Raw genomic sequence first — 56,411 nt, 5'->3', positions numbered from 1 at the left:
GCGATCTTCAATACCTTGCGGATCTTGTCCTCAGGCATTTCCATGCGTTCGCCCAGCTCTTCCGGGGTCGGTTCGCGACCCATTTCCTGCAACATCTGGCGGGAAATGCGGTTGAGCTTGTTGATCGTCTCGATCATGTGCACCGGAATACGGATGGTGCGGGCCTGGTCGGCGATCGAGCGAGTGATCGCCTGACGGATCCACCAGGTGGCATAAGTCGAGAATTTGTAGCCGCGACGGTATTCGAACTTGTCTACCGCTTTCATCAAGCCGATGTTGCCTTCCTGGATCAGATCGAGGAATTGCAGGCCACGGTTGGTGTACTTCTTGGCGATGGAGATCACCAGACGCAAGTTGGCTTCAACCATCTCTTTCTTCGCGCGGCGGGCCTTGGCCTCACCGATCGACATGCGACGGTTGATGTCCTTGATCTCGGCGATGGTCAAACCGGTTTCGGTTTCCAGCGCGGTCAGCTTCTGCTGGCAACGGATGATGTCCGGCTGCAGACGACCAATGGCTTCAGCGTATTTGCCTTTGCCTTTGGCCAGGGCATCACTCCAGCTTTCGTCGACTTCGTTGCCCGGGAACTGGCGCAGGAAGTCGGCACGCGGCATGCGCGCATCACGAACGCAGAGCTGCATGATTGCGCGCTCTTGCTGACGCAGGCGATCCAGGGCACTGCGAACGCGCTCGACCAGGCCTTCGAATTGCTTCGGCACCAGTTTGATCGGCATGAACAGCTCGGCCAGGGCCAACAGCTCGGCAATCGCTGCCTTGTTGTTGCGACCGTGCTTTTTCAGCGCCTTGCGGGTGATTTCCATCTGATCGGCCACAGCGCCAAAACGCTGTGCAGCGATGATCGGATCCGGACCGCTTTCGGCTTCTTCCTCGTCATCGGAGGCTTCACCCTCTTCGTCGTCGGAATCGTCATCCGCCTTGACGGCTTTCGCGTCAATCGGCGGCGGCACTTCTGCCGCAGGCGGCGCGATGCCGTCGTCCGGGTCGATATAACCGCTCAGAACGTCGGACAGGCGACCACCTTCGGTGGTGACGCGGGTGTACTCGGAGAGAATATGATCAACCGTGCCAGGGAAGTGCGCGATTGCGCTCATCACCTCACGGATGCCCTCTTCAATACGCTTGGCGATTTCGATTTCGCCTTCACGCGTGAGGAGCTCCACCGTACCCATTTCGCGCATGTACATGCGCACCGGGTCGGTAGTGCGACCAATGTCGGTCTCGACCGCAGCCAACGCTGCAGCGGCCTCTTCGGCTGCGGCTTCGTCGGTATCGGCGTCGGCCAGCATAAGGGAATCCTTATCTGGCGCAACCTCGAATACGTTGATCCCCATGTCATTGATCATGCGGATGATGTCTTCCACCTGTTCCGGATCTGAAATATCCTCCGGCAGGTGGTCGTTGACCTCCGCGTAAGTCAGGTAGCCCTGCTCACGACCAAGTGTGATCAACTCTTTGATACGAGACTGCTGTTGCGCTTTTCCGGACATAACACCCTATCCACTGAAGGTCTTGGCGGGCAAAAAACAAGCCGAGGATTATACCTGAGCTATGACCTCACGCGCCAGTTGAGGTCGGGTTTGATGCGGAAACATTGCGACTCAAGAGGTCGCGCAGTTGATTTTTCTCTTCGCTGGTCAATTCGCTTTGACGCGCTTTTCGCAGAAGTTGTTCCAGGTTTCGCTCGCGTTGGCGGGCTGACAAGCTAGTAATGGTGTCGAAAAACTGTTGTTCAAGGTTATCTCCATCAATCAGCCATTCCTTTTCCGCCAAGGCCTTGAGCAAGCGGCCTTGTTCTGTGCCGTGCCAACGCGCAATCAGTTGAATTGAGTTTAGCTTGGGATTCTTCTGTACAGCTTCGAGCAGCGCCACCAGCAATTGCGTGTTGGTGTGATCCTCGGCGGCGAAGTGCCCGGCATCCTCGACTTTTTCGGCCAGTTGCGGGTGATGCAGCAACGTGCGCAAGGCGGCGAGGGTTGGCGGTTCTACGGCGGCGGGCACCCGTGGCGCGCGGGGTTGATCACGATCACCGCCCCGTTTGCCATTCTTGTCCCACGGTTTCTTGTCCCATTTCTTGCCTCCTGCACCGGGTTTCTTCGGCGTCCATTCCTGCTGCGGCACATACATTTCCTGTGCCTGCGGCTGATGATAGTCGCTGTAATCGGGCATCGCGTCGTAATCGATGCCCGGGTCGTAGGCCGGCGGTGCTTCTTGCGGGGCGCTTTGTGCCAGCTGACTGACCGCTTCACCGCTCAGGCCGGTGATTTCGCTCAGGCGCTGACGCATCAGGGTGCGCAGGTTGGCGCCCGGGACTTTGTCGATCAACGGCGCGGCGAGGGTGGCCATATGGGCCTTGCCCTCAAGCGAGCGCGGGTCGGCTTCTTCCGTCAGTTGCTGGAAGAAGTAATCGGCCAGTGGCTGCGCGTGCTGGTTGATCCGTGCGCGAAAGGCGTCGGTGCCTTCGGAGCGGACCAGAGTGTCCGGGTCCTCGCCTTCGGGCAGGAACAAAAAGCGTGCGCGACGACCGTCCTGCAGGCTCGAAAGTGTCGCCTCCAGCGCCCGCCATGCCGCATTGCGGCCGGCCTGGTCGCCGTCGAAGCAGAACAGCACGCTGGGCACGACGCGAAACAGCCGCTTGAGGTGTTCCTCGCTGGTGGCGGTGCCCAGGGTCGCGACGGCATTGCGCAGGCCTTGCTGGGCCAGGGCAATAACGTCCATGTAGCCCTCGACGACGATGATCTCGTCGAGGTTGCGGTTGGTCTTGCGCGCTTCATACAGGCCGTAGAGTTCCTGGCCTTTATGGAAAACCGGGGTTTCCGGGGAGTTCAGGTATTTCGGCTTGTCGTCGCCCAATACCCGGCCGCCGAAGGCGATGACGCGCCCGCGACTGTCGCGGATCGGAAACATCACGCGGTCGCGGAAGCGGTCGTAGCGTTTACCGCTTTCGGCGTTTTCGATCAGCAGGCCGGCATCGATCATGGCTTTCTGTTGCAGGGTATCGCTGCTCAAGTGCTTGAACAGGTTGTCCCAGCCAGGCGGAGCAAAGCCCAGGCCGAAGTCCCGGGCGATTTCGCCGGTCAGCCCGCGACCTTTCAGGTATTCCACGGCAGCCTTGCGCGATGGGTGGCTTTTGAGGGCCTGGCGATAAAAGTCGGCAGCGGCGCTCAGTAGTGGATACAGCGGCGAATCGGTCGGCTGTCGCGGTTTGTGCGGCCGGCCGCTTTCTTCGCGGGGGATTTCCATGCCGGCGGCTTTGGCCAGTTCTTCGACAGCCTGGACGAAATCCAGGTTGTCGTGGTCCATGATGAAGCCGAGGGCGTTGCCGCCGGCGCCGCAGCCGAAGCAGTAATAGAACTGCTTGTCGGGGCTGACGCTGAACGACGGAGTCTTTTCCTTGTGGAATGGGCAGCAGGCAGTGTGATTTTTGCCGGCCTTTTTCAATTGCAGGCGCGAGCTGACCACATCGACGATGTCGGTGCGGTTCAGAAGGTCGTCAATGAAGCTCTGGGGAATTAGCCCGGCCATGGCGTTCTCGTCATCTGCGCTGAAAAGGAACCCGAAACGTACGGCGACCGAACGCGGTCATTGTTTGAGGCGCGCAAAGTGTGCGGCTCGACCAGTGTCGTCTGCGTAATCGCTGTCGGGAAGTGTATCTGCCGAAAATCCACTGACGTTAATGCCAATCAGTATTCGACTGTTTGAATGTGTTGCGCTGAATCCGCTGTGGCCAATCAAAGGCCCCGGATAGCTCATCATCTGGCACGCAAGCAGGTGCCTTGGGCTGATCGTCGTGAGAGGAATCAGTGGGTGTGCTCGTCAGTAGCCTTGAAAGGCTCGTCAGAAAAGACGTGCACCGCTGGCAAAAGAGCCAGGTCTGACGCGGTGAAGCAGATTTGTCTCGGTCGCGTCTGCGGCTTTGACAGTGAAGCATCAAGCGTTTTACGCAAATGCCATAAGCCCGGCTGAGGGCCGGGCTTGGCAGAAGCTTGCTACGATCGTCTGTGTATTAGTACAGACGAACGGCGCGGCGCTGTTCGCGCTGAACTTTCTTGGCGTGACGCTTAACAGCGGCTGCTGCTTTGCGCTTACGCTCAGAAGTTGGCTTCTCGTAAAATTCGCGGCTACGAACTTCAGCCAGTACACCGGCTTTTTCGCAGGAGCGCTTGAAACGACGCAGAGCTACGTCGAAGGGTTCGTTCTCTTTTACTTTGACGGCTGGCATCCAGAGCTACCTTCATTCATTACCGGGGTCAACATCCTCGCGGCAAAAGAGCACTTGAAGACGTCGGTTTTTAAGGGTTGCGGATGTTAACCCCTCATCGCTCGGAATGCAAAGCCTCTGATCGAAAACCGCTGGTCGGGGCATCACGCGACGACTATTATGCGCGCCTTCGAATTCAGCCTAAACAAGGCGCAAACCCATGCTAGTACTGGGATTAGAAACCTCCTGCGACGAAACTGGTGTCGCATTGTATGACAGTGAACGCGGCCTGCTGGCCGACGCGTTGTTCAGTCAGATCGACCTGCACCGTGCCTATGGTGGCGTGGTGCCGGAGCTGGCTTCACGCGATCACGTCAAACGCATGCTGCCCTTGATTCGTCAGGTGTTGGCCGAGGCCGACTGCGTGCCGACCGAGATCGATGCGATCGCCTACACCGCGGGTCCTGGCCTGGTTGGTGCCTTGCTGGTAGGGGCTTCCTGTGCTCAGGCGCTGGCCTTTGCCTGGGGCATTCCGGCCCTGGGCGTGCATCACATGGAAGGCCATTTGCTGGCGCCGATGCTGGAGTCGCAACCGCCGGAATTTCCGTTCGTCGCTTTGTTGGTGTCGGGTGGTCACACGCAACTGGTTCAGGTCGACGGAATCGGTCAGTACACGCTTCTGGGCGAGACCCTGGATGACGCCGCCGGCGAGGCCTTCGACAAGACGGCCAAGATGATGGGGCTCAATTATCCGGGCGGACCGGAGATCGCTCGCCTTGCAGAACAAGGCGTTGCAGGGCGTTTCGTCTTCCCGCGGCCGATGTGCGACCGTCCGGGCCTGGATTTCAGCTTCAGTGGCCTGAAAACCTTTGCGCTGAACACCTGGCAACAGTGCGTCAACGCCGGGGACGACGGAGAGCAAGCCCGTTGCGACATCGCGCTGGCATTCCAGCAGGCCGTGGTGGAGACTTTGACCATCAAGTGCAAGCGTGCCCTGAAGGCCGCTGGCATGAAGCGCCTGGTGATTGCAGGGGGCGTCAGTGCCAACAAGGCGTTGCGCACTTCCCTGGAGAAAATGCTCGGCGACATGAAGGGCGATGTGTTTTATGCCCGTGCGCAGTTCTGCACCGATAACGGCGCGATGATTGCCTTTGCCGGCTGCCAGCGCTTGCAGGCCGGTCAGCAGGAAAGCCTGGCGATCAGCGTGCAGGCGCGTTGGCCGATGGAGCAGTTGACCGCATTGTGATGAGCGGTGCTCATGTCCGGCGGCTAGAAATGCCGTTCGCGCCCGGCAAACAGGTCGCGTAGATTGCCGCGATGACGCCAGACGATCAGCCCGGTGAGCGTGCTCATGGGCAGCAGGGCGGCCGGTTCTTGCCAGGCCAGCAACGGCAAGGTCAGCGGTGTGGCGATGAGGGCGGCCAGGGAGCTGGTGCGGGTCAGGTAGAACGTCAAGAGCCAGGTGCAGACCGCCAGAAGGGCAGCGGGCGGGTACAGTCCCAGCAACATGCCGGCAGCGGTGGCGACGCCCTTGCCGCCGCGAAAGCGAAAGTACAACGGAAACAGATGGCCGATGACGGCATAGACGCCGATCCAGGCCTGTTCCTGCTGCGAAAGACCCGCAAGACGCGCAATCAGTACCGGCAGCAGGCCTTTGCAAAGGTCCCCGAGCAGGGTCAGGATGGCGAGCTTCTTGCCGGCCAGGCGCAACATGTTGGTGGCACCGGCATTGCCCGAGCCACTCATTCGCGGATCGGGGTTACCGGTCATGCGGCTGAGCAAAATGGCAAAGGACAGAGAGCCGAGCAGGTAGGCGAGGATCGCCAATAACCAAAACATGCTAACTATTCCGGGCGAGGAAGCCCTGATTCTAACGGCGCATTGCGCCCTTGTCGTGTAGCGGAGAGAAGTGCTTGGACAGAGTGTTTATCGAGGGCCTGGAAGTCGACACGGTGATTGGTGCCTACGACTGGGAGCGAGGCATCCGACAGTGCTTGCGTCTTGACCTGAGTTTCGCCTGGGATAATCGCCCGGCCGCAGCCGGTGATGACCTGACCCTGGCGCTCGACTACGCCAGTGTTTCCTCGCGCATCCAGGCGTTTGCCGAGCAGGCGCAATTCCAGTTGGTGGAAACCTTTGCCGAGCGCCTGGTTGAAGTGCTGATGAGCGAATTCAAGATCACCTGGATGCGCCTTAAGCTGACCAAGCCCGGGGCCGTCCCGGCGGCCACCGGCGGTGTGGGCGTGGAGATCGAGCGCGGATGTCGCTGACTCAGGTGTACCTCGGGCTCGGTAGCAATATCGAGCGTGAAACCCATTTGCGGGCGGGACTCGATGCTCTGGCGGCATTCCTTGTCGATATCCGCTGTTCGGCGGTGTTCGAAAGCCAGCCGGTGGGCATCAAGAGCGGGCCGTTCTTCAATTTCGTGGTGTCGGCGTATACCGATCTGCCGCTGATGGAACTTGATCGTCGATTGAAGTTCATTGAGGCGGATAACGGTCGTTACGCACCGGATCGCCGAGGTTTGCCGCTGGATATCGACGTATTGTTGTTCGGTGACCAGGTGGGCAATTTCGATGGCTTGATCTTGCCGCGGGCAGAAATTCTGAAAAATGCGTTCGTTCTGTGGCCGTTGTCGTTGATAGCGCCGGATCGCGTGCACCCGGGCGCAGGCAAGAGTTTTGCGACTTTGTGGGCTGAAGCGCAGATCGATCAGGTGTTGGCGCCAGTAGCGTTCGAATGGCGCGGTGAACAGCTGACACCTTCAGATTTGTTGTGACCTAACTGACGTCTTCGCGAGCAGGCTCGCTCCCACAGATACGATGCAATTCCTGTGGGAGCGGGCTTGCTCGCGAAGCTTTTCAGACAGACGTCGCCTCTTTGTAAGCCTTCAGCGCCTTGAGCCGCTCGCGCTTGATCTCCTCCCCCAACTCCGGCCCCTTGAAGCCTTTCTCCAGCAACGGCTGAACCGCCACGCTACGCGCCGCAGTTGCCGCGCCGCGCAAGTAATCTGCCTGTGGGTAACTTCTTTCTTCCAGCCCTTTGCGCCCACGCGCATCCATCTCGCAGGCGGCGATGAACTCCTCGAACCGCTGTGGCCGACGGTAAATGTCGAAGCTTTGCAACAATTCCAGCAATGTCGATGGCTTCAGCTCAAGGGCGCGATGCCCATGGGTGTGGTACTCGCCCACCAGCAGCGCCAGTTCCTGGCAGTCCTTCGGCACCTTGAAGCGTTCATTGACCGCCTTGATCAGCTTCAGGCCCTTGAACTCGTGGGCAATGTGTCGCGGCCATTCATCCTCTGGCGTCAGTCCCTTGCCCAGGTCGTGCAGCAGGCACGCCCAGCGCACGGTGAGTGGCTGTTTGTGTAGTGCGGCTTGCTGCAACACGCTCAGGGTATGTGCACCTGTATCGATTTCCGGGTGATGGGCGGGTGGTTGCGGTACGCCAAACAGCGCGTCGACCTCGGGCATCAGAACCTTGAGTGCGCCGCATGCGCGCAGAACCTCAACAAATACCTGTGGCTGATCTTCCATCAGGGCGCGGGAAATTTCCTTCCAGCTGCGCTCAGGGGTCAGCGCTTCAAGTTCACCTGACTCGCTGAGTTGGTGCATCAGCGCCAGGGTTTCCGGGGCAACGGTAAAACCCAGCGTCGCGTAGCGCGCCGCGAAGCGGGCAACACGCAGGACCCGGAGTGGATCTTCGGCAAATGCCGGGGAAACATGGCGAAGCAGGCGCGCTTCAAGATCACGCTGGCCGTGGTACGGGTCGGTCAGGTTCTGCTGATCGTCCTCGGCCATGGCATTGATGGTCAGGTCGCGGCGGATCAGGTCTTCTTCGAGGGTGACTTCAGGGCTGGCGTGAAAAGTGAACCCGCCGTAACCGCGTCCGCTTTTGCGCTCGGTGCGGGCGAGGGCGTATTCCTCACTGCTTTTGGGATGAAGGAACACCGGGAAGTCCGCGCCCACCGGGCGAAAGCCCTTGGCGAGCATTTCTTCGGTGGTAGCGCCGACCACAACCCAGTCGATATCGGTAACCGGTTTACCCAGCAGGCGATCACGTACCGCACCGCCGACTTTATAAATACGCATAAAAAACCTCCGTTAGCTCGACAGGATAACCGTTACATCGAGCTTTCGGAGGCACAAACCGGATCAAAGATGGATGACGGCCAGGTCCAGGCGGCCGTAATCACCTTCGCTGTGCTCGCTTCTGGGCGGCACATGGTGGGTTTTCATGACCTGATCGCCTTGCAGGGTTTCCAGGTGAATGTCGAAGCCCCAGAGGCGGTGCAGGTGTTTGAGCACTTCTTCGGTCGAGTCCCCCAACGGTTTGCGGTCGTGCTGCTGGTGACGCAGGGTCAGGGAGCGGTCACCGCGACGGTCGATGCTGTAGATCTGCACGTTGGGCTCGCGATTGCCCAGGTTGTACTGTGCCGCGAGGGTTTCCCTGATGATGCGGTAGCCACCTTCGTCGTGAATGGCGGGCACCAGCAGGTCGTCCTTCTGGTCGTCATCGAGAATGCTGAACAGCTTCAGGTCGCGGATCACCTTGGGCGACAGGTACTGCAGGATGAAGCTCTCATCCTTGAAGCTGCTCATGGCGAACTTGATGGCTGCCAGCCAGTCGGTACCGGCAATGTCAGGGAACCAGCGGCGATCTTCTTCCGTAGGCTCTTCGCACATGCGGCGGATGTCGCGGTACATGGCAAACCCCAGGGCGTAGGGGTTGATGCCACTGTAGTAGGGGCTATCGAAGCCAGGCTGGAACACCACGCTGGTGTGGGACGTCAGGAACTCCATCATGAAGCCGTCGGTGACCAGGCCTTCGTCGTACAGGTCGTTCATCAGTGTGTAGTGCCAGAACGTGGCCCAACCCTCGTTCATGACCTGGGTCTGACGCTGTGGATAAAAATACTGGGCGATCTTGCGCACGATACGCACGATTTCCCGCTGCCATGGCTCCAGCAGCGGCGCATGTTTTTCGATGAAGTACAGGATGTTTTCCTGGGGTTCGGCGGGGAAGCGTGCGTTGTCCTTGTCGCTGTACTTGTCCGCGCCCTTGGGAATGGTGCGCCACAGATCGTTGATCTGTTTCTGTAAATGTTCTTCCCGGTCCTTTTGCCGGCGACGTTCTTCCTCCGCGGAGATCGGATAAGGGCGTTTGTAGCGGTCGACACCATAGTTCATCAGCGCATGGCAGGAGTCGAGCAGATCCTCGACCGCGTCGATACCGTGGCGTTCTTCGCATTGCATGATGTACTGCTTGGCAAACACCAGGTAATCGATGATCGAACTGGCGTCAGTCCAGGTGCGGAACAGGTAATTGCCTTTGAAAAAGCTGTTGTGCCCGTAGCAGGCATGGGCCACCACCAGCGCCTGCATGCAGATGGTGTTTTCTTCCATCAGGTAGGCGATGCATGGGTCGGAGTTGATCACGATCTCGTACGCCAGCCCCATCTGGCCGCGGGTGTAGGACTTTTCAGTGCTGAGGAAGTGCTTGCCATAGGACCAGTGGTGATAACCCAGCGGCATACCGACCGAGGCGTAGGCGTCCATCATCTGTTCGGCGGTGATCACTTCGATCTGGTTGGGATACGTATCGAGTGCGTAACCGGCCGCAATACGACTGATTTCGCGGTCGTAGGCCTGGATCAGCTCGAACGTCCATTCGGAGCCGGTGGAAATGGGTTGGCGTTTCTGCTCTTTGGCGGTCATGTCACTAACCTGCGCTGGAAGAGTTCACGGAAGACCGGATAGATATCCCCGGCCGAGACCAGTTGTTGCTGGGCAAATGTATCGGAAAAGGCTTCGGCGATGCGCTCGTACTCGAACCACAGGGCCTGGTGTTCGCGCGGGGTGATCTCAACGTAAGTGTAGTACTGCACGAATGGCATGATCTGGTTGATCAGGATGTCGCGGCAGATCGGAGAGTCGTCGTTCCAGTTGTCACCGTCTGAGGCCTGGGCGGCGTAGATGTTCCACTCGTTGCTCGGATAACGCTCGGCCATGATCTCCTGCATCAGTTTCAAGGCGCTGGAGACGATGGTGCCGCCGGTTTCCCGGGAGTAGAAAAACTCCTCTTCATCCACTTCGCGGGCGCTGGTGTGGTGGCGGATGAACACGACGTCGATCTTGTCGTAGTTACGCTTGAGAAACAGGTACAGCAGGATGAAGAAGCGCTTGGCGATGTCCTTGGTCGCCTGGGTCATCGAGCCGGACACGTCCATCAGGCAGAACATCACGGCCTTGGAACTGGGGTTGGGCTGTTTGATGAGCAGGTTGTACTTGAGGTCGAATGTGTCGAGAAACGGTATACGGTGAATGCGCGCGCTGAGTTTTTCGATTTCTGCTTCGATTTCCTGGATATCGCCGAAGTTGTCCGGTTCTTCTTGCTTGAGTCGCAGAAGTTCTTCCTTGGCTTCACGCAGTTTTGCGCGGCTGCTGCCGGATAGGGCGATGCGCCGGGCGTGGGCTGAGCGCAGGGTGCGGATGATGTTGATCCGCGACGGGTTGCCCTCGTTGCTGATCCCGGCGCGCACGGTCTTGAAGGTGTCGGTGCCGGTCAGGTTGCGTTTGACCAGGTTGGGCAGTTCGAGGTCCTCGAACATGAACTCGAGGAACTCTTCCTGGGTAATCTGGAAGACGAATTCGTCCATCCCCTCGCCGGAATTGCCCGCCTTGCCGGGGCCTCGGCCGCCACCGCCTCCCGGTGGGCGGGCAATATGTTCGCCGCTGGTGAATTCCTTGTTGCCCGGGTGCACGACCGTCTGCTTGCCACCGCGACCGTGATGAAGCACCGGCTCGTCGATGTCGCGGCCGGGAATGCTGATTTGTTCGCCGTGTTCCATATCGGTAATGGAGCGCCGGCTGACCGCCTCTTCGACAGCCTTCTTGATGTGATCACGGTAGCGCCGCAGAAAACGCTGGCGGTTCACCGTGCTCTTGTTCTTGCCATTGAGACGTCGGTCGATCACATAGCTCATGACTGCTCCTTAGAAGCTGTCCTGAAAGGGGCGAGCGGTTATGCAGCATCGGACCGGTGCCAAGGGATGTTCACGCTCCCCCAAGCGCTTTTGGATGCTGCCTGTACCTCGCTACCGACTTTCGAACACCTTCCAGAGGTCTGTGTAACAGAAAACGCGTACACAGGCCTCTGGCTGACGACAACCGGTCTGACCGGCAGCGGGTTACTGTGATTTTCTGACCCGCAGGTACCACTCGGACAGCAGTCGTACCTGTTTGTCGGTGTAGCCCCGCTCGACCATCCGTGTGACGAAGTCGTTGTGTTTCTGTTGGTCCTCTTTGCTGGCCTTGGCATTGAAGCTGATGACCGGCAGCAGGTCCTCGGTGTTGGAGAACATTTTCTTCTCGATGACCACCCGCAGTTTTTCGTAGCTGAGCCAGGTCGGGTTCTTGCCGTTGTTGTTGGCCCGGGCGCGCAGTACGAAGTTGACGATTTCGTTGCGGAAATCCTTCGGATTGCTGATGCCGGCCGGTTTTTCGATTTTCTCCAGTTCTTCGTTCAACGCTACGCGGTTGAGGATCTCGCCGGTTTCCGGGTCGCGGTATTCCTGGTCCTGGATCCAGAAGTCGGCGTACAGCACATAACGATCGAAGATGTTCTGGCCGTACTCGCTGTAGGACTCGAGGTAGGCGGTCTGGATCTCTTTGCCGATGAATTCGATGTAGCGCGGTGCCAGGTACTCCTTGAGGAAGCGCAGATAGCGTTCGCGGGTCTCGGCCTGGAACTGTTCCTGCTCGATCTGTTGTTCCAGCACGTAAAGCAGGTGCACCGGGTTGGCGGCAATTTCGTGCGGGTCGAAGTTGAACACCTTCGACAGGATCTTGAACGCGAAGCGGGTCGACAGACCGTTCATGCCTTCGTCGACGCCCGCATTGTCGCGGTATTCCTGGATCGACTTGGCTTTCGGATCGGTGTCCTTGAGGTTCTCGCCGTCGTACACGCGCATCTTCGAGTAGATGTTGGAGTTTTCCGGCTCCTTGAGGCGCGAGAGCACGGTGAACTGGGCCAGCATCTTCAGGGTATCCGGCGCGCAATGGGCCTTGGCCAGCGAACTGTTGAACAGCAGCTTGTCGTAGATCTTCACTTCGTCACTGACCCGCAGGCAGTACGGCACTTTGACGATGTAGATCCGGTCGATGAAGGCTTCGTTGTTCTTGTTGTTGCGGAAGGTGTGCCACTCCGATTCGTTGGAGTGCGCCAGCAGGATCCCGGTGAACGGAATCGCGCCGAGGCCTTCGGTACTGTTGTAGTTGCCTTCCTGGGTGGCGGTCAGCAGTGGGTGCAGCACCTTGATCGGTGCCTTGAACATTTCGACGAATTCCATCAGGCCCTGGTTGGCCCGGCACAGGGCGCCCGAGTAGCTGTAGGCGTCGGCGTCGTTTTGCGGGAACTCCTCCAGTTTGCGGATATCGACCTTGCCCACCAGCGCCGAGATGTCCTGGTTGTTTTCGTCGCCAGGTTCGGTCTTGGCCACAGCGACCTGGTTGAGGATCGACGGGTAGAGTTTGACCACGCGGAACTGACTGATGTCGCCACCGAATTCGGCCAGGCGTTTGGTCGCCCATGGCGACATGATGGTGTTGAGGTAGCGCCGTGGAATGCCAAAGTCTTCCTCGAGGATCGCGCCATCTTCGGTGGCGTTGAAAAGACCCAGGGGCGACTCGAAAACCGGCGAGCCCTTGATTGCATAGAAGGGCACTTTTTCTATCAGTTGCTTGAGCTTCTCGGCCAGGGACGATTTACCGCCACCGACAGGGCCGAGCAGGTACAGGATCTGTTTCTTCTCTTCCAGGCCCTGAGCGGCATGGCGGAAATACGACACGATCTGGTCGATGCATTCTTCCATCCCGTGGAAGTCTTCAAAGGCCGGATAGCGGCGGATGACCTTGTTGGAGAAGATGCGCGACAGTCTCGAGTTGGTCGAGGTGTCGAGCAGTTCCGGTTCACCGATGGCCAGCAATAGACGCTCGGCGGCGGAGGCGTAGGCGCTGCGGTCCTGTTTGCACAGCTCAAGATACTCTTGCAGAGAGAGTTCTTCCTGGCGTGTGGACTCGAAGCGTTGTTGGAAGTGGCTAAAGATACTCATGACGTCACCTCGCTCGATACGTGGAGCCGACGCCGGATCACTCAGTCGATGCTGGCAGCAACCGAACAGGCGATTGCTGTTTACCCCCCAGAACTCTCCCGGAGCTGACTACTCCGAAAGCTACTCCCGATGACCCGTGCGCCGGTGTACCGGCTCTCCCCTGTTTTGGATGGCCTGGGCTTAAGGATAGTTGGGAATTCGGGAGGTAAAGGCGAGATACGTAATTAGTTGTGGCAGACCGTTCGTCTGCCACCGCGCTAGCCCGCGGGAGCCGGGGCCTGCAACGTTACAAAAAAATTATTCAGTGGTGCCTTGCGCCGTTTCCGCAGGATACGTCGTACGCCACAACTCGAATCCGCCATCCATGCTGTAGACGTCGGAGAAGCCCTGGCTGATCAGGTAAGCGGCCGCGCCCTGGCTGGAATTGCCGTGATAGCAGACCACCACGGTCGGTGCATCGAGGTCGGCACCCTGGATGAAAGCGTGCAGGGAATGGTTGTCCAGATGCTTGGAACCTGCGATGTGCAGGGCGGCAAAAGTGGCCGGGTCGCGGACGTCGACCACCACTGCGCCTTGTTCGCGCAGGGCCTGGGCCTGTTCCGGGGGAATACGTTTGAATTCGCTCATGGCGGGCTCCTGTGGCTCGGCTGAATGGGCAGTCTAGCGCGGGGCGCTGGCTGGCGATGTTTGGGAAATGGATGAGGCGACTGGCGGCACGGCATGGCCGTGTTCGTCGCATTTGCAGGACAGGCGCTCAAGGCTGTCGACGTCCATCAGGGTCAGGGCGCCGCCCCAGACACAGCCTGTATCGAGCGCCGAAATACCCGGCTCTTCGACGTTGCCTTCCAGTGCTGCCCAGTGACCGAAAATGATTTTCAGGTTCTTGGTCTTGCGTTCCTTGTGCTGGAACCAGGGTTTGTAGCCAGGTGGTGCGGTATCGAGGCCTTCCTTGCTCTTGAGGTCGAGTTTGCCTTCGGCGGTGCAAAAGCGCATGCGGGTGAAATAGTTGGTGATCACCCGCAGGCGCGTCACGCCTTTGAGGTCGTTGTCCCATTTCGCCGGATCGTTGCCGTACATGCCATCGAGGTAGGGCGGCAACAGGTTGTCGTCACGCAAGGCAGCCTCGACTTCGGCGGCACATTTCAAGGCCTTGCGCAGCGACCACTGCGGTGGAATGCCGGCATGGACCAGTACAAGGTTGCGCTGTTCGTCGTAGTGCATGAGTTTTTGCTGGCGCAGCCATTCGAGCAGTTCAGCGCTATCGGGCGCTTCAATGATCTCGCGCAGGGTGTCGGCCTTCTTCAGGCGTTCGATATTGCGTCCGGCCGCCAGCAAGTGCAGGTCATGGTTGCCGAGCACGCACACCAGCGATTCGCGAATGCTGTAGAGGAAGCGCAAGGTTTCCAGCGACTGCGGGCCGCGGTTGACCAGGTCGCCCACCAGCCACAGACGATCGCGTTTCGGGTCGAACGCCACTTGTTTGAGCAGGCATTGCAGGGCCTGAAGACAGCCTTGCAGGTCACCGACAGCGTACGTTGCCATCAGTGCAGGGCTCCGGGCACCGCCAGGCGGAAGGGCGCGATGATGGCATCGAAATGTTTACCGTCGTCGGACAGCATCTGATAGGTGCCTTGCATGGTGCCGACCTTGGTGGTCATGACCGTGCCGCTGCTGTAGGTGTGGCTCTTGCCGGGCTCGATCAACGGTTGCTGGCCGACCACGCCTGCACCGCGCACTTCTTCGACATGCCCGTCACCATCGGTGATGACCCAGTGCCGTGAAAGCAGTTTGGCGGGCATTTCACCGTTGTTTTGCACGGTGATGGTGTAGGCGAAGGCAAAGCGGTCGTGCTCGGGTTGCGATTGTTCTGCCAGATAGCGGGTGACGACGCTGACGTCGACCTGATAGCGAGGATCGGACATGCAAAGGGCCTTAAAAACGAAGCGGGACGCGGGGCGTAGCTGTTGGGGTTCAGTCTAGGCCAAGTATCGGGTAGTAGACCAGAGTGGCGTCCTACCCGATAGCGCTCATCGCCTGTCAGTCAGCGGTAGGCTTTTGTTCGCTGAGCTTGTCGGCCAGGCGCACGAACGCGGCCAGGTCGAGTTGCTCGGGACGCAGGCTGCCATCGACGCCGGCTGCTTCGATTTCGGCATTGCTCAGCAGCAGCTTGAGAGTGTTGCGCAGGGTTTTGCGGCGCTGGTTGAAAGCTTCGCGCACGACGCGTTCCAGCAGGCGGTGATCCTTGGCCGGGTGTGGCAGTACCGCGTGGGGTACCAGGCGCACGATGGCCGAATCGACTTTCGGCGGCGGGTTGAACGCGCCCGGGCCGACATTGAACAGGTGCTCGACCCGGCAGTGGTACTGAACCATGATCGACAAGCGACCCCAGTCGCCACCACCAGGGCCGGCAGCCAGGCGCTCGACCACTTCCTTTTGCAGCATGAAGTGCATGTCGCGAATCAGGTGCGAGTTGTGCAGCAGGTGAAAAATCAGCGGCGTGGAGATGTTGTACGGCAGGTTGCCGACCACGCGCAGACTGCCAGGCGCGGCATTCAGGCTATTGAAGTCGAACTTCAGCGCATCGCCCTGATGCAGGTTGAAGTTGCTCTTGCCGGCAAACTGCTGGTTGAGAATCGGGATCAGGTCCTTGTCCAGCTCCACCACGTCGAGTTGCGCGCCGCTGCTGAGCAGGCCTTGGGTCAGTGCGCCCTGGCCCGGGCCGATTTCCAGCAGGCGGTCTTCTGCCTTGGCATGAATGGAGCGCAGGATGCGGTCGATAACGCCGGCATCGTGCAGGAAGTTCTGGCCAAAGCGTTTGCGCGCCTTGTGTTGGTATTGCTCGGTCATAAACGGGTCTCGGCCATCTGGTAGGCGGTTTCCAGGGCGACTTGCAGGCTGCCGGTGTCGATCTTGCCACTGCCGGCCAGGTCCAGGGCGGTGCCGTGGTCGACCGATGTGCGGATGATCGGCAAGCCGAGGGTCACGTTGACTGCCGCGCCGAAGCCTTTGTACTTCAGCACCGGCAGGCCCTGGTCGTGGTACATCGCCAGCACCGCATCGCAGTGCTCCAGATATTTGGGGGTAAACAGAGTGTCGGCGGGCAGGGGGCCTCGAAGGTCCATGCCCTCGCCGCGCAGGCGCTCTAATGTGGGTTCGATGATATCGATTTCTTCATGGCCCAGGTGTCCGCCTTCGCCGGCATGGGGGTTGAGCCCGCAAACCAGGATGCGTGGCCGGGCGATGCCGAACTTGTTTTGCAGGTCGGCGTGCAGGATTCGCGTGACGCGCTCCAGACGCTCCGGCGTGATTGCATCGGCAATCTCGCGAAGGGGCAGGTGAGTGGTCACCAGGGCTACGCGCAAGCCGCGCGTGGCCAGCATCATCACCACTTGCGCGGTGTGGGTCAGGTCGGCGAGGAATTCCGTATGCCCGGAAAAGGCGATGCCGGATTCGTTGATCACGCCTTTGTGCACCGGCGCGGTAATCATGCCGGCGAAATCTCCGCTCAGGCAGCCTTGGCCGGCGCGGGTCAGGGTTTCCAGTACGAAGGCAGCGTTGGCCTTGTCCAGTTGCCCGGCGACGACCTTGGCGTTGAGCGGTGTATCCCAGACATACAGGCTGTTGGCTGGCGCGGGTACATCCGGCCAGCTGTCCGGTGTGACCGGCAGCAAATCGACAGCCACGCCCAGTTGCGCGGCCCGCTCAATGAGCAGGTCGCGGCTGGTAATGGCAATCAGGGGGTGAGGCTGGGCTTGCGAGGCGAGCAGCAGACACAGGTCGGGACCTATGCCGGCCGGTTCGCCGGGTGTCAGCGCGAAACGTTGGGGTTTCACTGCGCTGCCTGGTCGGCGCCAGGGAGTTTGATTTCCACGTACGCTTCGTCACGGATCTGACGCAGCCAGGTTTGCAGCTCTTCGTCGTATTTGCGGTTACGCAAAACGGTCATTGCTTGCTGCTCGCGAGCCTGTGTGGTGCTGTCGGTGGCGCGACGGCCAAGGACTTCCAGGACATGCCAGCCGTATTGAGTCTGGAACGGCTTGGACAGCTGACCTTGCGGGGTACTGGCCATCACTTCGCGGAACTCGGGCACCAGTGCGTTCGGGTCGATCCAGTTCAGATCTCCGCCGTTGAGGGCGGAACCCGGGTCTTCCGAGTAGCTTTTCGCCAGCTCGCCGAAGTCTTCGCCAGCCTCGATACGGCTGTAGAGCGAGTCAGCCAGGGCCTTGGTTTTTGCTTCGTCGCGGATCGGGCTCGGTTTGACCAGGATGTGGCGCACATGCACTTCATCGCGCATCTGGGTCTGGCCGCCACGCTTTTCGAGAATCTTCAGGATGATGAAGCCGCCCGGGGTGCGCATTGGCTGGGTGACATCGCCCACCGGCATGGTGCTCAGCAGGCGATCGAACGGCGGTGGCAATTGAGCGGCTTTACGCCAGCCCATGTCACCACCTTCCAGTGCGGTTTCGCTGGCGGACTTGGCGATCGCCAACTGACTGAAGTCAGCGCCTTGCTTGAGCTGCTGGTAAATCGCATCGGCCTGCTTGGCTGCACTCTGAATCGCGTCGGAGTTGGCGCTTTCCGGCGTAGGAATCAGGATGTTGGCCAGGTGGAACTCTTCAGACAGTTGCATTTTGCCCAGGTCCGACGCCAGGAAGTTCTTCACTTCCTGCTCGGAGACCTGAATGCGTTCGGCAACCCGACGCTGGCGTACACGGCTGATGACCATTTCGCGGCGAATCTGCTCACGTGCGTCGTCGTAGGACAGGCCGTCGCGAGTCAGGGCGGCGCGGAACTGCTCGACCGACATGTTGTTGCGCTGGGCAATGGTGCCGACAGCCTGGTTCAACTCTTCATCGGTAATGCGGATGCCGGAACGCTCGCCGATCTGCAATTGCAGGTTTTCGACGATCAGGCGCTCAAGTACCTGCTGCTCCAGCACGCTGGCCGGCGGCACGGCAGAGCCACGCTTGGCAATGGTTTGCTGAACTTCATGAACGCGTTGGTCCAGTTGGCTCTGCATGACCACGTCGTTGTCGACGATGGCCACCACTTTATCGATGGACTGTACGGCGGCGCTCGCCGCCGTACTCAGGAACAGCGCGCCCAGCATCAGCGGGCGCAGACAATCAGAAAGCTTGGTCTTCACGTTCACGATAACCTTGAATGCCTTTGTCGAGGAAGCTCTCTACCTTGGCGCCAGTCAGGCCGCCGAGTCCCTTCAGAACAATTTGGAGGAAGACGCCATGGTCGCCTTTTTCGTTTTGCGGTGCTTCCTGACTGAACTCGTCATAAGCGACCCAGTAACGGTTGATCAGGCGCAGTTTCCAGCAGCAGTTGTCGTACTCGAAGCCACCGAAGGCTTCCAGGGTACGGTTGCGGTTGTAGTCATACTGCCAACGGCTGATGGCGTTCCATTGCGGCACGATCGGCCAGATCACCGAGAAGTCGTGCTGTTTGATCTTGTAGTAATCCTTCACGTAGCCAGGCTGGCCAGGGGTGCCGTAGTCACCGCCACCAACGCTCCATTGACCGGTGTTCTGGTCGTAACGGACCTGGTCATTGCGATAGCGATAGCCGGCGTTGATGACCTTGTTCGGGTTGTCTTCAGGCTGGTAATGGAACATCGCGCTGCCCGAGCGAGGGCTGCGGCTGTCCGGATCCCAGTTGTAATCGGCCGTGGTGCGCCAGTCGCGGTTCCAGCGATATTCGTATTCCAGGGCGTAAGGCGAAACGTTGGCTTGCGTATCCTGGCGGGTTTTTGCATCGATACCCGGCAACTGAACTTCGCGGTCCTTGAAGTACAAGGCCTGACCGACGCTGAGGCGTTGACGTTCGAAGCCATTGTCTTCGATCCAGCGGCTGGTCACACCCAGGGACAGTTTGTTCTCGTCACCGACACGGTCGGAGCCGGAGAAGCGGTTGTCACGGAACAGCGACGCATAGTTGAAGGTGTATTCGCTGGTATCGAATATCGGGATGTCTTCCTGGTCGACCTCAGGCACGTACAGGTAGAACAGGCGCGGCTCGAGGGTCTGGCGGTAGTTCTTGCCGAAATACTGGGTATTGCGATCGAAGTACAGGCCGCTGTCGATGCTGGCGATCGGTACGCCGCGGTTCTGGTTGCTGTCGAATGTTCCCAGGAGCCTGTCCTGTTCTGCGGTCTGATTCGCAATCTGACCTTTGCCGGTGCTGTCCAGGTCCAGTTGATACTGGGTGTACTGGTACTTGAGCTTCGGTGTCAGGAAGCCGTAGGTCGTGTTCATCGGCAGGCTGATGGCGGGCGCGAGATTCAGGCGGTCGCCATTGGCGCGGGCCAGACCTTGAACGTTGTTATCCAGACGGGGAGAGCCGACACCGTCTTCGTCAAAATATGTTCCGCTCTGCAGATCCCGGTCAAACCGTACGAGTTCGGTGTTGTACGTGAAGTCCAGGCCTTCCGGATGATAAGGCAGCATGCCGTCGAGGGTGAGCTGCGGCAGGCGATCGTACGGCGTAATGTTCGACACGCTCGCCAGTTCGTATGCCTGGGCGTTCACGCGAGCGGAATAGCTGTCGCCACGATAGGTGACGGAACCCTGCTGGTTCACGTAGTCGTTGTTTTTGATGCCAATCTGGTCGGTCTGCAGATCCTGGAAGTAATACGGATCGCTGATCTTGGTGTAGTCGACTTGCGTGAGTACTCGCGAGTCGAGACCACCCTTGTGCTGCCAGTTGTACATGTAGCGGGTTTTTTCGGCGTCGCTCTGCTTGTCGCGTTCGTCGCTTTCGTCGTTGAGGTACGCCGCGCCGAACTGGCCTTCGCTGGACTTGGTCAGGTAGCGGAATTCGCCTTCCATCAACAAGCCGTGCTTTTCCATGTAGCGTGGGTACAACGTGGCATCGTAGTTCGGTGCCAGGTTGAAGTAGTACGGGGTGACCAGCATGAAGCCGGTATCGCTGCCGGTGCCGATGGTCGGCGGCAGGAAGCCCGACTGGCGACGGTCGTCGATCGGGAAGTAGATGTACGGCGTGTACAGGACCGGAATGTCCTTGACTCGCAGCGTCACGTTGGTCGCCGTACCGAAACCGGTGGCCGGGTTCAGGGTGATGTTGTTGCCCTTGAGCTGCCAGGCGTTGCTGTTCGGTTCGCACGTGGTGTACGTACCATCCTTGAGGCGGATGATCGCGTTCTCGGCACGTTTGGCGTACAGCGCATTACCGCGGATGCGGGATTTGTGCATCACGTATTCGGCGTTGTCGACCTTGGCTTCACCGGTGTCGAGCTGCACGTCGGCGTGGTCGCCGACGATCAGGGCGCCGTTGTCGCGAATGCGCACGTTGCCGTTCAGTTCGCCACGGCTTTCGGCCTGATACAGGTTGGCTTCGTCGGCTTCGACCTGCATGCTGCCCTGACGCATGACAACGTCGCCGGCCAGGGTCGCAACTTGCTCATCCTGCTTATAGCGGGAGGCTTTTGCGCCGATAAAGGTTGGAGCGTCACTTTTATCCGTCTTGTCATCCATGCCAGGACGAATCGGTTCGATATAGGAACCGGAGCAATAAGGACCGGTTTCGGCCAATTGTGCGGCGGTAAGCTGCTCGCGGGGAACCCAGTCGAGGTGACTGTAGTCTGCGCTACGCGACTTCAGGCCACGGCCTTTGGATTCGGTGACCAGCACCGGTTTGGCGCCGGCGTCTTCGCTGGAACCGTTTTCGGCCGGGGCTTCGCCGGTGGCGGAAACTGCGCTGCCGTCATGGACGGGACGCGGTGGCAATGCAGCCGCCGGCGTCTTTGGCGCACAGTCCCAGGAGCCCGAAGCAGAGACTGAGCAGTCAAACTGTTCCGCGGCGACCACGTAGGAAGTGGCAAGGGGTTGCAGCGCCAGCAAACTGCCGGTAACCAACAACGGAAATTTTTTACGAAACGCGGGGGATTTCAATGCCATCTTATTAGTCCGGGCTTCCTGCGTGCCATCTGCCCGCGGTGTGGGCCGCACGCCTCTCGATGGTCTGAAAAAGATGCTGGATAATAAAGCATGACCCGCTTGACGGCTAGCGCCGTCGGAGACCCTTGCAATGCCTGATCAAGATGTACGCTTGCAACACCTGAAAGTTTGGCTCGATGAACAATTGGCGACCCTTTTTGCCGAGCAGGGCTGGGGCGTCGTACCCCCGGCCACGTTGACTGCGGCCAGCAGCGACGCGAGTTTTCGGCGGTATTTCCGCTGGGAAGGCGGTGACAAAAGTTTCATCGTGATGGACGCGCCGCCGCCCCAGGAAAACTGCAAACCCTTCGTGGATATCGCCTTTTTGCTGGCGAAATCCGGAATAAATGTGCCGAAAATTTATGCCGAAGACCTCGAACGCGGCTTTCTTTTGCTCAATGACCTGGGCAACAAGACCTATCTGGACGTCATCGAAAGCGAAAACGCCGACGATTTGTTCAAGGATGCCCTGCAAGCGTTGCTGGCTTTCCAGCAGCTGCCGATGGTTGCGCCTCTGCCGAGCTATGACGTGGCCTTGCTTCGTCGCGAGCTGGAGCTGTTCCCCGAGTGGTACGTGAAGCGCGAATTGGGCATCGAACTGGACGCGGCGCAGCAAGTGCTCTGGCAGCAGGTCAGCGAACTGTTGATCGACAGCGCCCTGGCACAGCCAAAAGTCCTGGTGCATCGCGACTACATGCCGCGCAACCTGATGCTCAGCGAGCCCAATCCCGGTGTGCTGGACTTCCAGGATGCGGTGTATGGCCCGGTGACCTACGACGTGACCTGCCTGTTCAAGGACGCATTCCTCAGCTGGCCCGAGGAGCGCGTGCACGGCTGGCTCGAAAGCTACTGGCAACAAGCGGGTGCCCTCGGGATTCCGGTTCAGCCCGACTTCGAGGACTTCCTGCGTGCCAGCGACTTGATGGGCGTGCAACGTCACCTGAAAGTCATCGGCATTTTCGCGCGCATCTGCCATCGCGACGGCAAACCGCGTTACCTGGGTGATGTGCCACGTTTCTTTGCGTACATAGACGCGGTGATCGCGCGCCGCCCTGAACTGGCCGAGCTGGATGTGTTGCTGGCCAGTTTGCGTGCCGGAGTGAAAGCATGAAGGCAATGATTCTGGCCGCGGGCAAAGGTGAGCGCATGCGCCCGCTGACCCTGACCACGCCAAAACCGCTGGTTCGTGCAGGCGGCGTGCCGCTGATCGAGTATCACCTGCGAGCACTGGCCGCCGCCGGCTTCACCGACATTGTGATCAATCACGCCTGGCTCGGTCAGCAGATCGAAGACTATCTGGGCGATGGTTCGCGTTATGGCGTGAGCATTCAGTACTCGGCCGAAGGTGAACCCCTGGAAACCGGCGGCGGAATTTTCCGCGCGTTGCCATTGTTGGGGGATGAAGCGTTTGTCGTGGTCAACGGCGACATCTGGACCGATTACGACTTCAGCGTGCTGCATCAGCCCATCAACGGCCTGGCGCACCTGGTGCTGGTCAGCAACCCGCCCCATCATCCGGCCGGGGACTTTGGCCTGGTAGAAACGCGGGTGCTCGACGGTCAACCAGGGGCTGGCACCTTGACCTACAGCGGTATCGCCGTGTTGCATCCGCAGTTGTTCGACGGTTGCACCGAGGGGGCCTTCAAGCTCGCTCCACTGTTGCGCAAGGCCATGGCTGACGGGCAGGTGACCGGCGAGCAATTGAGGGGGCACTGGGTCGATGTCGGCACTCACGAGCGTCTGGCCGAAGTTGAAACATTAATAGAAGCGAGCCGCTGAGATGCTGTGGCCAGGGACTCTGATCGGAGCCGGAGCAGGCTTTGCCATAGCCAGCATTCCGGGGGCCATTCTCGGCGCGTTGTTGGGGCAGGCGCTGGACCGGCGCTTGCACCTGCAGAGTTGGGGGCATTTGCTGGAAAAACTTGGCGGTCGTCCGGTGCTGCGCAACGATGAGTTGCTCTTCGTGCTACTGGGACGTCTGGCGAAGTGCGACGGGCGGGTGGTGGATGGCCACATCCAGCAGGCCCGGGCGGAAATGCGCTCGCTGGAAATGTCCGAACCGGCCCAGCGTCGGGCGATTGCCGCGTTCAATCGTGGAAAATCGGGTAATGACCGCCTGCGCGGTTATCTGCGTCGCCTGAGTGCCCAGCCCCATGCGGCGGAAGGTGTGTTGCGCGCCTGCTGGCGAATGGTCTGGGCCGATGGTCGTGCCGGCAGCAGTGAACGTCAATTGATCGGCCAATGGGGCAAATGGCTGGGCTGGACGCCCCATCAGGTGCAGGCGTTGGCCCACGACTATGAGCCGCAGAAACGGCCATTGGGCAACAGTGTGCCAAGTTATCAGGACGCGTTGAGGCTTTTGGGGGTGTCGGCCACCACTGAACCGGCGCAGATCAAGCGTGCATACCGGCGCCTGCTCAGTCGTCATCATCCGGACAAGATTGCCGGCAGTGGCGCGACGGCGATGCAGGTGCGTGAGGCCACCGAGCGAACGCGTGAACTGCATAATGCCTATACGCTGATTCGGGAGCGGCGGGATTTTCGCTAGCCTGGAAAACTTGCTTCGCCAGTGATACCGCTATCGCGAGCAAGCTCGCTCCCACAGGTTCATGTCGTCCGCAATTTTGTGATCGGCATAAAAACTGTGGGAGCGTGGCTTGCCCGCGATGACGGCGCCTCGGTCTGTCAGCCCGACGGGTTCTGCGGATTCAACCAACCCCGCACCCGACGGAACAATTGCTCCTGTTCGGCTTTGGTATCCGGCAACGCCTTGAGCGCGACCTGGCTGAATGCCGACGTTTTCACCCGTTTGTTGGCCTGCAGACGGGCTAGCGCCGCATTGCGATCCAGCGGCTTGTCCATGTAGAAGATGTCGGCGGTCGGCAGTTTCAGATTCGGCGCCAGCTCATCCAGCTCGGGTTTCGCTTGAGCAGGTGTCTGCGCTGCGACCATGAGGAAGCGCTCGACTTGCGAAGGCGGCTTCTCGCTTAAATAGCGCGCCGCCCAATAAGCGCCGGTGCCATGCCCCAACACCACGATACTGCGGGCTCTTTGCTGTTCGGCGAATGCAATCGCGGCGTCGATCCGGGCGAAGATGCGCTCGGCATCTGCCTTGGACTGTTCTTCGGTGGTTTCGGTGACGGCCTTGTCGGCCACATCGGCCTCGCCTCCGGCCACCTGTTCGATAGGGGCTGCGGTGGTCGAGTCTTTACTGCCGGTTTCGGCGGGCTTGGGAGCCGGCGCTGCTTCCACGATTCGTGGCGCAATGGCGTCGCTTTGCAGGTCCGGCAAGGTGATACTCAGGCTGCTCCACTCGGCATCCGGCAATTTGCGCCGCAAAGGGCCGATCGCTTGCGGCCAGTCAACGGTTTCACCGGCGCCCGGGATGATAATCACCGCGCCTTTAGGTTCGGCGGTATTGGCCGGTTTCCACAAGGCCAGAAAGGTGTCGGAGCCTGCTTGCAGTTGTTGCTGTTCCTGAGCCGGGATTTTTCGCTCAAGTGCAGTCGCTTCTTCCTGACTACGCTCAGGCAGCGGCTGACGTTCGAGTGGTTTTTCTTCGGCGGTTTTTTCCTCCGCGGCGGGTGCCGGGTCGGCCGCCTTGACGGAAAAAGCGCAAGGCAGGATCAGCGACAGGCACAATGCTGGCAGTGCCAGGCGGTAGACAGAGGGCATCGGGTATTCCAGGCCAGAAGTTGTTCCGGCAGCCTAATGGGTTGGTCAGTATTTGTCAGTGTGTGAGAGTTCAATGATGCTTTTTCGCTGCCTGTGGGTTATCGGCTGTTTGTGGTTTCCCTTGATGGGCTGGGCGGCCACCGCGCCCCCGGCGCCCGCTGCCCAACTGTCCCCGGAACAACGGCACTGGCTGGCGCAGCAGGGCGAGTTGCGGGTCGGCGTGGTGTTGCAGGCGCCCTATGCGCAATACGATCGCCGCTTGCAGCGCCTGTCCGGGGTGAACGTCGAGTTGATGAAGTGGCTCGCAAAAAACCTCAATGTCGAACTGAGCTGGCGCAATTTTCCCGATCTTGAGCAATTGGAAGCCGCGGCCCGCGAGGGCGAAATCGACATCGCTCCGGGGGTGACCCAGACCCCTGGCGGGCTGCGCCTCTGGCAGTTTTCCGACCCCTACATGCGGGTGCCGCAATTGGTGGTCAGCGATCAGAAAAGCGCTGGCGCGGTCGAGCTGGAAAAACTCGACAGCCAGACCCGCGTCGCCGTGCGCATGCCCAGTGCCATCGCCGATTACCTGCGCAGCAACTTCCCGCACCTAAATCTGCAAGGCGTGCCGATGGAACGCCAGGCATTGCAATTATTGGCGGGCCAGCAGGCGGCTTATGCGGTGGTCGATGAGGCGCAGCTGGGACGCTTGTCGGTCGAACCGGAGTTCGCCGGATTGGTGGTGGTGGGGGATGTCGGTCTGCCGCAGTTGCTGCGGGTGGCCACGCTCCGTGACAAACCGGAACTGGCGGGCATTGTCGAAAGTGCATTGCGGGCGATCCCGGCCAAGGATCTGGAGCAACTGCACAATCAATGGCTGCAGCCCAAGTATCCGCGGCTCACCGAGTCGCCGGGGTTTTGGCAGAACCTCTGCCTGCTGCTGGCCGTGTTGGTGATGAGTTGCATGGCCATCGTGGTCTGGCAGCGTCGCCAGCAGCACAGCCTGGAGCAGCGCCTGTTGGCCGCGCAGGAAGACATCGCATTGCGCGCCGCCAGCGAAGAGGCCTTGCGGCTCACCCAGTTTTCCATCGACCAGAGCACCGTCGGCATCCTCTGGGTCAACTGGGACAGCCATGTGCGCTACGCCAACCGCGCGGCGGAAAGCATGCTGGGCTATCCGGCCGGAGGGATCATCGATCGGCCCCTGATCGATTTCGAGCCCGGCCTGCACATGGACCGCTGGCTGAACCTGTGGAAGCGCGCCCGGGCCAGTGAGGAGGGCCCGCAAAGTTTCGAATCCAATTGCGTGCGGGCTGATGGCAGCATCCTGCCGGCCGATGTCTCGTTGAGTTTCTTGCGCTTTCGCGATGGCGAATACTTGGTGGTTTACCTCAACGATGTCACCGAGCGGCGCCGCGCCCTGGCGGCCTTGCAGGAAAGCGAGGCGCGGCTGCAAGGCATCGCCGCCAACGTTCCGGGGCTGGTTTTCCGGCTGGAGCGGGCGCCAGTAACCGGTCAGATCGACTTTGCCTACATCAGCGAAGGCAGCGAAAGCCTGGTGGGGTACTCGCCGGCCACGCTGGCGCATCGCGATAAAGGCCTGCGCAGCCTCGTGCATCCGGATGACAAGGTCAGCTATCACCAGACCCAGGATCATGCGCTGGATACCGACAGCGACTGGTCGTGGCAGGGGCGAATCCTGACGCGTCAGGGCGAGCAGCGTTGGGCGGAAATCAAGGCCATCACCCGCCGGCTGGAAGACGGCGCCTATGTTTGGGACGGGATCGTCTGGGACATCAGCGAGAGCAAGCGCATCGAAATTGAACTGGCCAGCTCCCGGGAACAACTGCGTGAGTTGTCCGCGCACCTGGAAAGCGTGCGCGAAGAAGAAAAAGCGCGCATTGCCCGGGAAGTTCACGACGAATTGGGGCAGATGCTCACCGTGTTGAAGCTGGAAACGTCCATGTGCGAACTGGCGTACGCCCAGCTCGACCCTGGTCTTAACGAGCGCTTGAACAGCATGAAGCGCTTGATCGCTCAATTGTTTCAGCTGGTCCGTGATGTGGCCACGGCATTGCGACCGCCGATTCTCGACGCAGGTATCGCCTCGGCCATTGAATGGCAGGCCCGCCGGTTCGAGGCGCGCACGCAGATCCCGTGTCTGGTGCAGGTGCCGGACAATTTGCCGGTGCTCAGCGATGCGAAGGCAATCGGCCTGTTTCGAATCCTTCAGGAGGCGCTGACCAATGTCATGCGGCACGCCCAGGCGCATACTGTTGAACTGACACTGACCCTTGAAGGCAACGAATTGTGTCTGACGGTCAGCGATGATGGCGTAGGATTTGTCGCCGCGCCTGGCAGGCCAACGTCCTTTGGGATCGTCGGCATGCGTGAGCGGGTGTTGATCCTGGGCGGCGAGTTGTCGCTGGAGAGTGAGCCGGGTGAGGGTACGACGTTAGAAGTGCGAGTGCCTCTGGACGAATCCTGAAGAATTTGTGGTGTCTGTGCTGACGCCTTCGCGAGCAAGCTCGCTCCCACAGGGGAACGTATTCCAAATGTGGGAGCGAGCCTGCTCGCGAATGATCTTGAACCTGGAGAAGAACGTGATCCGTGTACTGGTAGCCGAAGACCACACCATTGTCCGCGAAGGCATCAAGCAGTTGATCGGCCTGGCCAAGGACTTGCTGGTGGTGGGGGAGGCGAGCAATGGCGAGCAGTTGCTCGACACCTTGCGTAATGTGCCTTGCGAAGTGGTGTTGCTGGACATCTCCATGCCGGGCGTCAACGGCCTGGAAGCGATTCCGCGGATTCGCGCCCTGAACAATCCGCCGGCGATCCTGGTGCTGTCGATGCACGATGAAGCGCAAATGGCCGCCCGGGCGCTGAAGGTCGGGGCTGCCGGTTATGCAACCAAGGACAGCGATCCGGCACTGTTGCTGACGGCCATTCGCAAAGTGGCGTCAGGCGGGCGTTACATCGACCCGGAACTGGCCGACCGCATGGTTTTCGAGGTCGGTCTTACTGACTCGCGTCCATTGCACTCGTTGCTCTCCGAGCGCGAATTTTCCGTGTTCGAACGCTTGGCCCAGGGCGCCAACGTAAACGACATCGCCCAGCAACTGGCGCTGAGCAGCAAGACCATCAGCACCCACAAGGCGCGGCTGATGCAGAAGCTCAACATCACCTCGCTGGCGGAACTGGTGAAGTACGCGATGGAACACAAGCTCCTCTAAAGCACATCGCTGTACCTGTGGGAGCGAGCTTGCTCGCGATAGCGGCGGGTCATTCAGCACCGATGTTGAATCTGATGCTGCCATCGCGAGCAAGCTCGCTCCCACAGAGATCTCCATCAAGTATCCGATTACCGGCATATCCAAAAGCGACATGTTTTTGCAGCGGCTTTGCCGATTCTTGCGGCTTGCAGCTTGAAGCGTGCTGCTGCCCTATCCATCCCCGCCATCCTTGTAGGGAAATCCCTACCCCCAACCTTCCATCCGGCTGAGGCGAATCTCTCTTGCGCCCCGATTTGCGCGGTCCCCAGCGTCCACTAGGCTTAACCCCACAGCAGTCATCAATAACAAAGGTGTGGGTATGAGCCAGGTCGATTCAAGCGCAGGGGCCAATGATGTTCTGGTCAGCTTTCGTGGAGTGCAGAAGAGCTACGACGGCGAGAACCTGATCGTCAAGGACCTCAACCTGGATATTCGCAAGGGCGAATTCCTCACATTGCTCGGGCCGTCCGGCTCCGGCAAGACCACCAGCCTGATGATGCTCGCCGGCTTCGAAACGCCGACCGCGGGCGAAATCCTGTTGGCCGGGCGCGCCATCAACAACGTGCCGCCGCACAAGCGCGACATCGGCATGGTGTTCCAGAACTACGCGTTGTTCCCGCACATGACGGTGGCCGAGAACCTGGCGTTCCCGCTGACCGTGCGTGGCATGAACAAGAGCGACGTCAGTGCACGGGTCAAGCGCGTGCTGAGCATGGTCCAGCTCGATGCCTTCGCCCAGCGCTACCCGGCGCAGCTCTCCGGTGGTCAGCAACAGCGTGTGGCATTGGCCCGCGCGCTGGTGTTCGAGCCGCAACTGGTGCTGATGGACGAACCCCTCGGCGCACTCGACAAGCAGCTGCGTGAACACATGCAGATGGAGATCAAGCACCTGCACCAGCGCTTGGGCGTGACCGTGGTCTACGTGACCCACGATCAGGGCGAAGCCTTGACCATGTCCGACCGCGTGGCGGTGTTCCATCAGGGCGAAATCCAGCAGATCGCTCCGCCGCGCACCCTCTACGAAGAGCCGAAAAACACCTTCGTCGCCAACTTCATCGGCGAGAACAACCGCCTCAATGGCCGCCTGCACAGCCAAACCGGCGACCGTTGCATTGTGGAACTCGGGCGCGGTGAGAAGGTGGAAGCCTTGGCGGTCAACGTTGGCCAGACCGGCGAGCCGGTGACCCTGTCCATTCGTCCGGAGCGAGTGAGCCTCAACGGCTCCAGCGACCAATGCGTCAACCGCTTCTCCGGGCGAGTCGAGGAATTCATCTATCTGGGCGACCACGTCCGGGTTCGCATGGAAGTCTGCGGCAAGACCGACTTCTTCGTGAAACAGCCAATTGCCGAGCTTGATCCCTCGCTCGCCGTCGGCGATGTGGTACCGCTTGGCTGGCAGGTCGAGCACGTTCGCGCGCTCGATCCACTTTTAGAGGCGCATTGATCGCCCCGGCAACACCAACACCAACCCTGCACGTGGAGAGAACAATAAATGTTGAGATCCCTGAAATTCACCGCTTTGGCACTGGGCATGATGGGCGCGGCACACGCAATGGCGGCCGGCCCGGATCTGACTGTGGTGTCCTTTGGCGGTGCGAACAAGGCGGCTCAGGTCAAAGCCTTCTATGCACCTTGGGAAGCGGCAGGCAACGGCAAGATCGTGGCCGGCGAGTACAACGGCGAAATGGCCAAGGTCAAGGCCATGGTCGACACCAAGAGCGTGTCCTGGGATCTGGTAGAGGTTGAGTCGCCGGAACTGTCCCGTGGTTGCGACGAAGACATGTTCGAGCAACTGGACCCGGCGCTGTTCGGCAAGACCGAAGACTACGTCAAGGGCGCCATCCAGCCTTGCGGCGTGGGTTTCTTCGTGTGGTCGACCGTGCTGGCCTACAACGCCGACAAACTGAAATCCGCACCGACCAGCTGGGTGGATTTCTGGGACACCAAGCAGTTCCCGGGCAAGCGTGGCCTGCGTAAGGGCGCCAAGTACACCCTGGAATTCGCACTGATGGCCGACGGCGTTGCGCCGAAAGACGTCTACAAAGTGCTGGCTGGCAAGGACGGTCAGGACCGCGCGTTCAAGAAGCTCGATGAGCTCAAGCCGAACATCCAGTGGTGGGAAGCTGGCGCACAACCGCCGCAATACCTCGCTTCCGGTGACGTGGTCATGAGTTCGGCCTACAACGGTCGTATCGCTGCCGTGCAGAAAGAAAGCAACCTGAAAGTCGTGTGGAACGGCGGCATCTACGACTTTGACGCATGGGCCATTCCAAAAGGTCTGGATGCCAAGCGCGCCGAAGCGGCGAAGAAATTCATCGCCTTCTCGGTACAGCCACAGCAGCAGAAGACCTACTCGGAAAACATCGCCTACGGCCCGGCCAACACCCAAGCCGTGCCGCTGCTGGCCAAGGATGTCCTGAAAGACATGCCGACCACCCCGGAAAACATCGCCAACCAGGTGCAGATCGACGTCAGCTTCTGGGCTGACAACGGCGAGCAACTGGAGCAGCGCTTCAATTCCTGGGCTGCGAAATAAGCAGAGGGCTCGCCCTCCTGTGAGGGCGAGCTTTTGTGGCGAGGGGGCTTGCCCCCGTTCGGCTGCGTAGCAGTCGTAAAACCATTGCATGCGGTGCATCTGATGCATCGGGAATGCAGGTTTCGGGGTCGCTACGCGACCCAACGGGGGCAAGCCCCATCGCCACAAGTTCGCTCCCACATTACCGATTGATCAAAGATTTGCGGAGTACGTCATGGCTATCGCCGTTCCCCTGAACGAGGGCACCAGCCCCACCTTGAAGCAGCGGCTCAAGCACGCCGAGCGGGTCAACCGCTGGAAGGCCCAGGCGTTGATCGCGCCGCTGGTGCTGTTTCTGTTGCTGGTGTTCCTGGTGCCGATCGTGGCGCTGCTCTACAAAAGCGTTGGCAACCCGGAAGTGGTCGGCGGCATGCCGCGCACTGTGACTGCCATCGCCAGTTGGGATGGCCGAGGCCTGCCCGCTGAACCGGTTTACAAAGCAGCGGCCGAAGACCTCGCCGAGGCTCGCAAGAATCAGACCCTGGGCGATCTGTCCAAGCGCCTGAACATGGAACTGGCCGGCTATCGCAGCCTGCTGACCAAAACGGCCCGCGCCTTGCCGCTTGCCACTGAACCGGCCTCCTATAAAGAAGCGCTGGAAGGCCTCGATGAGCGTTGGGGCGACCCGGCCTACTGGCAAGCGGTGCGCCGCAACACCAGCAGCATCACCCCGTATTACCTGCTGGCGGCTGTCGATCACCGCATCGACGACCTCGGCGAAATCGCCCCGGCCACCCCGGACCAGGCGATCTACCTCGACATCTTCGCCCGCACCTTCTGGATGGGCCTGATCATCACCGTGATCTGCCTGGTGCTGGCGTATCCTCTGGCTTACCTGCTGGCGAACCTGCCATCGCGCCAGAGCAACCTGCTGATGATTCTGGTGCTGTTGCCGTTCTGGACCTCGATCCTGGTACGAGTCGCGGCGTGGATCGTGTTGCTGCAATCGGGTGGCCTGATCAACAGCGGCCTGATGGCCATGGGCATCATCGATAAGCCGATCGAGTTGGTGTTCAACCGCGTCGGTGTCTACATCTCGATGGTGCACATCCTGCTGCCGTTCATGATCCTGCCGATCTACAGCGTGATGAAAGGCATCTCGCCGACCTACATGCGTGCCGCGATTTCCCTCGGCTGCCATCCGTTCGCCAGCTTCTGGCGGGTGTACTTCCCGCAGACCTATGCCGGTGTCGGCGCCGGTTGCCTGTTGGTGTTCATCCTCGCCATCGGCTACTACATCACCCCGGCATTGCTGGGCAGCCCGAACGACCAAATGGTCAGCTACTTTGTCGCCTTCTACACCAACACCAGCATCAACTGGGGCATGGCGACCGCACTTGGTGGGCTGCTGTTGCTCGCGACGGTCGTGCTTTATCTGATTTACAGCTGGCTGGTAGGCGCAAGCCGCCTGCGCCTGAGCTAAGGGGAGAACGAAATGCTGAGTCCTTATATGTCGCCCATCGAACGGGTGTGGTTCTACAGCTTGCGGATTCTCTGCGGCTTGATTCTGTTGTTCCTGATCCTGCCGGTGCTGGTGATCATTCCGCTGTCGTTCAACTCCGGCAGTTTCCTGGTGTACCCGCTGCAAGGCTTCTCATTGCAGTGGTATCACGATTTCTTCGCCTCGGCGGAATGGATGCGCGCCCTGAAGAACAGCATCATCGTCGCCCCGGCGGCTACGGTGCTGGCCATGGTCTTCGGTACGCTGGCGGCCATCGGCCTGACCCGTGGCGACTTTCCCGGCAAGGCGCTGGTGATGGCGCTGGTGATTTCACCGATGGTGGTGCCGGTGGTGATCATCGGTGTGGCCAGTTATCTGTTCTTTGCTCCGTTGGGATTGGGTAACAGCTTCTTCTCGCTGATCGTGGTGCATGCGGTGTTGGGTGTGCCGTTCGTGATCATTACCGTGTCGGCGACCTTGCAGGGGTTCAACCACAACCTGGTACGGGCTGCTGCGAGCCTGGGCGCTTCGCCGCTGACCACGTTCCGCCGGGTGACCTTGCCACTGATTGCGCCGGGCGTGATCTCCGGGGCGCTGTTTGCCTTTGCGACTTCGTTCGATGAAGTGGTGGTGACGCTGTTCCTCGCCGGCCCAGAGCAAGCGACCCTGCCACGGCAGATGTTCAGCGGCATCCGCGAAAACCTCAGCCCGACCATCGCCGCGGCCGCGACGCTGTTGATTGCCTTCTCGGTGATCCTGTTGCTGACCCTGGAATGGTTGCGTGGGCGTAGCGAGAAACTTCGTACTGCGCAGGTCTGAAGCCACACACCGACCCACTGCAACTTGTAGGAGCGAGCTTGCTCGCGATGGTCGCCAACGATAACGCGGGCCTTCTGAATGCCCGCGTCGCTCTCAGGTTCATCGCGAGCAAGCTCGCTCCTACAGTGTTATTTGGTGTTCCCGGAAACCTTGGTCATTCATGACCTGAATACCAGCCAACTCCAAATCCCCAGCTACTATTGTGCCCAGCTCCCCTATCTATAAGAGGCTGCGCACATGAGTCTTTCCTCTTTCAAAATCGCTCACAAACTGATCACCGGCGCAGGTGCCATCGAGCGGCTGGCCGCTGAGCTGACACGCCTGGACATCGACAACCCACTGATCGTCACCGACGTCGCCCTGGTCAAGTCCGGCACGGTAGAACTGGCACTGGCGCAGTTGGGTGGCCGCTCCTACGAAATCTTCGACCGTGTGCTGCCGGACCCGGAAATCGCCATCGTCGAAGATTGCATGCAGGTTTACCGCGACGGCGGGCATGATGGACTGATCGGCCTGGGCGGCGGGAGTGCCATCGACATTGCCAAGAGCGTGGCAGCCTACGCCGGGTACCACGGTGCGCTGGAGGATCTGTTCGGTATCGATCAGGTCCCGCGCAAAGGTCCGCCGCTGATCGCCATCCCGACCACCGCCGGCACCGGCTCGGAAGTGACCAACGTCGCCATCCTTTCCGACAAGGTCGCGCAACTGAAGAAGGGCATTGTCAGCGACTACCTGTTGCCGGACGTGGCGCTGGTCAGTCCGCAAATGACCCTGACCTGTCCACGCAGCGTCACGGCGGCCAGCGGTGTCGATGCACTGGTGCACGCTATCGAGTCCTATCTGTCGGTCAACGCCTCGCCGATTACCGATTCCCTGGCTATCGGCGCCATCAAGCTGATCGCCAAGGCTTTGCCCAAGGCCTACGCCAACCCGTCGAACCTGCAAGCCCGGGAAGACATGGCCACTGCCAGCCTGATGGCCGGCATGGCGTTCGGCAACGCCGGCGTTGGCGCGGTGCATGCGCTGGCATATCCGCTGGGCGGGCGCTTCAACATTGCCCATGGGGTCAGCAATGCCTTGCTACTGCCCTATGTCATGACCTGGAACAAGATGGCCTGCATCGAACGCATGCAGGATATCGCCGAGGCCATGGGCGTGAAGACCGCTCATTTGAGTCTCAACGAAGCGGCCGACAAAGCCGTGCAAGCCATGGCCGAACTGTGTGCCGCCGTGGAAATTTCCCAGGGCCTGCGCAGTTTCGGTGTGCCCGAGGACGCCATCCCGTCCATGGCCGTGGAAGCGGCGGGGATCGAGCGCTTGATGCGCAACAATCCACGCAAATTGAGTGCCGTCGATATCGAAAAGATCTATCGCGCGGCGTACTAGAGCCATTGCCGCTGATGGATGATGGCAAGGTCCAATCATCGCGCTCACGGTGCGCGCGTCAAAGCATGAGGTATACAATGCGCGCCATCGTGATTCTGCTCAGTAAAGGTGCGTCATGCAGCCCTTCGTAATTGCTCCGTCGATTCTCTCCGCCGACTTCGCCCGCCTGGGTGAAGAAGTGGACAACGTCCTGGCCGCCGGCGCCGACTTCGTGCACTTCGATGTCATGGACAACCATTACGTGCCAAACCTGACCATCGGCCCGATGGTTTGCTCGGCACTGCGCAAGTACGGCGTGACCGCGCCGATCGACGCGCACCTGATGGTCAGCCCGGTGGACCGCATCGTGGGCGACTTCATCGAAGCCGGCGCGACTTACATCACCTTCCACCCGGAAGCCACCCAACACGTCGACCGTTCCCTGCAACTGATCCGCGAAGGCGGCTGCAAGTCGGGCCTGGTGTTCAACCCGGCAACCCCGCTGGACGTGCTCAAGTACGTGATGGACAAGGTCGACATGATCCTGCTGATGAGCGTCAACCCGGGCTTCGGCGGGCAGAAGTTCATCCCTGGCACCCTCGACAAATTGCGCGAAGCGCGGGCGCTGATCGATGCTTCGGGCCGTGACATTCGCCTGGAAATCGACGGCGGCGTGAACGTGAACAACATTCGCGAAATCGCTGCGGCTGGCGCTGACACCTTCGTCGCCGGCTCGGCCATCTTCAATGCGCCGAACTATCAGGAAGTCATCGACAAGATGCGTTCCGAACTGGCGCTGGCTCGCCCATGAGTGGTTTTGAGCAGCTGTTCCCGGGGCAACTGCCGCGGCTGGTGATGTTCGATCTGGACGGTACGTTGATCGACTCGGTCCCGGACCTGGCAGTGGCTGTGGACAAGATGCTGCTCAAACTCGGTCGCCAATCCGCCGGTCTGGAAGCGGTGCGCGAATGGGTCGGCAATGGCGCGCCGGTGCTGGTGCGTCGGGCGCTGGCTGGCGGTCTTGATCATGCTGCGGTCGATAACGACGAGGCCGAACGGGCGCTGGAGTATTTCATGCAGGCTTATGGCGAGAGCCATGAGTTGACCGTGGTTTACCCCGGCGTTCGCGACACCCTCAAATGGCTGCAGAAGCAGGGCGTCGAGATGGCGCTGATCACCAACAAGCCGGAGCGTTTCGTCGCGCCGCTGCTGGATCAGATGAAAATCGGCCGTTATTTCCGCTGGATCATCGGCGGTGACACCCTGCCACAGAAGAAACCCGATCCGGCCGCGCTGTTCTTCGTGATGAAAATGGCCAATATTCCGGCTTCTCAGTCGTTGTTCGTTGGCGATTCGCGCAGCGATGTGCTGGCGGCGAAAGCGGCGGGAGTCAAGTGCGTAGCCCTGAGCTACGGCTATAACCACGGCCGACCGATCGCGGAAGAATCGCCGGCGCTGGTGATCGACGACCTGCGCAAACTAATTCCCGGTTGCCTGGATCCGGCCGCTGAGATAACGTTGGCCGACGCTGTCAAACCCCCTTCTGGAAACGCCATCGTGGTGGTCACTCGCAAACTCTGGATGAAAGTCATCAAGGCCCTGGCCCGCTGGCGTTGGCGCGCCTGACTTGATCCTGGCCGGTTTCCGGCGCGTTTGCATACCTGACTGTTCGATCCTCAAGCCACGAGGCACCTCATGATCCGCGAAGAATTCCTGCGTTTGGCCGCTGCCGGCTACAACCGCATCCCGCTTGCCTGCGAAACCCTGGCCGACTTCGACACACCGCTGTCGATCTACCTGAAGCTGGCCGACGAGCCCAATTCCTACTTGCTGGAGTCCGTACAGGGCGGCGAGAAGTGGGGCCGTTACTCGATCATCGGCCTGCCGTGCCGTACCGTGCTGCGGGTTCACGATCATCACGTCAGCGTGACCGTCGATGGCGTCGAGACCGAAAGCCACGATGTGGAAGACCCGCTGGCCTTCGTCGAAACCTTCAAGGCTCGCTACAACGTGCCGACCATTGCCGGCCTGCCGCGTTTCAACGGCGGCCTGGTGGGTTACTTCGGCTATGACTGCGTGCGTTATGTGGAAAAGCGCTTGGGCAAGTGCCCGAACCCGGACCCGCTGGGCGTACCGGACATTCTGCTGATGGTGTCCGACGCCGTGGTGGTGTTCGACAACCTGGCCGGCAAGATGCACGCCATCGTCCTGGCCGACCCGTCCCAGGATGACGCCTTCGAGCAAGGTCAGGCACGCCTGGAAGAGTTGCTGGAAAGACTCCGTCAACCAATCACCCCACGCCGTGGCCTGGACTTCAGCAAGCAACAATCGGCTGACCCGGTGTTCCGCTCCAGTTTCACCCAGGACGATTACGAAAAAGCCGTCGACACCATCAAGGAATACATCCTGGCTGGCGACTGCATGCAGGTCGTGCCGTCCCAGCGCATGTCGATCGATTTCAAGGCGGCGCCGATCGATCTGTATCGCGCGCTACGCTGCTTCAACCCGACGCCTTACATGTACTTCTTCAACTTCGGCGACTTCCACGTCGTCGGCAGTTCACCGGAAGTATTGGTGCGGGTCGAAGACAACCTGATCACCGTGCGCCCGATTGCCGGCACCCGTCCGCGGGGAGCCAATGAAGAGGCAGACCTGGCGCTGGAAGAAGACCTGCTGTCGGACGACAAGGAAATCGCCGAACACTTGATGCTGATCGACCTCGGTCGAAACGACACCGGTCGCGTATCGGAAATCGGCTCGGTGAAGCTCACCGAGAAGATGGTCATCGAGCGTTATTCCAACGTGATGCACATTGTGTCCAACGTCACCGGGCAACTGAAAGCCGGGCTGACGGCGATGGATGCACTGCGGGCGATTCTGCCGGCAGGCACCTTGTCCGGTGCGCCGAAGATTCGCGCGATGGAAATCATCGACGAACTGGAGCCGGTCAAGCGTGGCGTCTACGGCGGTGCGGTCGGTTACTTTGCCTGGAACGGCAACATGGACACCGCCATTGCGATCCGCACGGCGGTGATCAAGAACGGCGAGCTGCATGTACAGGCCGGTGGCGGCATCGTCGCCGACTCGGTGCCGGCGCTGGAATGGGAAGAAACCCTGAACAAGCGCCGCGCGATGTTCCGCGCCGTTGCCCTGGCCGAACAGACCCCGGAAAGCTGAGTTCACCGCTAACCTTGTGGCGAGGGAGCTTTTGTGGCGAGGGGGCTTGCCCCCGTTCGGCTGCGAAGCAGTCGCAAACGCTGTCGACTCGATAAGGCTGAAAGAATGCAAGGGGTCGCTTTGCGACCCAACGGGGGCAAGCCCCCTCGCCACAAAATGTATTCACTCAAAAAAAACGCGGCGCCTGTGAGGGCGCCGCGTTTTTTATTGCCTGCACATCAGAAGTCCAGCGCAACACCTACGTTGATGCCTTGTTGGGTGAAGTCGTCGTCCTTGCGAATGTTATAGCTGGCGCGCAGTGCCAGGTCCTTGGTGAGGTTGTGGCTCACCCCCAGGTTCACACGTTGCAAGTGACTTTGCGGGGTGTAGCCTTCCAGAGTGAACTGGTTGTTCGGCAGGCTGTTGAGGTTGATATCCACGTCCTGGGTATCGTCGTTGTACTCACGCTCGATTGCCGCTTCGCCGAACACCTGGGTTTGCGAGGTGATCTGGTATTTGCCCTGCAGGCCAGCGCCCAGGCGCCGGGAAATACGCTCCTGATCGGCAAAGGTCAGCGCCGTGGAATTGTTGCCGTCCTCCGAGTAACCATCGACTTGTACCTTGGAGAAGTCGGCGCTGACAAACGGCGACAGGTGCCAGGGGCTGCTGGCTTGTTGCGCAATGTCGTAACCCACGCGTGCGCTGAAGGCTTCGACGTAGCCGCTGGTATCGCCTTTTTCGCCGCGTTCGTTGACGCCCAGCTGGAATTTACGCTTGAGGCTGTCGTAATCCAGATGCCCGGCCGTCAACGCCGCGTCAGCCCACACACGGTTTTGCTGGTACTGGGCGAATGCCGTGCCCAGGTAAGTGTTGAGCTTGTAGTCGGAGTCGTTGTTGCCGGCTTCGAGTTCCTGGTTATAGAAACCGGCGACCAGACCAACACGCCAGGCATCGTCGAGACGATAGCTGCCACCGATGTTCAGGTTGGCGCCGTTGCCGTCGGCGCTTGCCACGCTGTCCTGACCGTCAAAGTCCTGATGCTGTCCGCCGCCGGAAACAATGGCTCGCCATTGGCCGACACCTTGCCAGTTTTCCCAATCGGCCAGCCACTGGTTGCGCAATTCATCCTGATGCGCGCGCACGGTGCCCTGGGCCATTTCCGGCAACAGGGTCAGCTCCCACGGCGCCGCCAGCAGGGAGTACGCGTAATCGGCGATCAGGCGCTGCCCGGCTTCGGTGGGGTGCACCGAGTCGTTGTAGATCAGCTTGGTCGGGTCCGGCGTGGCGCTGTTGATGCCGTAGCGGGCGTTCTCGGTGCAACCGTTGCCGCTGAAGCAGGTGGTGATGAGGTTCTGGTCGGTGGCCAGGCCAAACTGTGCCGGGTTGGCGAACGTCTCTTTGAGCAATACCGGAATGTTCAGCGGGATGACTTCGGCATTGATGTTTTGCAGTCGGCTTACCAGTTCAGTGTTGAACTGGGCGCTGAGCTGGGACGTGAACGCTTGCAGCGGGGTGCCGTTGAATGCGGGGGTAAAGCCGATATCGGGTAGCAACCAGACCATGACGTATCTGGCGCCGGCGGTTTGCAGCGTCTGCACGCTATCGGCCAGGCGGTCGGCGGCGGCACTGGCCTGTGGCAGGCTGGTGACGCGTCCTTGCAAGAAGTCGTTACCGCCACCTGACAGGTAATACAGTGCGTTCGGGTCGGCACGGAAGTTATTGGATGGAAGATAGCCGGCCCGGGTGCGTTCGCCGGTGGCGGAGGTGCTGGTAATCGAATCAAGAATCTGGTCGGTACGGTAGCCGCCTACAGCCCAGTTGTTACCATCGGGCTGGCCGTTGCTGGCGCGTACCGCCGAAGATGATGAAGCGGTCTGGTCCGCCGAGAACCCCAGTTTTCCGCCCAGAATCTGTGTGGAGTTGAGCGAGCGGACTTCGCCGCTGCCATCCAGATACACCGGCCCCGTCCGGTTGGTGAAGCGCTGCGTCGCCCCGGCAGGCCCGCCCGTGTCGGTAAAGGTCCCTGCATCGTTGAGGCTGTCCCCGAAGACAACGAAATTTGTATAAGGATTAGGTGCGGCGTTCGCCTGGGCGCATGCGATCGCGAGCAAGCATCCTGCGAGCGGTACAAACAACGTCTGTTTGATCATGAGCAAGTCCGTTTATTTATTGTTTTAGTGAACGAAACGACAGTACCAAAAACTTCCGGCCTTTTGCCATCTGTCGCGAAGCCTTTGATAGTTTCGCGGGCAGCACCCCCGGCGATATTGCGCGCTCTGCCCAGCTAAGTTACTGTGCCGGGACGTACGAACGAGACCTTCCCCGTGTTGATCATCAGTAAACTCCTGGATCAAGTCATCAAGGCACACGCCCGCTGGCGTTGGCGCGCCTGAATTCTTTTGCCGGCTTCGCCGGACCTGTACCGCTTTGCCTTCTTTACCTGTTTGAAATGCCGCTTTGCTGGCGCTACACCGGCACCTGACAAAGTGCAGCGCTCTGCGGGTAAATCATTCGAAGGCCATCTTTAAAGTCAGTGAATTCAAGAGGTTCTTAACGCCATGTTGCTGATGATCGATAACTACGACTCCTTTACCTACAACGTTGTGCAGTACCTGGGCGAGCTCGGCTCCCAGGTTAAAGTCGTGCGCAACGATGAACTGACCATCGCTGAAATCGAAGCCCTCAACCCTGAACGCATCGTTGTGTCCCCCGGTCCTTGCACCCCGACCGAAGCCGGCATCTCGATTGAAGCGATCAAGCATTTCGCCGGCAAGCTACCGATTCTTGGCGTCTGCCTCGGCCACCAATCCATCGGCCAGGCTTTTGGCGGTGATGTGGTGCGCGCCCGCCAAGTAATGCATGGTAAGACTAGCCCGGTATTTCACGAGGACAAGGGTGTATTCGAAGGCCTGAATCGTCCGCTGACGGTGACCCGCTATCATTCATTGATCGTCAAGCGCGAAACCCTGCCCGATTGCCTCGAGCTGACCGCGTGGACCCAGCTCGAAGACGGCTCGGTCGACGAGATCATGGGCCTGCGTCACAAGACTCTGAACATCGAAGGCGTGCAGTTCCACCCTGAGTCGATCCTCACCGAACAGGGCCACGAACTGTTCGCCAACTTCCTCAAACAAACCGGCGGCACGCGCTAAGGACTTTTCATGAACATCAAGACAGCCCTGAGCCGTATCGTCGATCACCTCGACCTCAGCACCGATGAAATGCGCGATGTCATGCGCGAGATCATGACCGGGCAATGCTCGGATGCGCAGATTGGCGCGTTCATGATGGCCATGCGCATGAAGAGCGAAAGCATCGACGAAATCGTTGGTGCCGTGTCGGTGATGCGCGAACTGGCGGACAAGGTCGAACTCAAGACCCTCGACGGTGTGGTCGATGTGGTGGGCACCGGCGGTGACGGCGCCAATATCTTCAACGTGTCGACCGCTTCCGCTTTCGTGGTTTCGGCGGCCGGTTGTACGGTCGCCAAACACGGCAACCGTGCAGTCTCGGGCAAGAGCGGCAGTGCCGACCTGCTGGAGGCGGCCGGTATCTATCTGAACCTGACGCCGGTGCAGGTGGCGCGCTGCATTGACAATGTTGGTATTGGTTTCATGTTTGCCCAGACTCACCATAGCGCGATGAAATACGCCGCCGGCCCGCGTCGGGATCTGGGTCTGCGTACTTTGTTCAACATGCTCGGCCCGCTTACGAATCCGGCCGGTGTGAAGCATCAGGTGGTCGGCGTATTTACCCAGGCCTTGTGCCGGCCGCTGGCGGAAGTGTTGCAGCGTCTGGGCAGCAAGCATGTGCTGGTGGTGCATTCGAAGGATGGCCTGGACGAATTCAGCCTGGCCGCGCCGACCTTTGTCGCTGAACTGAAGGACGGCCAGGTCACCGAGTATTGGGTCGAACCGGAAGACCTGGGCATGAAGAGCCAGAGCCTGCATGGCTTGGCCGTGGAAAGCCCGGCGGCTTCCCTGGAACTGATTCGCGATGCCCTGGGCAAGCGCAAGACCGAGAACGGTCAGAAAGCGGCCGAGATGATCGTGCTCAATGCCGGTGCCGCACTGTACGCGGCCGACCTTGCCAGCAGCCTGAAAGAAGGCGTTGCCTTGGCGCACGATGCGCTGCACACCGGCCTCGCTCGAGAAAAGCTTGAGGAACTGGGTGCATTTACCGCGGTATTCAAAGTGGAGAATGAGGGATGAGTGTACCGACGGTTCTGGAAAAGATTCTGGCGCGCAAGGTTGAGGAAGTCGCCGAGCGTAGCGCTCGCGTCAGCCTCGCCGAGCTGGAAAATCTGGCCAAGGCGGCCGATGCACCCCGAGGTTTTGCCAAGGCGTTGCTGGCCCAGGCCAAGTTGAAGCAACCGGCAGTCATTGCAGAAATCAAGAAAGCCTCGCCGAGCAAAGGCGTGATCCGCGAGAACTTCGTTCCCGCCGACATCGCCAGAAGCTACGAGAAGGGCGGTGCGACCTGCCTGTCGGTGCTCACCGATATCGATTATTTCCAGGGCGCTGATGCCTACCTGCAGCAGGCCCGTGCGGCATGCAACCTGCCGGTGATCCGCAAGGACTTCATGATCGATCCGTACCAGATCGTCGAAGCCCGGGCCCTGGGGGCCGATTGCGTGCTTTTGATCGTTTCCGCGCTGGATGACGTGAAAATGGCCGAGCTGGCAGCCGTGGCCAAAAGCGTCAACCTCGATGTGCTGGTGGAAGTCCACGACGGCGACGAACTGGAGCGGGCCTTGAAAACCCTCGATACTCCGCTGGTTGGCGTGAACAACCGTAACCTGCACACCTTCGATGTCAGCCTGGAAACCACCCTCGACCTGTTGCCGCGTATTCCGCGCGATCGTCTGGTCATTACCGAGAGCGGCATTCTCAACCGTGCCGATGTCGAACTGATGGAAATCAGCGACGTCTACGCGTTCCTGGTCGGCGAAGCGTTCATGCGCGCCGAAAGCCCGGGTACCGAGTTGCAGCGCTTGTTCTTCCCTGAACGCGGTGTGCCTGTCAGCGGTTCGACCCTCGACTGATTACCCGCAGATCGAGTTGACCTCTTCGCGAGCAAGCCCGCTCCCACACAGGAATTTGCTAATACCAGAAATCCACAGTGGGAGCGGGCTTGCTCGCGAAGGCGGCATAAGATGCACGACAGACTTCATGTCCTACGGAATAGCTTATGACCTCACCTATCCCCCTGACCATCGAAGCCGGCCTGCAAGCCGAACAGGACTTGCTGGCATCGGTATGCGCTGGCGACGCGGAGTTCGGCGTGCTGTTCTGGCAGCCGAGCGATCGGGCGCTGGTCATGCCGCGCCGTTTGAACCGCCTGCCCGGTTTCGAGGCTGCATGTGAAGTGTCGGCGGCGGCAGGTTGGCCGGTGTTGTTGCGTGAAACCGGTGGCGAGCCGGTGCCGCAATCGGCCTCGACCATCAACATCGCACTGGTTTACGCGCCGCCGCGCAGCGAAGGGGATCTGAATCGCATCGAAACCGGTTACCACCGTTTGTGCGATCCGATTTGTCAGTTACTGGATGAGTTGGGTGGTACTTCGTCCCTGGGTGAAATCGAAGGCGCTTTCTGTGACGGTCGCTTCAACGTCAACCTCGATGGACGCAAAATGGTCGGAACCGCCCAGCGCTGGCGCCAGAGTCAGGGTGGGCAGCGTCCGGTAGGACTGGTGCACGGAGCGATGCTGATCGATAACGAGCGAGCGTCAATGGTCGCCGCGGTCAATCGTTTCAACGAGGCCTGCGATCTGGAGCAACGGGTACGCGCCGAAAGCCACATCGCGCTGCATGAGAAGTTCGCGGCACCCAATGCACTGGCACGTCTGGACGAACTCTACCGGTTGATGTTGGCGCAGATGTTCAGCGGCTAGGTTTTCGAGCTTATCGCGTACCGAAGACCACCATGGTCTTGCCTTTGACGTCCACCAGGTTGCGTTCTTCAAGATCCTTGAGCACGCGACCGACCATCTCCCGCGAACAACCGACAATCCGCCCGATTTCCTGACGGGTCACCTTGATTTGCATGCCGTCGGGGTGCGTCATGGCGTCTGGCTGTTTGCACAGCTCCAGCAGACAGCGGGCGACTCGACCGGTTACATCAAAGAATGCCAGGTCACCGACCTTGCGCGTAGTGTTGCGCAGGCGCTGTGCGATTTGTCCGCTGAGGACGTAAAGAATATCCGGATCCTGCAGGGACAACTCGCGGAATTTCGCGTAGCTGATTTCTGCGACTTCGCATTCAACCTTGGCCCGCACCCAGGCGCTGCGCTCCTGCTCCAGGCCGGCCTGCTCAAACAGACCCAACTCGCCGAAAAAGTCCCCGGGGTTCAGGTAGGAAATGATCATTTCCCGGCCGTCGTCATCTTCGATCAGGATGGTGACTGAGCCTTTGATGATGAAGAACAGCGTTTCCGAGCGGTCGCCGGCACAAATGATGTTGCTCTTGGCCTGATAACGGCGGCGCTGGCAGTGCATCAACAGCTTGTCGACGTTCTTGATCTTGGGGTTGGGGGCAATAGCAACCATGGTTGTATCCCGAAAAGACTGCACGGTGTGTTTGGTTTTTATGAATAGTGAACGCTGGAGTAAAGCTGGCCATGCGCCATTGAATTGGCGCCAGCTTAACAGACACTTCCTGCAATATTCGAGCATTTACCTACAAGGCGGTGGGATATGTCCTAGGACGCCGGGCGCTGTCAATCACGGGGCCTGTGCTAAGCTGGCGACCCTTTTTTATACAGTGGAGTCTTGGCGATGAAGGCACGCATCCAATGGGCTGGCGAAGCCATGTTCCTCGGCGAATCCGGTAGCGGTCATGTCGTGGTCATGGACGGTCCGCCCGATGCCGGCGGACGTAACCTGGGTGTCCGGCCGATGGAAATGTTGCTGCTGGGTGTCGGCGGTTGCAGCAATTTCGATGTGGTCAGCATCCTCAAGAAGTCCCGCCAGGCGGTCGAAAGCTGTGAGGCCTTCCTCGAAGCCGAGCGCGCGACCGAAGATCCAAAGGTGTTCACCAAGATCCACATGCATTTCGTGGTCAAGGGCCGCGGGCTGAAAGAAGCCCAGGTCAAACGTGCCATCGAGTTGTCTGCCGAGAAGTATTGCTCGGCCTCGATCATGCTCGGCGCGGCCGGTGTCGAGATTACTCACGACTACGAAATCATCGAGCTCGGTTGAATCGACATTCAACTATCATAAAAGCAGTGCAGACTCTGGCGATCCCAAGCTGACGTCTGCATAATGCGCCACTTTTTTCAGGGTAGTGGCCCGTCAGCCGACAGGCCTCGCACCCGAACAGACAACCAAAATCGCCATCGCGAAGAGGTGTTAACCGTCCTACGCAGGTGCGTTGTTCGCAACTGACGGGCATGCTTGATCACGCGGCCGGGCCGCAAACACATAGAGAGTTTTTAACGGTGAAAAGCAAACTCAAGCTCCACGGGTTCAATAACCTGACAAAGACCTTGAGCTTCAACATCTATGACATCTGCTACGCGGAAACTCCGCAAGACCAGCAGGCTTACGTCGAGTACATCAATAAAGAGTACAACGCGAAACGCCTGACGCAGATCCTCACGGAAGTTGTCGATATCATTGGTGCCAACATCCTGAACATTGCCAGTCAGGACTATGAGCCACAGGGCGCCAGCGTCACGATTCTGATTTCTGAAGAACCGGTGACCCCGACCGATAGCCAGATCGAAGAGTCCCCGGGCCCGTTGCCCGAAATCATCCTGGCCCACCTCGACAAGAGCCACATCACGGTGCACACGTACCCGGAAATCCATCCGGACGACGGCATTGCAACCTTCCGTGTGGACATCGACGTGTCGACTTGCGGGGTCATTTCACCGCTTAAAGCGCTCAACTTCCTGATTCACCAGTTCGATTCGGACATCGTGACCGTGGATTACCGTGTGCGCGGCTTCACCCGTGACGTTGAAGGCAAAAAACACTTCATCGACCACGAGATCAATTCGATCCAGAACTACCTCTCCGATGACACTTACGACGCGTACCAGATGACCGACGTGAACGTGTACCAGGAAAACCTGTTCCACACCAAGATGCTGCTGAAGAACTTCGAACTGGATAACTACCTGTTCGGCGACGCCACCAGCAACCTGTCCTCTGAGCAGCGCGCCCAGGTGACCGAGCGGGTGAAACACGAAATGCTCGAAATCTTCTACGCGCGCAATATGGCGTAAGATTTTCGGACACAAAAAAGGCGACTCCCTCACGGCAGTCGCCTTTTTTATGTCTTGCCCTTGTAGGAGCAAGCTTGCTCGCGATGGACGTTAACGATAACGCGTGTTTTCTGGGTAAACGCGTTGCCCTCAGGTTTATCGCGAGCAAGCTCGCTCCTACAAAAATCTGAAATCAGATCCGATAAGTACTCTTGGTCATCACCTTGGCCATCAGGCTCATCCCGAACTTCACCGGTGCCGGAAAGCGGAACCCGCCAGCATCCAGCGCACTTTCGGCATGTTGTTCTTCATCGATACGCATCTGTTCAAGAATCGCCCGGGATTTTTCATCCTCGGCCGGCAATTGCTCCAGATGTTCGTTCAGGTGTTTGCACACCTGGTCTTCCGTTGCCGCAACGAACCCCAGGCTGACTTTGTCGCTGATCAGGCCAGCCACTGCGCCAATCCCGAACGACATGCCATAAAACAGCGGGTTGAGGATGCTGGTGTGGCTACCCAGTTGATGGATGCGTTGTTCGCACCAGACCAAGTGATCGATTTCTTCTTCGGCGGCATGCTCCATCGCAGCACGCACTTGCGGCAGCTTGGCGGTCAGTGCCTGTCCCTGGTACAGCGCCTGGGCGCAGACTTCGCCGGTGTGGTTGATGCGCATCAGGCCGGCAACGTGGCGCGTGTCTTCGTCGCTCATTTTCGCATCCGGCTGCACGATGGCGGGCGACGGACGGTACGGCTGGCCGCTGAAGGGCAGCAGTGTGCGCATCGCGGCATCGGCTTGCAGCAGAAGGCGGTCAATTGGCGAGTAGTGACGTTGGGTTGTCATGCTGACCTCCGGGGGAATTTCGGCGGCCAGTTTAACCCAATCGGCCGGGGAAGGTTTGCGCTGGGTCATTGTGATGCAGAGACTGTGACAGTGTCGTGATGCCTTTTGTGGGAGCGGGCTTGCTCGCGAAGAGGGTCTGACATTCAGCATCCATGCTGGCTGATACTCCGTCTTCGCGATCAAGTCGGGTCGCCGCACCGCCGCTCCCACAGGGGGAGGCAGTAATCAGCCCGGCGGCCAGTGCATCTGGCGCTGACCCAGTACGTGCATATGTATGTGATAGACAGTTTGCCCACCCAGTTCATTGCAGTTCATGACGACGCGGAAGCCGTCTTCGCAACCCAGTTCCTTTGCCAGGCGCTGGGCGGTGAACAGGATGTGCCCCGCCAATGTCTTGTCGTCCTCGGTCAGGTCGTTCAGGGTGCGAACGGGTTTCTTCGGGACCACCAGGAAATGTACCGGTGCCTGTGGGGCAATGTCGTGGAAGGCCAGTACCTGGTCGTCCTCGTAAATGATCTTCGCCGGGATTTCCCGGTTGATGATCTTGGTGAACAGAGTATCCACAGCTGTTTTCTCCGTTGTTTGGGCTGGCCTGAGTGTACTCATGGCGTATGCCTGCGCCCAGCCTTTTACCTTGGGTTGGATCAGCGCGGGCAGTAGGCCTTGTTGACCATGCCGGCGATTGTGCGAGTCAGCCGCCGCGAGCCAAGCCGCGGCAGGAAGGCGAACCAGCGGTTGCGCCGCCCGGGAATGATGATCGCCTTATTCTTTTCCAGTGCGCGCACGGTGTAGAGCGCCACTTCCTCGGGGCTCATCAGCAGTTTGCTGTTGGTCAGCTTTTCGCTGTCGAGTTGCGCGGTACGGAAAAACGCCGTGCGGGTCGGCCCGGGGCAGAGCACCGAAACCTTGATCGCACATTTTTTCAGCTCGACGCGCAATCCTTCGGAAAAGTGCAGCACATACGCCTTGCTGGCGTAATAGGTGCTCATCCACGGCCCCGGCTGAAACGCCGCCACAGAGGCCACATTCAGAATCTGCCCGCCGCCTTGCAGGGCCATGCTGTTGCCGATGGCATGGCACAGGCGGGTGAGGGCGAGGATGTTCACTTCGATCAGGTCTTGCTCGGTCATCCAGTCCTGGGCCAGAAACGGGCCGCATGTGCCGATACCGGCGCAGTTGACCAGCAGATCGATTTGCCGGTCGCCTTCTTCCAGCTCCAGCAGGAATCCGGACAGGCGCAGCGGCTCGCCCAGGTCGCAGGCACGGAACAGCACTTCCACGCCGAACCGTTGGGTCAGTTCAATCGCAATACTTTCCAGCTGATCACGTTGTCGGGCCACCAGAATCAGGCTGCGGCCGCGCCGGGCCAGCGCTTCGGCCATTGCCAGGCCGATGCCGCTGGAGGCGCCAGTGATCAGAGCGTAACGGGTCATGCAGTTCTCCATCGCAACAGCTCCGCGCCGCGACGCAGGTGTCAGGGGCCAGGAGCGCTGTTCATTCTTTCGCAGAGTCTACAGGGGGCTGGGCCTCTTCGGCTGCATCGTCGGAGGAATTTGGCACCGGTTCGACCTCGACTTCGATTTCTTCGGTGGTGACCGAACTGCTGTCGTAGCTGCTCTGGGCGGCACTTTTGTATTCTTCCCGTATCGCTGTGAGACCACCGGCCAGCGAGCCGAACAGAACCAGCGCGATAACGATCAGCCACAGCGAAGACAGTACCTTGACTGCGGTACTGTTCGGCGGAGGCGGCGGGCCGTAGCGGTTGGCGGTGTCGTTGCCCGGCACAACCATGATCACGAACGGAAAGAAACTGCCAACGAACGGCACCAGGTTCAGCAGCCACAGCCAGCCGGACCAGCCGACATCGTGCAAGCGTTGAACGGTGATCTGGATGCTGACGAATACAAATCCGACGAACAGGATAAAGGCCAGCAAGCTGCCCAATATCAGGCCGGCGGTCGAATCCGCGCCGATGATAGCCAGGGCGATCAAGGCAAACACCCCGCACACGGCCAGGAGCACAGTTGACAGCACCAGCGTCCAGGCGAGGTAGCGCAAGCGGCCGATACGGCCATCGAAACTGAAGGGTTTGAGCGTGGCGAGTTCCGCTACGGCTTCGCCGACGGGCGCGCGAGGCGGCGCGTAAGGGGACTGCGGATCTGCAAAAGGCGCCTGGCTGCTGGCCGGAGCATGGTCATGAACGTCGGCGAGGTTCAGCTCGATCGGCGTTTCGGCTTCGATGCGGGCGTCGATACCGGTTTTGCTCAGCGCCTGGAGATAGGTCTGGGCATCGGCGTGCGACAGGTTGCGTTTGAGCGCTACCGGACGCCCGGTGAACAGGCGCTCAATGGCAGTGACATCGCTTTTGAACAAATCGGCGAGATTGAGCTTTGCCGTAGTGATGTCGACACCGGGCAGCAAGGCGCCCTCGAATACGATTTTGAAATGATTTTCGCCCATGTGCGAAGCATCCTTGTCGCGAGAGGTTGAAAGAACAATGTTGTGCCCGGGCGAGTGTAAGTCCGGCCGGGCAAGACTGGCCAAGGTTTGCTGTCAGCGCGGCCAGCGTTTTGGCAGCTGGGCGGCATGCTCCAGGGCTTGGCGGTACTCCGCGTCGAGACGCGCAATCAACTGCTCGACACTCGGCAAGTCTTCGATTTCTCCCACGCCCTGGCCTGCAGACCAAACGGTCTTCCAGGCTTTGGCCTCATCGCTCACGGGTTTGAGCTTGGAACCGAAGTTGATCTCGCCCTTGCCTTGCAAGGCGGCCATGTCGAAACCAGCGGCCTCCAGGCTCTTGCGCATGAAGCTCGCGGGGACACCCGACACGGCTGGAGTATGGATGATGTCTGCCGCTTTGGATGTCAGCAGCATTTCTTTGTAGGCGTCGGGCGCGTGACTTTCGGTCGTGCCGATAAATCGTGTACCAAAGTAGGCCAGATCCGCGCCGAGCAATTGAGCGGCAAGAATTTCGTGGCCGTGGTTCAAACAGCCGGCCAGTAACAGGGTCTTGTCGAAAAACTGGCGGATTTCGGCAATCAGTGAGAACGGGCTCCAGGTCCCCGCGTGTCCACCGGCGCCGGCAGCCACAGCGATCAAGCCATCCACGCCTGCTTCGGCCGCTTTCTCGGCATGACGACGAGTGGTCACATCATGGAACACCAGGCCGCCGTAGCTGTGCACCGCGTCGACCACTTCTTTCACTGCGCCCAGGCTGGTGATCACGATCGGCACTTTGTGCTCGACGCAGATCTGCAGATCCGCCTGTAAACGAGGATTGCTGTTGTGGACGATCAGGTTCACGGCATAAGGCGCGGGATTCTCCATTGTCGCCAGCCCGGCTTCGATTTCTTCCAGCCAGGCCTTGAAACCGCTGCTTTCGCGCTGGTTCAGCGCCGGGAAGCTGCCGACCACGCCCTGGCGACAACAGGCGAGTACCAATTGCGGATTGGAAATCAGGAACATCGGCGCCGCCACTACGGGCAGACGCAAACGTTCTTCGAGCAGAGCGGGCAGCGACATTGGAAGTACCCCGGTAAGTTGTGCCTGGTGGATTTAGAACGGCCGAACGACGACCAGAATTACGATAGCCAGCAATATCAGAACCGGCACTTCATTGAACCAGCGATAAAAGACATGGCTGCGGGTGTTCTCGCCACGGGCAAAACGTTTTACCTGGGCGCCGCACATGTGGTGGTAGCCGATCAGCAACACGACCAGGGTCAGTTTGGCGTGTATCCAGCCACCCTGGCTGAAGATGCCTGGATTGAGGTAGATGAGCCAGCCGCCGAAGATCAGCGTGGCGATCATCGCTGGGCCCATGATGCCCCGGTACAGCTTGCGCTCCATGACGCTGAAGCGTTCCTTGCTGATCGTGTCTTCACTTTGTGCGTGATAAACGAACAGTCGTGGCAAGTAAAACAGGCCGGCAAACCAGCATACGACGCTGACGATATGAAACGCTTTGAGCCACAGATAGAGCATTTTTGGTTATTCCCCAATTCACGGTAGTGGGAATAGTAGGGGGTTGAGCGTCCGCACGTCACCTTGACGGTTGTCGCAGGGGCGCGCGGCCCCTATTATCGACGGCTTTCCAGTGGGTTCGTTGAGGGCAGGTTTATGGTCAAGGTCGGTATCGTCGGCGGCACGGGTTACACCGGTGTTGAACTGCTGCGTCTGTTGGCGCAACATCCGCAAGCTGAGGTGGTTGTCATCACTTCCCGATCCGAGGCTGGCCTGGCCGTGGCCGACATGTATCCGAACCTGCGAGGCCATTACGACGGCCTGGCGTTCAGCGTTCCGGACATCAAGACCCTGGGTGCCTGCGATGTGGTGTTCTTCGCCACGCCGCACGGTGTTGCCCATGCCTTGGCGGGCGAGTTGCTGGCGGCCGGGACCAAGGTCATCGACCTGTCGGCGGACTTCCGTCTGCAAGATGCGGATGAATGGGCCAAGTGGTACGGCCAGCCGCACGGTGCACCGGAGTTGCTGGACGAGGCGGTCTACGGCTTGCCGGAAGTCAATCGCGAACAGATCAAGAAAGCGCGCCTGATTGCCGTGCCGGGCTGCTATCCAACTGCAACGCAATTGGGGTTCCTGCCATTGCTCGAAGCCGGCCTGGCCGATGCCGCGCATCTGATTGCTGACTGCAAGTCCGGCGTCAGCGGTGCCGGTCGTGGCGCTTCCGTAGGTTCGTTGTACTCCGAGACGTCGGAAAGCATGAAGGCTTATGCGGTCAAAGGTCACCGTCACCTGCCGGAGATTCGCCAGGGGCTGCGTCGCGCAGCAGGCAAGGACGTCGGCCTGACCTTCGTTCCGCACCTGACGCCGATGATTCGTGGCATTCACTCCACACTCTACGCAACCGTTGTTGATCGCTCGGTGGACCTGCAGGCGCTGTTTGAAAAGCGCTACGCCAACGAACCGTTCGTCGATGTGATGCCGGCAGGCAGCCATCCGGAGACGCGTAGCGTACGGGGTGCCAACGTCTGCCGCATTGCCGTGCATCGCCCTCAGGACGGTGATCTGGTGGTGGTGCTGTCGGTGATCGACAACCTGGTCAAAGGTGCTTCGGGTCAGGCCGTGCAGAACATGAACATTCTGTTCGGGCTGGATGAGCGTCTGGGCCTGTCCCACGCCGGCATGCTGCCGTAAGCGTTATCGCGTACAGCAAAAGGCCCGTCTGACGGGCCTTTTTGCATTCCGGGCCGGCGACTGGATTGGTTGATATACCATAACAATAGTTGACCGCTTTTCTAGGAGAAGCGGATAATGCGCGTCATCACGCAATATGACGGCGTAACGCCGGGAGATAGTCAGCATGAGCGTCGAATCCTTCACCCCCACGGCTTTGCAATTCACCCACGGTGCCGCGCACAAGGTGAAGAGCCTGGTCGATGAAGAGGGGAATGATCGCTTGAAGCTGCGCGTATTCGTTACGGGCGGCGGTTGTTCAGGTTTTCAGTACGGCTTCACCTTCGATGAAGAAGTGGCCGATGACGACACCATCGTCGAGCGCGAAGGTGTGAGTCTGGTTGTCGATCCGATGAGCTTCCAGTACCTGGCAGGTGCCGAGGTGGACTACCAGGAAGGTCTGGAAGGGTCGCGTTTCGTCATCAAGAACCCGAATGCGACCACCACTTGTGGCTGTGGTTCTTCGTTCTCGATCTGATCGGCGCACCTGTTTCACAGAACGCCGCACGGCCTCAGGGCCTTGCGGCGTTTTGCTGTGTGGTATTTATGCGGGGTAGATGGCGCCGAGGACCCGTAATCCACGGGCGCCGGTAACGCTTGGGCGATTGGCGGCGATGCCTTCGAGGCAGCAGTGAGCGAGCCAGGCAAACGCCATGGCTTCGACCCAGTCAGGATCGACGCCATATGCTGATGTGCTGCTGACTTTCGCCTTCGGCAGCAGACTGGCCAGGCGATTCATCAGTGCGGCGTTATGCGCGCCACCGCCGCAGACCAGCACTTCTTGAGTCTCTTTCTGGGCGCCTTGCAGCGATTCGATGATGGTCAGTGCGGTCAGCTCAAGCAGCGTTGCCTGTACGTCTTCGGCAGCGAAGGTCGGCAGCTGCGCCAGGTGCTGCATCAACCATGGCAGGTTGAAGACTTCCCGGCCGGTACTCTTCGGGCCTTGGGTGACGAAGAAGGGGTCGCTGAGCAGTGCCTTCAACAGATCGGGTTCAACCTTGCCGCTGGCGGCCCATTGGCCGTCACGGTCATAGGTGTCGCCGCGCTGCTGATGAATCCAGGCATCCAGCAGCACATTCCCTGGGCCGCAGTCGAAACCGGCCACCGGTTTGCCGGGCTCGATCAGGCTGAGGTTGCTGAAACCGCCGATGTTCAGTACGGCACGGTTGCCGGCCCGCTCTTCGAACAAGGCTTCATGAAAGGCTGGAACCAGCGGAGCGCCTTGACCGCCGGCGGCTACGTCGCGGCTGCGGAAGTCGCTGACCACGGTGATACCCGTCAGCTCGGTCAGCAGCGCCGGGTTGCCGATTTGCACCGTGAAACCGCGCGCTGGTTCATGGCGAATGGTCTGGCCATGGCTGCCAACCGCGCGGATATCGTCAGGGTTGAGGTGCTGTTGAGCGAGGAGGGTATTGATGCCCTGTGCCGCGAGCTTTACCCAGTTTTGCTGGGCGATGGCGGAGCGGGCAATCTCGTCCGGACCGCTGGCGCACAAGCCAAGCAGCTCTGTACGCAGGGAATCGGGCATGGGGATGTAGTGCGTGGCGATCAGCCTGATCGCCGGGGTCTGCTCGATCAGCGCGATGTCCAGGCCATCAAGGCTGGTCCCGGACATCACACCTATATAAAGCGCCATGACTTAACGCTTGGCCGAAGCCAGTTGAGTGGCTTTTTCCTGGTCCATGCGCGCCATCAGCGGTTGGCTCTGTGCCAGGAAGCGTGCGCGCTCGGCTTTGGAGATTGGATCGGCCATCGCGACTTTCTGGCCCAGCGGGTCGACGTGCACGCCATTCACCTGGAACTCGTAATGCAGGTGCGGACCGGTGGAGAGACCGGTGGTGCCGATATAGCCAATCACCTGGCCCTGTTTCACCGTGCCGCCAGTCTTCACGCCTTTGGCGAAGCCTTGCATGTGGCCGTAGAGCGTTGTGTAGGTGTTGCCGTGCTGGAGGATCACGGTATTGCCGTAGCCACCACGACGGCCGGCCAGCAACACCTTGCCATCACCGGCAGCCTTGATCGGCGTGCCGCGCGGTGCAGCGTAGTCGACGCCTTTGTGGGCGCGGATCTTGTTCAGGATCGGGTGTTTGCGACCCATGGAAAATTTCGAGCTGATGCGGGCGAAGTCCACCGGTGTGCGGATGAACGCCTTGCGCATGCTGTTGCCGTCAGCGGTGTAGTAACTGCTGTTGCCTTGTTTGTTGGTGTAACGCACGGCGGTGTAGGTTTTGCCGCGGTTGGTGAAGCGCGCCGACAGGATCGGGCCAGTGCCGACGGCCTTGCCGTTGACCACTTTTTGCTCGTAGATCACGTCGAACTCGTCGCCCTGGCGAATATCCTGGGCGAAGTCCACGTCGTAGCCAAACACACTGGCCATGTCCATGGTCAGGCTGTGAGACAGGCCGGCCCGGGCTGCGGACTGCGACAGCGAGCTGTTGATCACGCCATGAACGTAAGCCGAGCGCACGGTTGGTTTTGCGGTAATGCGGTTGAAGGTATAGCCCTTGTCGTTCTTGGTCAGGCTGATGCTTTCGAGGTCGTTGAGCTTGCTGTGCAGGTTGGTCAACTGGCCGTCAGGACTCAGTTCGAATTCGAGTTTTTGCCCGTGCTTGAGCTGGCTGAACTGCTTGGCCTGCTTGTCGCTGGCCAGCACGTCGTGCACTGAGGTGGCCGGGAGGCCGACTTTCTCGAACAGCGTAGAGAGGGTGTCACCCTTGGTGACGATCACTTCCCTGTGGCTTGCCGGCTTCTTTTCTTCGACGACCGGCACCGGTGCAGGTTCGGCTTGAGCGGTTTCCTGGGTGTCTTCGGCACTGTTGTCGATCTGCGCGAAGGGGGAGGTTGCTGGTTCATTTGTGGCTTGAACGGCGTCAGCAGCGTCTTGTTCTTGTGTCAGTTGTTCAGCAGGGCTTTCCAGTTCAAGACTCAGGGTTGTCTTTTTGGCTTCGACATCGCTGGAAGGGAATACCAGGAGCGCCAGACTGAGAAGGGCGGCGATGCCACTTGCAGCAAGCAAGTGGGTCTTCGGGTAAAGCGGCGGCGCTTTAGACGATTCTGTGGTCATAAGTGGTTTTGACTTTGAAAAAAGATGAATTGGAAAAGATGAATGACATGATGAAGATGAAATAACTGTATAAAATATAACCAAATCATCTCTGAAGCAAGTCCGTAGGCACTCTGTCTGCGGATTGGCGTCCGTGCGCCGGGCAAACCTTGTATTTGACGCGCGATCTTGTATGGTTGGTTCCCTTTGAATCTGAGCCTTGCGGGTCTGTTATGAAGTCGGTTGAAGAGCAGCTAGCGCTGATCAAACGTGGTGCGGAAGAACTGTTGGTCGAGTCCGAGCTGATTGAAAAGCTCAAGCGTGGCCAGCCGCTACGTATTAAGGCGGGCTTCGATCCAACGGCTCCGGATCTGCACTTGGGTCACACCGTGCTTATTAATAAGCTGCGCCAGTTCCAGGAGCTGGGGCATCAGGTGATCTTCCTGATTGGTGACTTCACCGGGATGATCGGCGACCCGAGTGGCAAGAGTGCCACGCGTCCACCGCTCACTCGCGAGCAAGTCCTCGAGAATGCCGAGACCTACAAGACTCAGGTCTTCAAGATTCTGGATCCGGCAAAAACCGAAGTGGCATTCAACTCCACCTGGATGGATCAGATGGGGCCGGCCGACTTCATTCGCCTGACTTCGCAATACACCGTGGCTCGTATGCTCGAGCGCGATGACTTCGACAAGCGCTACACAACCAATCAGCCAATCGCCATTCATGAGTTCCTTTATCCGCTGGTTCAGGGTTATGACTCTGTGGCTCTGCGCGCAGACGTGGAGCTCGGCGGCACCGATCAGAAGTTCAACTTGCTGATGGGGCGTGAGCTGCAGCGTGGTTATGGTCAGGAAGCCCAGTGCATTTTGACCATGCCGCTGCTTGAAGGTCTGGATGGTGTGAAGAAGATGTCCAAGTCCTTGGGTAACTACGTCGGCATCCAGGAGGCGCCGGGTGTGATGTACGGCAAGCTGGTTTCCATTCCGGATGCGCTGATGTGGCGTTACTTCGAGTTGCTCAGCTTCCGCTCCATGGATGAGATCAATGCGTTCCGCGCTGATGTCGAGGCGGGTGCCAATCCGCGCGATATCAAGATCAAGTTGGCTGAGGAGATCGTTGCGCGCTTCCATGGTGAGGAGGCTGCGGCCAATGCTCATCGTGCCGCCGGTAACCGTATGAAGGATGGCGAGCTGCCGGATGATCTGCCGGAAATCGAATTGACTGCTGCCGAAGACATGCCGATCGCTGCTGTCCTTAATAAAGCGGGGTTGGTTAAGAACTCCGCGGTGGCGCGAGATCTCCTGGGTTCCGGTGGTGTACGTATAGATGGTGAGGTTGTCGATCGCACCTTTATATACGCACTGGGCGCGACCCATGTTTGCCAGGCCGGGAAGAAGGCATTTGCGCGTATTACGCTCAAATCCGAATAAAGCTGAAATAAGGGGTTGACGGCGAATTCTAGAGGCCTATAATTCGCCCCACTTCCGGCGCAGTCGAAACGGAAAACTCCTTGGTAAACAAAGAGTTACGCAGTTTTCGGCAG

Annotated in this window: 51 protein-coding genes (1 of these 51 running past the window's edge); 25 read left to right on the top strand and 26 right to left on the bottom strand. The window is 59.6% G+C overall.

The window, feature by feature from the left end:
* The 3 genes from rpoD to rpsU all read right to left on the bottom strand — a co-directional run.
* Window positions 1-1,508: the 5' portion of an RNA polymerase sigma factor RpoD gene (rpoD, locus tag AC1RP7_RS25985; protein ID WP_057713062.1), read on the bottom strand. The gene continues 340 nt to the left of window position 1, outside the view; the window shows 1,508 of its 1,848 coding nt (coding positions 1-1,508); its start codon is at window positions 1,506-1,508; its stop codon lies beyond the left edge, outside the window.
* Window positions 1,509-1,575: 67 nt separating this feature from the next.
* Window positions 1,576-3,543: a DNA primase gene (dnaG, locus tag AC1RP7_RS25980; RefSeq protein WP_008051597.1), complete on the bottom strand. Its 1,968-nt coding sequence runs from the start codon at window positions 3,541-3,543 to the stop codon at window positions 1,576-1,578.
* A gap of 481 nt (window positions 3,544-4,024) precedes the next feature.
* Window positions 4,025-4,240 (bottom strand): 30S ribosomal protein S21, encoded by a 216-nt coding sequence (gene rpsU / locus AC1RP7_RS25975; protein WP_002551877.1) that lies wholly within the window; start codon window positions 4,238-4,240, stop codon window positions 4,025-4,027.
* A 199-nt stretch (window positions 4,241-4,439) separates the two neighbouring features.
* On the opposite strand from rpsU, the gene tsaD reads away from it, so the two are divergent.
* The gene (gene tsaD, locus AC1RP7_RS25970) at window positions 4,440-5,465 is read left to right on the top strand and encodes a tRNA (adenosine(37)-N6)-threonylcarbamoyltransferase complex transferase subunit TsaD (protein WP_057713063.1); all 1,026 of its coding nucleotides are present in this window, start codon (window positions 4,440-4,442) and stop codon (window positions 5,463-5,465) included.
* Between the two features lie 23 nt (window positions 5,466-5,488).
* Here the strand turns inward: tsaD and plsY are convergent, their stop codons facing one another.
* The gene (gene plsY, locus AC1RP7_RS25965; RefSeq protein WP_057713064.1) at window positions 5,489-6,058 is read right to left on the bottom strand and encodes a glycerol-3-phosphate 1-O-acyltransferase PlsY; all 570 of its coding nucleotides are present in this window, start codon (window positions 6,056-6,058) and stop codon (window positions 5,489-5,491) included.
* A 74-nt stretch (window positions 6,059-6,132) separates the two neighbouring features.
* On the opposite strand from plsY, the gene folB reads away from it, so the two are divergent.
* Together folB and folK are read left to right on the top strand one after the other, a co-directional pair.
* Complete coding sequence (gene folB / locus AC1RP7_RS25960) at window positions 6,133-6,489, top strand: dihydroneopterin aldolase (protein ID WP_008051601.1); 357 nt, start codon at window positions 6,133-6,135, stop codon at window positions 6,487-6,489.
* Window positions 6,480-6,998, top strand: coding sequence for a 2-amino-4-hydroxy-6-hydroxymethyldihydropteridine diphosphokinase (gene folK, locus AC1RP7_RS25955; RefSeq protein WP_407516239.1), 519 nt, complete (start codon window positions 6,480-6,482; stop codon window positions 6,996-6,998). The genes folB and folK overlap by 10 nt, the downstream gene beginning before the upstream one ends.
* A gap of 82 nt (window positions 6,999-7,080) precedes the next feature.
* Here the strand turns inward: folK and AC1RP7_RS25950 are convergent, their stop codons facing one another.
* The 11 genes from AC1RP7_RS25950 to AC1RP7_RS25900 form a co-directional block, all read right to left on the bottom strand.
* Entirely contained in the window at window positions 7,081-8,310 is a 1,230-nt protein-coding gene (locus tag AC1RP7_RS25950; protein ID WP_493183151.1) for a multifunctional CCA addition/repair protein, read from the bottom strand.
* Between the two features lie 63 nt (window positions 8,311-8,373).
* A complete protein-coding gene (locus AC1RP7_RS25945; protein WP_057713067.1) occupies window positions 8,374-9,936 on the bottom strand; it encodes a SpoVR family protein in 1,563 nt (520 codons plus the stop codon).
* A complete protein-coding gene (locus AC1RP7_RS25940) occupies window positions 9,933-11,204 on the bottom strand; it encodes a YeaH/YhbH family protein (protein WP_057713068.1) in 1,272 nt (423 codons plus the stop codon). Before AC1RP7_RS25940 ends, AC1RP7_RS25945 begins: the two co-directional genes overlap by 4 nt.
* 204 nt (window positions 11,205-11,408) lie before the next feature.
* Window positions 11,409-13,331, bottom strand: coding sequence for a PrkA family serine protein kinase (locus tag AC1RP7_RS25935; protein WP_057713069.1), 1,923 nt, complete (start codon window positions 13,329-13,331; stop codon window positions 11,409-11,411).
* Between the two features lie 297 nt (window positions 13,332-13,628).
* Window positions 13,629-13,958, bottom strand: a complete 330-nt coding sequence (gene glpE, locus AC1RP7_RS25930) for a thiosulfate sulfurtransferase GlpE (RefSeq protein WP_008051614.1) — start codon at window positions 13,956-13,958, stop codon at window positions 13,629-13,631.
* A gap of 33 nt (window positions 13,959-13,991) precedes the next feature.
* Window positions 13,992-14,873 carry a symmetrical bis(5'-nucleosyl)-tetraphosphatase gene (locus AC1RP7_RS25925; RefSeq protein ID WP_493183153.1) on the bottom strand — a complete coding sequence of 294 codons (882 nt, stop codon included), beginning with the start codon at window positions 14,871-14,873 and terminating at the stop codon, window positions 13,992-13,994.
* Entirely contained in the window at window positions 14,873-15,253 is a 381-nt protein-coding gene (gene apaG / locus AC1RP7_RS25920) for a Co2+/Mg2+ efflux protein ApaG (RefSeq protein ID WP_095944860.1), read from the bottom strand. Before apaG ends, AC1RP7_RS25925 begins: the two co-directional genes overlap by 1 nt.
* Window positions 15,254-15,368: 115 nt before the next feature.
* Window positions 15,369-16,178: a 16S rRNA (adenine(1518)-N(6)/adenine(1519)-N(6))-dimethyltransferase RsmA gene (gene rsmA, locus AC1RP7_RS25915; protein ID WP_057713072.1), complete on the bottom strand. Its 810-nt coding sequence runs from the start codon at window positions 16,176-16,178 to the stop codon at window positions 15,369-15,371.
* A complete protein-coding gene (gene pdxA, locus AC1RP7_RS25910) occupies window positions 16,175-17,164 on the bottom strand; it encodes a 4-hydroxythreonine-4-phosphate dehydrogenase PdxA (RefSeq protein WP_218494776.1) in 990 nt (329 codons plus the stop codon). The genes rsmA and pdxA overlap by 4 nt, the downstream gene beginning before the upstream one ends.
* The gene (gene surA, locus AC1RP7_RS25905; RefSeq protein WP_139212578.1) at window positions 17,161-18,477 is read right to left on the bottom strand and encodes a peptidylprolyl isomerase SurA; all 1,317 of its coding nucleotides are present in this window, start codon (window positions 18,475-18,477) and stop codon (window positions 17,161-17,163) included. The genes pdxA and surA overlap by 4 nt, the downstream gene beginning before the upstream one ends.
* Window positions 18,458-21,256: an LPS-assembly protein LptD gene (locus AC1RP7_RS25900; RefSeq protein ID WP_090451741.1), complete on the bottom strand. Its 2,799-nt coding sequence runs from the start codon at window positions 21,254-21,256 to the stop codon at window positions 18,458-18,460. Before AC1RP7_RS25900 ends, surA begins: the two co-directional genes overlap by 20 nt.
* Before the next feature lie 130 nt (window positions 21,257-21,386).
* Here AC1RP7_RS25900 and AC1RP7_RS25895 point away from each other — a divergent pair, with 130 nt between their 5' ends.
* From AC1RP7_RS25895 to AC1RP7_RS25885, 3 genes are read left to right on the top strand one after another with little or no spacing between them, the layout of a single operon-like run.
* Window positions 21,387-22,406: an aminoglycoside phosphotransferase family protein gene (locus AC1RP7_RS25895; RefSeq protein ID WP_090451739.1), complete on the top strand. Its 1,020-nt coding sequence runs from the start codon at window positions 21,387-21,389 to the stop codon at window positions 22,404-22,406.
* Entirely contained in the window at window positions 22,403-23,074 is a 672-nt protein-coding gene (gene murU, locus AC1RP7_RS25890) for an N-acetylmuramate alpha-1-phosphate uridylyltransferase MurU (RefSeq protein WP_057713076.1), read from the top strand. The genes AC1RP7_RS25895 and murU overlap by 4 nt, the downstream gene beginning before the upstream one ends.
* 1 nt (window position 23,075) lies before the next feature.
* On the top strand, window positions 23,076-23,843 hold the full coding sequence (locus AC1RP7_RS25885; RefSeq protein WP_492586833.1) for a TerB family tellurite resistance protein: 768 nt from the start codon (window positions 23,076-23,078) through the stop codon (window positions 23,841-23,843).
* Between the two features lie 137 nt (window positions 23,844-23,980).
* Here AC1RP7_RS25885 and AC1RP7_RS25880 read toward each other — a convergent pair whose 3' ends face one another.
* Window positions 23,981-24,970: an alpha/beta hydrolase family protein gene (locus AC1RP7_RS25880; RefSeq protein WP_218494780.1), complete on the bottom strand. Its 990-nt coding sequence runs from the start codon at window positions 24,968-24,970 to the stop codon at window positions 23,981-23,983.
* A gap of 73 nt (window positions 24,971-25,043) precedes the next feature.
* Here AC1RP7_RS25880 and AC1RP7_RS25875 point away from each other — a divergent pair, with 73 nt between their 5' ends.
* The 10 genes from AC1RP7_RS25875 (at window position 25,044) to trpE (ending at window position 37,601) form a co-directional block, all read left to right on the top strand.
* Complete coding sequence (locus AC1RP7_RS25875; protein ID WP_493183157.1) at window positions 25,044-27,440, top strand: PAS domain-containing sensor histidine kinase; 2,397 nt, start codon at window positions 25,044-25,046, stop codon at window positions 27,438-27,440.
* 91 nt (window positions 27,441-27,531) lie between these two features.
* Complete coding sequence (locus tag AC1RP7_RS25870; RefSeq protein ID WP_191622237.1) at window positions 27,532-28,185, top strand: response regulator; 654 nt, start codon at window positions 27,532-27,534, stop codon at window positions 28,183-28,185.
* A gap of 358 nt (window positions 28,186-28,543) precedes the next feature.
* A complete protein-coding gene (locus tag AC1RP7_RS25865; protein ID WP_046039490.1) occupies window positions 28,544-29,668 on the top strand; it encodes an ABC transporter ATP-binding protein in 1,125 nt (374 codons plus the stop codon).
* A 48-nt stretch (window positions 29,669-29,716) separates the two neighbouring features.
* Window positions 29,717-30,760, top strand: a complete 1,044-nt coding sequence (locus tag AC1RP7_RS25860; protein ID WP_057713080.1) for an ABC transporter substrate-binding protein — start codon at window positions 29,717-29,719, stop codon at window positions 30,758-30,760.
* Between the two features lie 214 nt (window positions 30,761-30,974).
* Entirely contained in the window at window positions 30,975-32,222 is a 1,248-nt protein-coding gene (locus AC1RP7_RS25855) for an ABC transporter permease (RefSeq protein WP_007980201.1), read from the top strand.
* A gap of 12 nt (window positions 32,223-32,234) precedes the next feature.
* A complete protein-coding gene (locus tag AC1RP7_RS25850) occupies window positions 32,235-33,059 on the top strand; it encodes an ABC transporter permease (protein WP_007980200.1) in 825 nt (274 codons plus the stop codon).
* A gap of 237 nt (window positions 33,060-33,296) precedes the next feature.
* The gene (locus AC1RP7_RS25845; protein ID WP_493183159.1) at window positions 33,297-34,445 is read left to right on the top strand and encodes an iron-containing alcohol dehydrogenase; all 1,149 of its coding nucleotides are present in this window, start codon (window positions 33,297-33,299) and stop codon (window positions 34,443-34,445) included.
* Between the two features lie 115 nt (window positions 34,446-34,560).
* A complete protein-coding gene (gene rpe, locus AC1RP7_RS25840) occupies window positions 34,561-35,235 on the top strand; it encodes a ribulose-phosphate 3-epimerase (protein ID WP_007980198.1) in 675 nt (224 codons plus the stop codon).
* Window positions 35,232-36,050 (top strand): phosphoglycolate phosphatase, encoded by an 819-nt coding sequence (locus AC1RP7_RS25835; protein ID WP_057713082.1) that lies wholly within the window; start codon window positions 35,232-35,234, stop codon window positions 36,048-36,050. The genes rpe and AC1RP7_RS25835 overlap by 4 nt, the downstream gene beginning before the upstream one ends.
* A 69-nt stretch (window positions 36,051-36,119) precedes the next feature.
* Window positions 36,120-37,601, top strand: a complete 1,482-nt coding sequence (gene trpE / locus AC1RP7_RS25830; RefSeq protein ID WP_090451734.1) for an anthranilate synthase component I — start codon at window positions 36,120-36,122, stop codon at window positions 37,599-37,601.
* Between the two features lie 218 nt (window positions 37,602-37,819).
* Here trpE and estP read toward each other — a convergent pair whose 3' ends face one another.
* On the bottom strand, window positions 37,820-39,730 hold the full coding sequence (estP, locus tag AC1RP7_RS25825) for an esterase EstP (protein ID WP_493183160.1): 1,911 nt from the start codon (window positions 39,728-39,730) through the stop codon (window positions 37,820-37,822).
* 408 nt (window positions 39,731-40,138) lie between these two features.
* Between estP and AC1RP7_RS25820 the strand changes: the two genes are divergently transcribed.
* The 4 genes from AC1RP7_RS25820 (at window position 40,139) to AC1RP7_RS25805 (ending at window position 43,472) form a co-directional block, all read left to right on the top strand.
* Window positions 40,139-40,732 carry an aminodeoxychorismate/anthranilate synthase component II gene (locus tag AC1RP7_RS25820; protein ID WP_007906885.1) on the top strand — a complete coding sequence of 198 codons (594 nt, stop codon included), beginning with the start codon at window positions 40,139-40,141 and terminating at the stop codon, window positions 40,730-40,732.
* A gap of 9 nt (window positions 40,733-40,741) precedes the next feature.
* The gene (gene trpD / locus AC1RP7_RS25815) at window positions 40,742-41,791 is read left to right on the top strand and encodes an anthranilate phosphoribosyltransferase (RefSeq protein ID WP_057713085.1); all 1,050 of its coding nucleotides are present in this window, start codon (window positions 40,742-40,744) and stop codon (window positions 41,789-41,791) included.
* On the top strand, window positions 41,788-42,624 hold the full coding sequence (trpC, locus tag AC1RP7_RS25810; RefSeq protein ID WP_090451728.1) for an indole-3-glycerol phosphate synthase TrpC: 837 nt from the start codon (window positions 41,788-41,790) through the stop codon (window positions 42,622-42,624). Before trpD ends, trpC begins: the two co-directional genes overlap by 4 nt.
* A 146-nt stretch (window positions 42,625-42,770) precedes the next feature.
* Window positions 42,771-43,472, top strand: coding sequence for a lipoate--protein ligase family protein (locus tag AC1RP7_RS25805; protein WP_493183164.1), 702 nt, complete (start codon window positions 42,771-42,773; stop codon window positions 43,470-43,472).
* Between the two features lie 10 nt (window positions 43,473-43,482).
* On the opposite strand, the gene crp is transcribed toward AC1RP7_RS25805, so the two are convergent.
* Window positions 43,483-44,127 carry a cAMP-activated global transcriptional regulator CRP gene (gene crp, locus AC1RP7_RS25800; RefSeq protein ID WP_154861053.1) on the bottom strand — a complete coding sequence of 215 codons (645 nt, stop codon included), beginning with the start codon at window positions 44,125-44,127 and terminating at the stop codon, window positions 43,483-43,485.
* Between the two features lie 228 nt (window positions 44,128-44,355).
* Between crp and AC1RP7_RS25795 the strand changes: the two genes are divergently transcribed.
* Together AC1RP7_RS25795 and speD are read left to right on the top strand one after the other, a co-directional pair.
* Complete coding sequence (locus AC1RP7_RS25795; protein ID WP_008061600.1) at window positions 44,356-44,778, top strand: OsmC family protein; 423 nt, start codon at window positions 44,356-44,358, stop codon at window positions 44,776-44,778.
* Between the two features lie 239 nt (window positions 44,779-45,017).
* Window positions 45,018-45,809: an adenosylmethionine decarboxylase gene (gene speD / locus AC1RP7_RS25790; protein WP_057713089.1), complete on the top strand. Its 792-nt coding sequence runs from the start codon at window positions 45,018-45,020 to the stop codon at window positions 45,807-45,809.
* A gap of 172 nt (window positions 45,810-45,981) precedes the next feature.
* Here the strand turns inward: speD and coq7 are convergent, their stop codons facing one another.
* From coq7 to hemJ, 6 genes are all read right to left on the bottom strand, one after another.
* Entirely contained in the window at window positions 45,982-46,629 is a 648-nt protein-coding gene (gene coq7, locus AC1RP7_RS25785) for a 2-polyprenyl-3-methyl-6-methoxy-1,4-benzoquinone monooxygenase (protein ID WP_008051652.1), read from the bottom strand.
* Between the two features lie 225 nt (window positions 46,630-46,854).
* Complete coding sequence (locus AC1RP7_RS25780) at window positions 46,855-47,193, bottom strand: histidine triad nucleotide-binding protein (RefSeq protein WP_057713090.1); 339 nt, start codon at window positions 47,191-47,193, stop codon at window positions 46,855-46,857.
* Window positions 47,194-47,273: 80 nt separating this feature from the next.
* Window positions 47,274-48,062, bottom strand: coding sequence for an SDR family NAD(P)-dependent oxidoreductase (locus tag AC1RP7_RS25775; RefSeq protein WP_493183166.1), 789 nt, complete (start codon window positions 48,060-48,062; stop codon window positions 47,274-47,276).
* Between the two features lie 61 nt (window positions 48,063-48,123).
* Window positions 48,124-49,089: a DUF805 domain-containing protein gene (locus tag AC1RP7_RS25770; RefSeq protein WP_493183168.1), complete on the bottom strand. Its 966-nt coding sequence runs from the start codon at window positions 49,087-49,089 to the stop codon at window positions 48,124-48,126.
* A 93-nt stretch (window positions 49,090-49,182) separates the two neighbouring features.
* A complete protein-coding gene (locus AC1RP7_RS25765) occupies window positions 49,183-50,151 on the bottom strand; it encodes an NAD(P)H-dependent flavin oxidoreductase (protein WP_493183170.1) in 969 nt (322 codons plus the stop codon).
* A gap of 33 nt (window positions 50,152-50,184) precedes the next feature.
* Complete coding sequence (hemJ, locus tag AC1RP7_RS25760; RefSeq protein WP_046039521.1) at window positions 50,185-50,613, bottom strand: protoporphyrinogen oxidase HemJ; 429 nt, start codon at window positions 50,611-50,613, stop codon at window positions 50,185-50,187.
* Between the two features lie 135 nt (window positions 50,614-50,748).
* Here hemJ and argC point away from each other — a divergent pair, with 135 nt between their 5' ends.
* Window positions 50,749-51,783, top strand: a complete 1,035-nt coding sequence (argC, locus tag AC1RP7_RS25755) for an N-acetyl-gamma-glutamyl-phosphate reductase (protein WP_007980174.1) — start codon at window positions 50,749-50,751, stop codon at window positions 51,781-51,783.
* A gap of 166 nt (window positions 51,784-51,949) precedes the next feature.
* Entirely contained in the window at window positions 51,950-52,300 is a 351-nt protein-coding gene (gene erpA / locus AC1RP7_RS25750) for an iron-sulfur cluster insertion protein ErpA (RefSeq protein ID WP_007906865.1), read from the top strand.
* 66 nt (window positions 52,301-52,366) lie between these two features.
* On the opposite strand, the gene AC1RP7_RS25745 is transcribed toward erpA, so the two are convergent.
* Together AC1RP7_RS25745 and AC1RP7_RS25740 are read right to left on the bottom strand one after the other, a co-directional pair.
* Window positions 52,367-53,458, bottom strand: a complete 1,092-nt coding sequence (locus AC1RP7_RS25745) for an anhydro-N-acetylmuramic acid kinase (RefSeq protein ID WP_493183171.1) — start codon at window positions 53,456-53,458, stop codon at window positions 52,367-52,369.
* Window positions 53,459-53,461: 3 nt separating this feature from the next.
* The gene (locus tag AC1RP7_RS25740) at window positions 53,462-54,886 is read right to left on the bottom strand and encodes a peptidoglycan DD-metalloendopeptidase family protein (protein ID WP_090451717.1); all 1,425 of its coding nucleotides are present in this window, start codon (window positions 54,884-54,886) and stop codon (window positions 53,462-53,464) included.
* A 212-nt stretch (window positions 54,887-55,098) separates the two neighbouring features.
* Here AC1RP7_RS25740 and tyrS point away from each other — a divergent pair, with 212 nt between their 5' ends.
* Window positions 55,099-56,298 carry a tyrosine--tRNA ligase gene (tyrS, locus tag AC1RP7_RS25735; protein WP_008051666.1) on the top strand — a complete coding sequence of 400 codons (1,200 nt, stop codon included), beginning with the start codon at window positions 55,099-55,101 and terminating at the stop codon, window positions 56,296-56,298.
* Window positions 56,299-56,411 lie beyond the last annotated feature (113 nt).

The sequence above is a fragment of the Pseudomonas sp. GW822-FHT01E03 genome, assembly GCF_058802985.1.
Note: the sequence above shows the minus strand (reverse complement) of the source record. Positions and strands in the feature narration are given on the sequence as shown.

Excerpts from the sequence above, each read along its gene's own strand:
- dnaG (WP_008051597.1), bottom strand. The coding sequence starts at position 3,543 with ATGGCCGGGCTAATTCCCCAGAGCTTCATTGACGACCTTCTGAACCGC.
- rpsU (WP_002551877.1), bottom strand. The coding sequence starts at position 4,240 with ATGCCAGCCGTCAAAGTAAAAGAGAACGAACCCTTCGACGTAGCTCTG.
- tsaD (WP_057713063.1), top strand. The coding sequence starts at position 4,440 with ATGCTAGTACTGGGATTAGAAACCTCCTGCGACGAAACTGGTGTCGCA.
- plsY (WP_057713064.1), bottom strand. The coding sequence starts at position 6,058 with ATGTTTTGGTTATTGGCGATCCTCGCCTACCTGCTCGGCTCTCTGTCC.
- folK (WP_407516239.1), top strand. The coding sequence starts at position 6,480 with ATGTCGCTGACTCAGGTGTACCTCGGGCTCGGTAGCAATATCGAGCGT.
- AC1RP7_RS25950 (WP_493183151.1), bottom strand. The coding sequence starts at position 8,310 with ATGCGTATTTATAAAGTCGGCGGTGCGGTACGTGATCGCCTGCTGGGT.
- AC1RP7_RS25945 (WP_057713067.1), bottom strand. The coding sequence starts at position 9,936 with ATGACCGCCAAAGAGCAGAAACGCCAACCCATTTCCACCGGCTCCGAA.
- AC1RP7_RS25940 (WP_057713068.1), bottom strand. The coding sequence starts at position 11,204 with ATGAGCTATGTGATCGACCGACGTCTCAATGGCAAGAACAAGAGCACG.
- AC1RP7_RS25935 (WP_057713069.1), bottom strand. The coding sequence starts at position 13,331 with ATGAGTATCTTTAGCCACTTCCAACAACGCTTCGAGTCCACACGCCAG.
- glpE (WP_008051614.1), bottom strand. The coding sequence starts at position 13,958 with ATGAGCGAATTCAAACGTATTCCCCCGGAACAGGCCCAGGCCCTGCGC.
- AC1RP7_RS25925 (WP_493183153.1), bottom strand. The coding sequence starts at position 14,873 with ATGGCAACGTACGCTGTCGGTGACCTGCAAGGCTGTCTTCAGGCCCTG.
- apaG (WP_095944860.1), bottom strand. The coding sequence starts at position 15,253 with ATGTCCGATCCTCGCTATCAGGTCGACGTCAGCGTCGTCACCCGCTAT.
- rsmA (WP_057713072.1), bottom strand. The coding sequence starts at position 16,178 with ATGACCGAGCAATACCAACACAAGGCGCGCAAACGCTTTGGCCAGAAC.
- AC1RP7_RS25900 (WP_090451741.1), bottom strand. The coding sequence starts at position 21,256 with ATGGCATTGAAATCCCCCGCGTTTCGTAAAAAATTTCCGTTGTTGGTT.
- AC1RP7_RS25895 (WP_090451739.1), top strand. The coding sequence starts at position 21,387 with ATGCCTGATCAAGATGTACGCTTGCAACACCTGAAAGTTTGGCTCGAT.
- murU (WP_057713076.1), top strand. The coding sequence starts at position 22,403 with ATGAAGGCAATGATTCTGGCCGCGGGCAAAGGTGAGCGCATGCGCCCG.
- AC1RP7_RS25885 (WP_492586833.1), top strand. The coding sequence starts at position 23,076 with ATGCTGTGGCCAGGGACTCTGATCGGAGCCGGAGCAGGCTTTGCCATA.
- AC1RP7_RS25880 (WP_218494780.1), bottom strand. The coding sequence starts at position 24,970 with ATGCCCTCTGTCTACCGCCTGGCACTGCCAGCATTGTGCCTGTCGCTG.
- AC1RP7_RS25875 (WP_493183157.1), top strand. The coding sequence starts at position 25,044 with ATGATGCTTTTTCGCTGCCTGTGGGTTATCGGCTGTTTGTGGTTTCCC.
- AC1RP7_RS25870 (WP_191622237.1), top strand. The coding sequence starts at position 27,532 with ATGATCTTGAACCTGGAGAAGAACGTGATCCGTGTACTGGTAGCCGAA.
- AC1RP7_RS25865 (WP_046039490.1), top strand. The coding sequence starts at position 28,544 with ATGAGCCAGGTCGATTCAAGCGCAGGGGCCAATGATGTTCTGGTCAGC.
- AC1RP7_RS25860 (WP_057713080.1), top strand. The coding sequence starts at position 29,717 with ATGTTGAGATCCCTGAAATTCACCGCTTTGGCACTGGGCATGATGGGC.
- AC1RP7_RS25855 (WP_007980201.1), top strand. The coding sequence starts at position 30,975 with ATGGCTATCGCCGTTCCCCTGAACGAGGGCACCAGCCCCACCTTGAAG.
- AC1RP7_RS25850 (WP_007980200.1), top strand. The coding sequence starts at position 32,235 with ATGCTGAGTCCTTATATGTCGCCCATCGAACGGGTGTGGTTCTACAGC.
- AC1RP7_RS25845 (WP_493183159.1), top strand. The coding sequence starts at position 33,297 with ATGAGTCTTTCCTCTTTCAAAATCGCTCACAAACTGATCACCGGCGCA.
- rpe (WP_007980198.1), top strand. The coding sequence starts at position 34,561 with ATGCAGCCCTTCGTAATTGCTCCGTCGATTCTCTCCGCCGACTTCGCC.
- AC1RP7_RS25835 (WP_057713082.1), top strand. The coding sequence starts at position 35,232 with ATGAGTGGTTTTGAGCAGCTGTTCCCGGGGCAACTGCCGCGGCTGGTG.
- trpE (WP_090451734.1), top strand. The coding sequence starts at position 36,120 with ATGATCCGCGAAGAATTCCTGCGTTTGGCCGCTGCCGGCTACAACCGC.
- estP (WP_493183160.1), bottom strand. The coding sequence starts at position 39,730 with ATGATCAAACAGACGTTGTTTGTACCGCTCGCAGGATGCTTGCTCGCG.
- AC1RP7_RS25820 (WP_007906885.1), top strand. The coding sequence starts at position 40,139 with ATGTTGCTGATGATCGATAACTACGACTCCTTTACCTACAACGTTGTG.
- trpD (WP_057713085.1), top strand. The coding sequence starts at position 40,742 with ATGAACATCAAGACAGCCCTGAGCCGTATCGTCGATCACCTCGACCTC.
- trpC (WP_090451728.1), top strand. The coding sequence starts at position 41,788 with ATGAGTGTACCGACGGTTCTGGAAAAGATTCTGGCGCGCAAGGTTGAG.
- AC1RP7_RS25805 (WP_493183164.1), top strand. The coding sequence starts at position 42,771 with ATGACCTCACCTATCCCCCTGACCATCGAAGCCGGCCTGCAAGCCGAA.
- crp (WP_154861053.1), bottom strand. The coding sequence starts at position 44,127 with ATGGTTGCTATTGCCCCCAACCCCAAGATCAAGAACGTCGACAAGCTG.
- AC1RP7_RS25795 (WP_008061600.1), top strand. The coding sequence starts at position 44,356 with ATGAAGGCACGCATCCAATGGGCTGGCGAAGCCATGTTCCTCGGCGAA.
- coq7 (WP_008051652.1), bottom strand. The coding sequence starts at position 46,629 with ATGACAACCCAACGTCACTACTCGCCAATTGACCGCCTTCTGCTGCAA.
- AC1RP7_RS25775 (WP_493183166.1), bottom strand. The coding sequence starts at position 48,062 with ATGACCCGTTACGCTCTGATCACTGGCGCCTCCAGCGGCATCGGCCTG.
- AC1RP7_RS25770 (WP_493183168.1), bottom strand. The coding sequence starts at position 49,089 with ATGGGCGAAAATCATTTCAAAATCGTATTCGAGGGCGCCTTGCTGCCC.
- AC1RP7_RS25765 (WP_493183170.1), bottom strand. The coding sequence starts at position 50,151 with ATGTCGCTGCCCGCTCTGCTCGAAGAACGTTTGCGTCTGCCCGTAGTG.
- hemJ (WP_046039521.1), bottom strand. The coding sequence starts at position 50,613 with ATGCTCTATCTGTGGCTCAAAGCGTTTCATATCGTCAGCGTCGTATGC.
- argC (WP_007980174.1), top strand. The coding sequence starts at position 50,749 with ATGGTCAAGGTCGGTATCGTCGGCGGCACGGGTTACACCGGTGTTGAA.
- erpA (WP_007906865.1), top strand. The coding sequence starts at position 51,950 with ATGAGCGTCGAATCCTTCACCCCCACGGCTTTGCAATTCACCCACGGT.
- AC1RP7_RS25745 (WP_493183171.1), bottom strand. The coding sequence starts at position 53,458 with ATGGCGCTTTATATAGGTGTGATGTCCGGGACCAGCCTTGATGGCCTG.
- AC1RP7_RS25740 (WP_090451717.1), bottom strand. The coding sequence starts at position 54,886 with ATGACCACAGAATCGTCTAAAGCGCCGCCGCTTTACCCGAAGACCCAC.
- tyrS (WP_008051666.1), top strand. The coding sequence starts at position 55,099 with ATGAAGTCGGTTGAAGAGCAGCTAGCGCTGATCAAACGTGGTGCGGAA.